Annotated in this window: 60 protein-coding genes and 1 pseudogene (1 of these 61 only partly in view); 28 read left to right on the top strand and 33 right to left on the bottom strand. The window is 62.8% G+C overall.

The window, feature by feature from the left end; genetic code table 11:
- Window positions 1–158: 158 nt before the first annotated feature.
- Window positions 159–833, bottom strand: coding sequence for a S24 family peptidase (locus MU848_RS01160; RefSeq protein ID WP_247229684.1), 675 nt, complete (start codon window positions 831–833; stop codon window positions 159–161).
- Window positions 834–948: 115 nt separating this feature from the next.
- Between MU848_RS01160 and MU848_RS01165 the strand changes: the two genes are divergently transcribed.
- Window positions 949–1,134 (top strand): hypothetical protein, encoded by a 186-nt coding sequence (locus MU848_RS01165; protein WP_247229686.1) that lies wholly within the window; start codon window positions 949–951, stop codon window positions 1,132–1,134.
- The gene (locus MU848_RS01170; RefSeq protein WP_247229688.1) at window positions 1,131–1,499 is read left to right on the top strand and encodes a hypothetical protein; all 369 of its coding nucleotides are present in this window, start codon (window positions 1,131–1,133) and stop codon (window positions 1,497–1,499) included. The genes MU848_RS01165 and MU848_RS01170 overlap by 4 nt, the downstream gene beginning before the upstream one ends.
- Window positions 1,500–1,509: 10 nt before the next feature.
- On the opposite strand, the gene MU848_RS01175 is transcribed toward MU848_RS01170, so the two are convergent.
- Complete coding sequence (locus MU848_RS01175) at window positions 1,510–2,364, bottom strand: hypothetical protein (RefSeq protein ID WP_315862402.1); 855 nt, start codon at window positions 2,362–2,364, stop codon at window positions 1,510–1,512.
- Window positions 2,361–3,590 carry a TIGR04063 family PEP-CTERM/XrtA system glycosyltransferase gene (locus MU848_RS01180; protein ID WP_247229690.1) on the bottom strand — a complete coding sequence of 410 codons (1,230 nt, stop codon included), beginning with the start codon at window positions 3,588–3,590 and terminating at the stop codon, window positions 2,361–2,363. The genes MU848_RS01175 and MU848_RS01180 overlap by 4 nt, the downstream gene beginning before the upstream one ends.
- A 200-nt stretch (window positions 3,591–3,790) precedes the next feature.
- Here MU848_RS01180 and MU848_RS01185 point away from each other — a divergent pair, with 200 nt between their 5' ends.
- From MU848_RS01185 to MU848_RS01205, 5 genes and pseudogenes are all read left to right on the top strand, one after another.
- On the top strand, window positions 3,791–5,158 hold the full coding sequence (locus tag MU848_RS01185) for a putative O-glycosylation ligase, exosortase A system-associated (protein WP_247229692.1): 1,368 nt from the start codon (window positions 3,791–3,793) through the stop codon (window positions 5,156–5,158).
- Window positions 5,158–5,868, top strand: coding sequence for a hypothetical protein (locus tag MU848_RS01190; protein ID WP_247229694.1), 711 nt, complete (start codon window positions 5,158–5,160; stop codon window positions 5,866–5,868). The genes MU848_RS01185 and MU848_RS01190 overlap by 1 nt, the downstream gene beginning before the upstream one ends.
- Before the next feature lie 73 nt (window positions 5,869–5,941).
- Window positions 5,942–6,055 (top strand): annotated as a pseudogene (locus MU848_RS01195) (DNA topoisomerase IB); the annotation flags it as partial.
- Window positions 6,056–6,081: 26 nt separating this feature from the next.
- Window positions 6,082–7,254 carry a mechanosensitive ion channel family protein gene (locus MU848_RS01200; protein ID WP_201515645.1) on the top strand — a complete coding sequence of 391 codons (1,173 nt, stop codon included), beginning with the start codon at window positions 6,082–6,084 and terminating at the stop codon, window positions 7,252–7,254.
- Window positions 7,255–7,337: 83 nt separating this feature from the next.
- A complete protein-coding gene (locus tag MU848_RS01205) occupies window positions 7,338–7,742 on the top strand; it encodes a hypothetical protein (RefSeq protein ID WP_247229696.1) in 405 nt (134 codons plus the stop codon).
- On the opposite strand, the gene dgcA is transcribed toward MU848_RS01205, so the two are convergent.
- Window positions 7,736–8,713, bottom strand: a complete 978-nt coding sequence (gene dgcA, locus MU848_RS01210) for an N-acetyl-D-Glu racemase DgcA (protein ID WP_247229698.1) — start codon at window positions 8,711–8,713, stop codon at window positions 7,736–7,738. The genes MU848_RS01205 and dgcA overlap by 7 nt on opposite strands.
- Before the next feature lie 104 nt (window positions 8,714–8,817).
- Between dgcA and MU848_RS01215 the strand changes: the two genes are divergently transcribed.
- Window positions 8,818–10,104, top strand: coding sequence for a class I SAM-dependent methyltransferase (locus MU848_RS01215; RefSeq protein ID WP_097092371.1), 1,287 nt, complete (start codon window positions 8,818–8,820; stop codon window positions 10,102–10,104).
- Between the two features lie 58 nt (window positions 10,105–10,162).
- Entirely contained in the window at window positions 10,163–11,950 is a 1,788-nt protein-coding gene (locus tag MU848_RS01220) for an ABC transporter transmembrane domain-containing protein (protein WP_247229700.1), read from the top strand.
- A 24-nt stretch (window positions 11,951–11,974) separates the two neighbouring features.
- Here MU848_RS01220 and MU848_RS01225 read toward each other — a convergent pair whose 3' ends face one another.
- From MU848_RS01225 to MU848_RS01245, 5 genes are all read right to left on the bottom strand, one after another.
- Entirely contained in the window at window positions 11,975–12,292 is a 318-nt protein-coding gene (locus MU848_RS01225) for a PilZ domain-containing protein (protein WP_247229702.1), read from the bottom strand.
- A gap of 192 nt (window positions 12,293–12,484) precedes the next feature.
- Entirely contained in the window at window positions 12,485–12,907 is a 423-nt protein-coding gene (locus MU848_RS01230) for an ExbD/TolR family protein (protein ID WP_097092373.1), read from the bottom strand.
- 19 nt (window positions 12,908–12,926) lie between these two features.
- A complete protein-coding gene (locus MU848_RS01235) occupies window positions 12,927–13,415 on the bottom strand; it encodes an ExbD/TolR family protein (protein ID WP_097092374.1) in 489 nt (162 codons plus the stop codon).
- Between the two features lie 111 nt (window positions 13,416–13,526).
- Window positions 13,527–14,285, bottom strand: coding sequence for a MotA/TolQ/ExbB proton channel family protein (locus tag MU848_RS01240; protein WP_176502232.1), 759 nt, complete (start codon window positions 14,283–14,285; stop codon window positions 13,527–13,529).
- A gap of 71 nt (window positions 14,286–14,356) precedes the next feature.
- On the bottom strand, window positions 14,357–15,016 hold the full coding sequence (locus tag MU848_RS01245) for an energy transducer TonB (RefSeq protein WP_097092376.1): 660 nt from the start codon (window positions 15,014–15,016) through the stop codon (window positions 14,357–14,359).
- A 249-nt stretch (window positions 15,017–15,265) separates the two neighbouring features.
- Here MU848_RS01245 and MU848_RS01250 point away from each other — a divergent pair, with 249 nt between their 5' ends.
- Both MU848_RS01250 and MU848_RS01255 read left to right on the top strand, forming a co-directional pair.
- Window positions 15,266–16,123, top strand: coding sequence for a hypothetical protein (locus MU848_RS01250; RefSeq protein ID WP_247229704.1), 858 nt, complete (start codon window positions 15,266–15,268; stop codon window positions 16,121–16,123).
- A 97-nt stretch (window positions 16,124–16,220) separates the two neighbouring features.
- Window positions 16,221–17,525 carry a homoserine dehydrogenase gene (locus MU848_RS01255; protein ID WP_247229706.1) on the top strand — a complete coding sequence of 435 codons (1,305 nt, stop codon included), beginning with the start codon at window positions 16,221–16,223 and terminating at the stop codon, window positions 17,523–17,525.
- Between the two features lie 12 nt (window positions 17,526–17,537).
- On the opposite strand, the gene MU848_RS01260 is transcribed toward MU848_RS01255, so the two are convergent.
- A complete protein-coding gene (locus MU848_RS01260) occupies window positions 17,538–17,852 on the bottom strand; it encodes a hypothetical protein (RefSeq protein ID WP_141397853.1) in 315 nt (104 codons plus the stop codon).
- 152 nt (window positions 17,853–18,004) lie between these two features.
- Between MU848_RS01260 and glpX the strand changes: the two genes are divergently transcribed.
- Window positions 18,005–18,988, top strand: a complete 984-nt coding sequence (glpX, locus tag MU848_RS01265) for a class II fructose-bisphosphatase (RefSeq protein WP_201515654.1) — start codon at window positions 18,005–18,007, stop codon at window positions 18,986–18,988.
- 83 nt (window positions 18,989–19,071) lie between these two features.
- On the opposite strand, the gene MU848_RS01270 is transcribed toward glpX, so the two are convergent.
- From MU848_RS01270 to MU848_RS01290, 5 genes are all read right to left on the bottom strand, one after another.
- Window positions 19,072–19,449: a MerC domain-containing protein gene (locus MU848_RS01270; protein ID WP_097092381.1), complete on the bottom strand. Its 378-nt coding sequence runs from the start codon at window positions 19,447–19,449 to the stop codon at window positions 19,072–19,074.
- A gap of 99 nt (window positions 19,450–19,548) precedes the next feature.
- On the bottom strand, window positions 19,549–21,330 hold the full coding sequence (locus MU848_RS01275; protein ID WP_247229708.1) for a sensor domain-containing diguanylate cyclase: 1,782 nt from the start codon (window positions 21,328–21,330) through the stop codon (window positions 19,549–19,551).
- 112 nt (window positions 21,331–21,442) lie between these two features.
- The gene (gene clpS, locus MU848_RS01280) at window positions 21,443–21,811 is read right to left on the bottom strand and encodes an ATP-dependent Clp protease adapter ClpS (RefSeq protein WP_176502233.1); all 369 of its coding nucleotides are present in this window, start codon (window positions 21,809–21,811) and stop codon (window positions 21,443–21,445) included.
- Between the two features lie 144 nt (window positions 21,812–21,955).
- Window positions 21,956–22,801 carry a phasin family protein gene (locus MU848_RS01285; protein ID WP_247229710.1) on the bottom strand — a complete coding sequence of 282 codons (846 nt, stop codon included), beginning with the start codon at window positions 22,799–22,801 and terminating at the stop codon, window positions 21,956–21,958.
- 129 nt (window positions 22,802–22,930) lie between these two features.
- Window positions 22,931–24,670 (bottom strand): PHA/PHB synthase family protein, encoded by a 1,740-nt coding sequence (locus MU848_RS01290; RefSeq protein WP_247229712.1) that lies wholly within the window; start codon window positions 24,668–24,670, stop codon window positions 22,931–22,933.
- 142 nt (window positions 24,671–24,812) lie between these two features.
- Between MU848_RS01290 and MU848_RS01295 the strand changes: the two genes are divergently transcribed.
- The 3 genes from MU848_RS01295 (at window position 24,813) to MU848_RS01305 (ending at window position 27,269) form a co-directional block, all read left to right on the top strand.
- Entirely contained in the window at window positions 24,813–26,021 is a 1,209-nt protein-coding gene (locus tag MU848_RS01295) for an LL-diaminopimelate aminotransferase (RefSeq protein WP_247229714.1), read from the top strand.
- A gap of 238 nt (window positions 26,022–26,259) precedes the next feature.
- Window positions 26,260–26,736, top strand: a complete 477-nt coding sequence (locus tag MU848_RS01300; RefSeq protein WP_247229716.1) for a DUF2721 domain-containing protein — start codon at window positions 26,260–26,262, stop codon at window positions 26,734–26,736.
- Entirely contained in the window at window positions 26,733–27,269 is a 537-nt protein-coding gene (locus MU848_RS01305; RefSeq protein ID WP_247229718.1) for a (2Fe-2S)-binding protein, read from the top strand. Before MU848_RS01300 ends, MU848_RS01305 begins: the two co-directional genes overlap by 4 nt.
- Before the next feature lie 4 nt (window positions 27,270–27,273).
- On the opposite strand, the gene MU848_RS01310 is transcribed toward MU848_RS01305, so the two are convergent.
- From MU848_RS01310 to MU848_RS01320, 3 genes are all read right to left on the bottom strand, one after another.
- Window positions 27,274–28,083, bottom strand: a complete 810-nt coding sequence (locus MU848_RS01310) for a DODA-type extradiol aromatic ring-opening family dioxygenase (protein WP_247229720.1) — start codon at window positions 28,081–28,083, stop codon at window positions 27,274–27,276.
- 69 nt (window positions 28,084–28,152) lie between these two features.
- Window positions 28,153–30,723 carry an HWE histidine kinase domain-containing protein gene (locus MU848_RS01315; protein ID WP_247229722.1) on the bottom strand — a complete coding sequence of 857 codons (2,571 nt, stop codon included), beginning with the start codon at window positions 30,721–30,723 and terminating at the stop codon, window positions 28,153–28,155.
- Window positions 30,716–31,198 (bottom strand): biliverdin-producing heme oxygenase, encoded by a 483-nt coding sequence (locus MU848_RS01320; protein WP_201515662.1) that lies wholly within the window; start codon window positions 31,196–31,198, stop codon window positions 30,716–30,718. The genes MU848_RS01315 and MU848_RS01320 overlap by 8 nt, the downstream gene beginning before the upstream one ends.
- A 297-nt stretch (window positions 31,199–31,495) precedes the next feature.
- Here MU848_RS01320 and MU848_RS01325 point away from each other — a divergent pair, with 297 nt between their 5' ends.
- From MU848_RS01325 to MU848_RS01335, 3 genes are all read left to right on the top strand, one after another.
- Window positions 31,496–32,362 (top strand): RcnB family protein, encoded by an 867-nt coding sequence (locus tag MU848_RS01325; RefSeq protein ID WP_247229724.1) that lies wholly within the window; start codon window positions 31,496–31,498, stop codon window positions 32,360–32,362.
- A gap of 97 nt (window positions 32,363–32,459) precedes the next feature.
- Window positions 32,460–33,137, top strand: a complete 678-nt coding sequence (locus MU848_RS01330; RefSeq protein WP_247229726.1) for a 2OG-Fe(II) oxygenase — start codon at window positions 32,460–32,462, stop codon at window positions 33,135–33,137.
- 187 nt (window positions 33,138–33,324) lie between these two features.
- Window positions 33,325–33,798 (top strand): RcnB family protein, encoded by a 474-nt coding sequence (locus tag MU848_RS01335; protein ID WP_097092393.1) that lies wholly within the window; start codon window positions 33,325–33,327, stop codon window positions 33,796–33,798.
- A 254-nt stretch (window positions 33,799–34,052) separates the two neighbouring features.
- On the opposite strand, the gene MU848_RS01340 is transcribed toward MU848_RS01335, so the two are convergent.
- Window positions 34,053–35,630: a lysine--tRNA ligase gene (locus tag MU848_RS01340; protein ID WP_247230080.1), complete on the bottom strand. Its 1,578-nt coding sequence runs from the start codon at window positions 35,628–35,630 to the stop codon at window positions 34,053–34,055.
- A gap of 152 nt (window positions 35,631–35,782) precedes the next feature.
- Between MU848_RS01340 and MU848_RS01345 the strand changes: the two genes are divergently transcribed.
- The 3 genes from MU848_RS01345 to MU848_RS01355 are packed head-to-tail and all read left to right on the top strand — an operon-like array spanning window position 35,783 to window position 39,502.
- Complete coding sequence (locus tag MU848_RS01345; protein WP_247229728.1) at window positions 35,783–36,160, top strand: PilZ domain-containing protein; 378 nt, start codon at window positions 35,783–35,785, stop codon at window positions 36,158–36,160.
- A gap of 52 nt (window positions 36,161–36,212) precedes the next feature.
- Window positions 36,213–38,963 (top strand): ATP-dependent DNA helicase, encoded by a 2,751-nt coding sequence (locus MU848_RS01350; RefSeq protein ID WP_247229730.1) that lies wholly within the window; start codon window positions 36,213–36,215, stop codon window positions 38,961–38,963.
- Window positions 38,960–39,502, top strand: a complete 543-nt coding sequence (locus MU848_RS01355; RefSeq protein WP_247229731.1) for a SixA phosphatase family protein — start codon at window positions 38,960–38,962, stop codon at window positions 39,500–39,502. The genes MU848_RS01350 and MU848_RS01355 overlap by 4 nt, the downstream gene beginning before the upstream one ends.
- A 184-nt stretch (window positions 39,503–39,686) precedes the next feature.
- Here the strand turns inward: MU848_RS01355 and MU848_RS01360 are convergent, their stop codons facing one another.
- The 5 genes from MU848_RS01360 to rpmF form a co-directional block, all read right to left on the bottom strand.
- Window positions 39,687–40,049, bottom strand: coding sequence for a MerR family transcriptional regulator (locus MU848_RS01360; protein ID WP_201515666.1), 363 nt, complete (start codon window positions 40,047–40,049; stop codon window positions 39,687–39,689).
- A 70-nt stretch (window positions 40,050–40,119) separates the two neighbouring features.
- A complete protein-coding gene (ihfA, locus tag MU848_RS01365; protein WP_097092398.1) occupies window positions 40,120–40,416 on the bottom strand; it encodes an integration host factor subunit alpha in 297 nt (98 codons plus the stop codon).
- A 126-nt stretch (window positions 40,417–40,542) separates the two neighbouring features.
- Window positions 40,543–41,511 (bottom strand): beta-ketoacyl-ACP synthase III, encoded by a 969-nt coding sequence (locus MU848_RS01370; RefSeq protein WP_247229733.1) that lies wholly within the window; start codon window positions 41,509–41,511, stop codon window positions 40,543–40,545.
- On the bottom strand, window positions 41,508–42,533 hold the full coding sequence (gene plsX / locus MU848_RS01375; protein WP_236575140.1) for a phosphate acyltransferase PlsX: 1,026 nt from the start codon (window positions 42,531–42,533) through the stop codon (window positions 41,508–41,510). Before plsX ends, MU848_RS01370 begins: the two co-directional genes overlap by 4 nt.
- Before the next feature lie 65 nt (window positions 42,534–42,598).
- Window positions 42,599–42,778 carry a 50S ribosomal protein L32 gene (gene rpmF, locus MU848_RS01380; protein ID WP_022682012.1) on the bottom strand — a complete coding sequence of 60 codons (180 nt, stop codon included), beginning with the start codon at window positions 42,776–42,778 and terminating at the stop codon, window positions 42,599–42,601.
- A 209-nt stretch (window positions 42,779–42,987) separates the two neighbouring features.
- On the opposite strand from rpmF, the gene MU848_RS01385 reads away from it, so the two are divergent.
- The gene (locus MU848_RS01385) at window positions 42,988–43,419 is read left to right on the top strand and encodes an MAPEG family protein (protein WP_247229735.1); all 432 of its coding nucleotides are present in this window, start codon (window positions 42,988–42,990) and stop codon (window positions 43,417–43,419) included.
- Window positions 43,420–43,423: 4 nt separating this feature from the next.
- Here the strand turns inward: MU848_RS01385 and MU848_RS01390 are convergent, their stop codons facing one another.
- Genes MU848_RS01390 through MU848_RS01405 form a run of 4 tightly spaced genes read right to left on the bottom strand, consistent with a single transcriptional unit; the run spans window position 43,424 to window position 45,338 of the window.
- Window positions 43,424–44,080, bottom strand: coding sequence for an MBL fold metallo-hydrolase (locus tag MU848_RS01390; protein ID WP_247229737.1), 657 nt, complete (start codon window positions 44,078–44,080; stop codon window positions 43,424–43,426).
- Window positions 44,081–44,118: 38 nt separating this feature from the next.
- Complete coding sequence (locus tag MU848_RS01395) at window positions 44,119–44,544, bottom strand: RrF2 family transcriptional regulator (RefSeq protein WP_097092403.1); 426 nt, start codon at window positions 44,542–44,544, stop codon at window positions 44,119–44,121.
- 51 nt (window positions 44,545–44,595) lie between these two features.
- The gene (locus tag MU848_RS01400; protein ID WP_247229739.1) at window positions 44,596–44,952 is read right to left on the bottom strand and encodes an ArsC family reductase; all 357 of its coding nucleotides are present in this window, start codon (window positions 44,950–44,952) and stop codon (window positions 44,596–44,598) included.
- A gap of 5 nt (window positions 44,953–44,957) precedes the next feature.
- Window positions 44,958–45,338: a RidA family protein gene (locus tag MU848_RS01405; RefSeq protein WP_201515670.1), complete on the bottom strand. Its 381-nt coding sequence runs from the start codon at window positions 45,336–45,338 to the stop codon at window positions 44,958–44,960.
- Between the two features lie 135 nt (window positions 45,339–45,473).
- On the opposite strand from MU848_RS01405, the gene MU848_RS01410 reads away from it, so the two are divergent.
- Window positions 45,474–45,827: a hypothetical protein gene (locus MU848_RS01410; protein ID WP_247229741.1), complete on the top strand. Its 354-nt coding sequence runs from the start codon at window positions 45,474–45,476 to the stop codon at window positions 45,825–45,827.
- An 86-nt stretch (window positions 45,828–45,913) separates the two neighbouring features.
- The gene (locus MU848_RS01415) at window positions 45,914–46,492 is read left to right on the top strand and encodes a thermonuclease family protein (protein ID WP_247229743.1); all 579 of its coding nucleotides are present in this window, start codon (window positions 45,914–45,916) and stop codon (window positions 46,490–46,492) included.
- 9 nt (window positions 46,493–46,501) lie between these two features.
- On the opposite strand, the gene MU848_RS01420 is transcribed toward MU848_RS01415, so the two are convergent.
- The 4 genes from MU848_RS01420 to MU848_RS01430 all read right to left on the bottom strand — a co-directional run bounded on the left by MU848_RS01420 (window position 46,502) and on the right by MU848_RS01430 (window position 49,404).
- Window positions 46,502–47,095: a glycine zipper 2TM domain-containing protein gene (locus MU848_RS01420; RefSeq protein WP_247229745.1), complete on the bottom strand. Its 594-nt coding sequence runs from the start codon at window positions 47,093–47,095 to the stop codon at window positions 46,502–46,504.
- Window positions 47,096–47,297: 202 nt separating this feature from the next.
- Window positions 47,298–48,023, bottom strand: a complete 726-nt coding sequence (locus MU848_RS01425; protein ID WP_247229747.1) for a DUF7946 domain-containing protein — start codon at window positions 48,021–48,023, stop codon at window positions 47,298–47,300.
- 56 nt (window positions 48,024–48,079) lie between these two features.
- Window positions 48,080–48,322, bottom strand: a complete 243-nt coding sequence (locus MU848_RS19105; protein ID WP_380799981.1) for a DUF2188 domain-containing protein — start codon at window positions 48,320–48,322, stop codon at window positions 48,080–48,082.
- A gap of 26 nt (window positions 48,323–48,348) precedes the next feature.
- Window positions 48,349–49,404, bottom strand: coding sequence for a ribonucleotide-diphosphate reductase subunit beta (locus tag MU848_RS01430; RefSeq protein WP_097092407.1), 1,056 nt, complete (start codon window positions 49,402–49,404; stop codon window positions 48,349–48,351).
- 89 nt (window positions 49,405–49,493) lie between these two features.
- Here MU848_RS01430 and MU848_RS01435 point away from each other — a divergent pair, with 89 nt between their 5' ends.
- The gene (locus MU848_RS01435) at window positions 49,494–49,748 is read left to right on the top strand and encodes a DUF2171 domain-containing protein (protein ID WP_097092910.1); all 255 of its coding nucleotides are present in this window, start codon (window positions 49,494–49,496) and stop codon (window positions 49,746–49,748) included.
- A gap of 67 nt (window positions 49,749–49,815) precedes the next feature.
- Here the strand turns inward: MU848_RS01435 and MU848_RS01440 are convergent, their stop codons facing one another.
- Window positions 49,816–51,750 (bottom strand): ribonucleoside-diphosphate reductase subunit alpha, encoded by a 1,935-nt coding sequence (locus MU848_RS01440; RefSeq protein WP_247229749.1) that lies wholly within the window; start codon window positions 51,748–51,750, stop codon window positions 49,816–49,818.
- Between the two features lie 534 nt (window positions 51,751–52,284).
- On the opposite strand from MU848_RS01440, the gene MU848_RS01445 reads away from it, so the two are divergent.
- From MU848_RS01445 to MU848_RS01455, 3 genes are all read left to right on the top strand, one after another.
- Window positions 52,285–52,947 (top strand): glutathione S-transferase family protein, encoded by a 663-nt coding sequence (locus tag MU848_RS01445; protein WP_247229751.1) that lies wholly within the window; start codon window positions 52,285–52,287, stop codon window positions 52,945–52,947.
- Between the two features lie 89 nt (window positions 52,948–53,036).
- Window positions 53,037–53,396 carry a DUF4440 domain-containing protein gene (locus MU848_RS01450; RefSeq protein ID WP_247229753.1) on the top strand — a complete coding sequence of 120 codons (360 nt, stop codon included), beginning with the start codon at window positions 53,037–53,039 and terminating at the stop codon, window positions 53,394–53,396.
- Between the two features lie 93 nt (window positions 53,397–53,489).
- Window positions 53,490–54,948 carry the 5' portion of a fumarate hydratase gene (locus MU848_RS01455; protein WP_201515677.1) on the top strand. 62 nt of this gene lie beyond the right edge of the window, so only the first 1,459 of its 1,521 coding nucleotides appear in the window; it begins with the start codon at window positions 53,490–53,492; its stop codon lies off the right edge, out of view.

Genomic DNA, 54,948 nt, shown 5'->3' on the forward strand with positions numbered 1-54,948 from the left:
GTGGCCACCCCGGCCCGGGCAATCCAGCATGGCCCAAACGGACCGCAATGTCATAAGACAAGCATCGTGCGCACAAGTGGGGACCGGTTTTGCGCTTCAAACGATGCGATTACAAAAACCAGAGCGCGCGACCTGCGTCCGATTAAACGCGGCGCGCTTCAAACCAGCCGCCGTCCGGTCCAGACGACCCTGCCGACGATGGCCACCAGCGCCGGATCGATATCCACCCAATCGGGATAATGGACATTGTCGCTGAGCACGCTGAACAATCCCCGGCGCGGCCCCATCGCGATCCGCTTCACCATCAGCACGCCATCCAGCCGCAGCACATAGACGCCGTCGCGCAACCGCATCGCGTCATCATCATGATCGACCATGATCTCATCGCCATCATTGAGCGTGGGCGCCATCGATTCGCCGTCCACCCGGATGATCGAAACGCGCTGTGGCCGCACGCCCAGATGGCGCAACCATTTCGCGTCGAAAGCCATCACGCCGGCCGCGCGCTCGTCCTCGTCAAGCGACCCGGGCCCGGCCGAAGCGCCCAGGGAGAGGCGCGGCACCGGCACCACGGCAGGCAGCGGCCGCGATTTCCGTTCCACCATGAACTCCTGCCGCGCTGGTCCGCCCAGCACGTCCTCGGAAACGCCAAAATAGCGGGCGAGAATCCGGCGGTCGTCCTCATCCAGCTTGCGCGGCGTCCCGCGCTTGATGAATTGCTGGATATAGGAGGGGTTACGCTTCAGCCGCCGGGAGAGGTCAGAATAATTCTCCCCCCGTTCGGCGATTAGCCGCTCCAGCACTATGCGCGGATCTTCCAAATCAACGGCCATGACAGAATCCTATCGATAGGATTTTTCCTAGACAAGTAGGAAATACAGGAACAGATAGGAAACATCCTAGAGATTCGCGGCGGGCGAATCGTGTTGCAGAGGGAGATTGAAAGGCATGTTGATTCGCGCCGTAGAGAAGTTCCTGCGGGACAACGGCATTCCAGCGACCCGCTTTGGCCGGGAGAGCGTCCGCGATCCTCGTTTGGTATTCGACCTGCGCCAAGGGCGGGAGCCGGGGGAACGGATCAAGAGACGTATAGAACATTTCATGAACACATATCGCAGGAGCGTGGGCCAATGACAAGTATGGATCATCTCCGCCAGAGCCGGAATCCGGTCGCAAACGAAGGAATGCGCCGCAGCGCTGACCCATTGCCACGGCTGCTGGCGCAACTCATCGAACGCGCAGGCGAGCCCGCCAGTATTGAGCGGGCGACCAGCCGTCCATGGGCCAGCGCCCTGTTTCAGGGACGTCGGCACGTCATCGCCCTGCGGATGACGGGGCCGGACGCGAAGGAAAGGCGGGCACGCTTTGCCTTGGGGCTGGAAGATGCCGAGTGGACCCTGACCCGGCATTTCGTTGCAGACATCAAGATCGACGGCGGCCGTTCGGCCGCCGATCAGGAATGGATCGAGCTTTCCGCGCTCACCATCGAAGACTGGTGAGCGGCGGGGGTCAGCGCGTGCGGTCTGCCATGGCCCTTAATGTGCCGAGCGCGGCCCGCAGCGCCTGGTCGACGTCATCCTCGACATGATCCCGCACCGGGACGCGCTGCTCGACGGGCATGTCCGCAATGACCCCGCCCTCAACAGCCGTCCTGCTTCCCCGCACGCGTTCGGCGAGCCCCCTTTCGAACCGGGCCGTCAACTCGGTAAGGGACGGCATCGCCGATACGGGAGCCTCCGTCCGAGTGGTTTCTACCGGAGCAGGAGGAGCAATATCCTCGAACTCGGCATAGGTGGGCTTATCCTGGCCAGCTTCTTCAAAAGAGGATAGGCCCGGCTGGATGATCGCCTGCTCTTCGACCTCAGGCACTTCCGGTTGCTCCCCGCGCGCGGGCGCGATCCGGGGGAAGATCTCCAGCCCGCCAAAGTCGCGGCTGGCGAAGATCGGCGTGCGTGCAGGCGCGTCGGGATGCGCGTCAGCACGGCGCGCCAGCGGGCGCGATATTCTGGACGCTCCGGTCGCCCGGCCGCGAGACAGCCAGTTCAGCTTCGGCAATGCAAAACCCATATCACTCACTCCCGTGACGCTGTGACGGCGTCGATCCTTTTTCATCGGCACTGGTGCAGCGCCCAAACATGCAACGCCTGTCGCCATCAGCGCGCCGAACCCGGCGAGCAGCAAGCGTGCCTTCAACCCCAATGGCGGCGCGGCAGCGGGCATGGCCTCGCTGAGGCCGCTGGACGCCACGACCGTTTCGACCAGCCCGGCCGGCATTGTCAGCAGGATCATGCCCACCGCGATCCCCGCCAATATGGCCGGGGTCATCGCCCGATGAGATCGTCCTACGATCAAGCTCCCACTCATGCGGCGGCACGGACATGGGCGGGCCGCTGCGCCAGCAATCGCTCATAAACCGGCTGATAGCGCAGAATATTTGACGACCAGTTACGTTCCCGCTCGACAAAGGCGCGCGCCGTTGCACGGCGATCATCCCAGAAGCCCCGATCGGCAAACATTTCCGCCAATGCAGACGCGATCGCGGCCGGATCACCAGGCGTGAACAACGTGCCGGTCACCCCATGCTCGATCAGTTCGCGATGGCCGCCCACATTGGAAGCCGCCACCAGGCGCCCCTGCGCCATCGCCTCCAGCGGCTTGAGGGGAGTCACAAGATCGGTGAGCCGCATCGCCTTGCGCGGATAAGCGAGCACATCGACCTGCGCATAATAATCCTCGACTTCGTCATGCGGCACGCGTCCGACGAAGACGATATGGTCGGCAAAGGGCGAAGCTGTCGCCTGATCCCTCAGCGCCTGTTCACAGGGGCCTCCACCGACGAGCAGCAGCTTCACCCTGGGCCGGGCGCGGACAAGCCGGGGCATGGCGGCGATCAGGTCGTCCAGCCCTTCATAATCATAGAAGCTGCCGATGAAGCCGACGACGTCCGCGCCATCCAGCCCCAGCCGGGTCGTCATCGCCGGGTCCCGAGGCACGGGCGTCCCGAACTGCTCCATATCCACGCCGTTGGGCGAGACGATGATCTTGGCGGGATCGATTCCCCTTGCCACCAGATCGCCGCGCAGCCCCTCGCAAATGACGGCTACGGCATCGGCTGCGCGCACCGCGTGGGTTTCGAGTTGCCGGGTCAGCCAATAGCGCGGGCTTCCCTCGGTGCCGGTGCCGTTGCCGACCGCTGCATCCTCCCAGAAGGCCCGAATCTCGTAGATCATCGGAATGTCGTGCCGCTTGGCCGCGCGCTGGGCAGCCATGGCGTTCAGGACCGGGGAATGGGCGTGGATGACGTCCGGCCGCCAATGGCCGATCAGCGAATCGATCGCGTCCGCATGCGCGGCGATGTCTCGCCATTCGCGCAGCAGGGGGTTGCCCGTTGCCGGATGGCCCGGCGTGCGATGGAAATGGAGGCCATCGACGACCTCCTCCACTGGTCCCTTGGCGCCGTGGCGCAATCCGGTGATGCCCCGCACGTCCCAGCCCTGCGCCATTTGCGCCCGCAGGATCGCACGCGTCCGGAAGGTGTAGCCGCTGTGCATCGGCAGGCTGTGATCGAGCACATGGAGTATCCGAGTCATGACGCTTCTTGTGCCGGAAAAGGTTTAACGGCCCGTCAACTCTGCCGCGCTAGGGAAAGGTCGTGGCCATGGAAGAACCCTTAGCGCGATGATTGACGCCCTTTCCCTGCTGGTCAGCCATGGCGTGATCATGCTGGCGGCCTGGCGGCTGCTTTCGCGCCCGGACCTGGATGACGAATCGCAGGCGGAGCAATCGCCCGATGCGTGACCTGTTCTTCCTCGCTTTTCTTGGCGCCTTCTTCCTGCTGGGGTTGCGGCGTCCATTCCTGCTGGTCGCCGTCTATGCCTATATCGACATCGTCTCGCCGCAGCGGCTGTCCTATTTCCTGCTTAACCGAATCCCGATTTCCGCCATCGCCTTTGCGCTGGCGGTCGGTGCCTGGCTGCTGGTGGACAAGAAAACGGACTGCCGCTTCTCCATGCGCCAGCTCCTGTTGCTGATCTTGCTGGCCTGGTGCGGCTACACGACCGCGACGGCCGACTTCCCGCTCAACGCCCACACGAAATGGGAATGGGTGTGGAAGGCGATGATCTTCGCCATCTTCCTGCCGCTCACGCTCCGCACCCGACTGCGGCTTGAGGCACTGGCGCTCTTCATGGTGCTGTGCGCAAGCACGATCATCATCAATGGCGGCATGAAGACGGCCCTGTCGGGCGGCGGCTATGGCGTGCTCAACCTGATGGTCGACAACAACAGCGGCCTTTATGAAGGCAGCATCATCAGCTGCGTTGCCATCTCGCTCATTCCGCTCATCCTGTGGCTGGCGAAGCATGGCACTATCTTTCCCCCCGATTGGCGGGTGCGCGGCTTTGCCTATGCGCTATGCTTTGCCTGTCTGCTGATGCCGATCGGGACGGAAGCCCGCACGGGCCTCGTCTGCATCGTCATCCTCGCTGGCATGATGCTGATGCGGTCGAAGCGGCGCTTTATCTACGGCCCGCTCATGGCCGTGGCAGCGCTGGCCGCCATCCCCTTCCTGCCCGCCAGCTTCACCCAACGCATGTCCACCATCGAAAATCATCAGAGCGATGAGAGCGCGTCCACGCGCCTTGCCGTGTGGAAGTGGACGCTGGACTATGTGAAGGAGCATCCCGGCGGCGGCGGCTTCGACAATTACCTGCAGAACAGCTTTACCTATTTCACGCAGGAACGGGTGATCGACAGTGGGGGATCGCGAGTCGAGCGGCGGCTCGTCACCGACAAGGGCCGCGCCTATCACAGCGCTTATTTCGAAATGCTCGGCGAGCAAGGCTATTTCGGCTTCGCGCTCTGGCTACTCATACATCTGATCTGCTTCATCCGGACCGAAGCGATCCGGCGGCGCTATCGCGGCCGCGACGGCCCCAGCGAGGCGTGGGTCGCGCCTTTCGCGCTGGCGCTTCAGCAGGGGCATGTCATCTACATGATCGGATCGCTGTTCGTCGGCATCGCTTACCAACCCTTCATCTTCATGATGCTATCGCTGCAAATCGGCCTCGACACCTATCTCGCGCGCAAGCAGCGGGAGACGGTGCGGAGCCCGGCCATGGCGTTGCGGCCGCTGAAGCCGGTCACAGGGGGAGTATGATGAGCGGAGAACTCCGCATTCTGGGCATGGCGCACGGCTTGCTGCTGGGCCTTGTCTTAGCGTCGCCCATGATAGGCGAGGCATTCCTGCCCTGGGGCGTTGAGGCATTGTTCATCATCGCGGCGTTCCAGCTGCGCCTGGCGGACCGGCGATGGGATACGCGCGCTGGACTGCGGGGCTGGGTCAGCCACATACGCATGGCGCCCGGGCGCCTCGTCCCATGGGCGGCGACGGCGGTCGTGGCGGTTATCGCGGGTCCCGAGCAGGCGACCCTGGCCGGATCGATCCTGGCGGCGGTGCTGATGGCAGAGCTGATGCTCTATCCTGCCGGTGCCTATCTGCTTGGCCGACTGCCGCGCCCGGGAATCGCGCTGCTCATAATTCTGCTGATCATCGGCTGCGGGCTTGCCGGACAGGGCCAGCCCGCCCGGCTCGCCATGGCGTTCGCGCTAGGCGTGAGCGGCTGCGTATTCTGGATGCGCGGACCGGATGGCGAAGCGCAAGCTACCCTGCTCACGGCAGCGGCAGCTGCCGGATGCTTCGGCGCAGCCCTCCTTATTCCCGGCGCCACGATGATCGCCATGCCCGCCGCCCTGTTGGCGACGACCCTTACGCTCGCCCATCTGTCCGTCATTCGCCGTCATCCGGACCATTGGCGGCTGCGCAGCAGCGGCACGTTTCGGTGGCCGTTCCTGACCCACATGGGATAAAGCCGGGAACGCAAAAGCGGGAAGGCGGGTTAGAGGCTCTTGAGAAGGAGCCCATGCTGCAAAGCCTCGTCCACGGGCGGGGCTTCGCTTGCCGCGCAGTACGCGCTATCTGACCCGTTACGAACGCGGTTTGATCGCCTCTCTGGAAGAGCGCGGGGCCAGCCCCTCTCTTCCTTTGGCGGCCTGACCGCTCTTCAATTTTCAGGGATCCCCATGGCCGCGAAGAAAGAGCCTGCATTCACCGAAATCACCGTTCGCCCTCCCAACCTTTCGGAAATGTGGCATGCCACGGCGAACTGGTTCGCGGTTCACTCGTTGCAGATAGTGATTGCCGTCGGGATCGGCATAGCCATCTATCTCGGCCTCGCCGCATTGCGCGGATTCGGCAAGCGCTTCCGTGGCAAGCCGGGCAGCACCCTGGCCGTCTCCAACGTCGTTGGCCGCGCTATCGCCCGGACCACCCATTTCTTCATGGCCCTCGTCGCTGCCCGCTTGGTGGTGAGCTATGCCAATCCTCCGCTGATGGTGATGAAGACGGTAGGCTTCCTCTTCACCATCGCTGCGGTTTTCCAGGCGGCGATCTGGGCGCGCGAGATCATCCTGGGCCTCGTCGAACGCAAGACGGTCGGTGAAGACGCCCATGGCGAAACCCTTGCCAACGCGATGGGGCTCATCCGCGTCCTGGTAACTTTTGGCCTGTTCGCCATCGCCGCGGTGGTCGTGCTCGACAATCTAGGGGTGAACGTCACCGGGTTGGTGGCTGGCCTCGGTATCGGCGGCATCGCGATCGGCCTTGCGGCGCAGGGCATATTTTCCGACCTGTTCGCCGCGCTGTCGATCATCTTCGACAAGCCCTTCCGCCGGGGCGAAGTGATCACCTATGACCAGACGACCGCGCGGGTCGAACGCATCGGCCTCAAAAGCACCCGCCTTCGCGCGATGACGGGCGAGAAGAAGGTCATTTCCAACGCCAACCTCCTGCAGAAGGAGATCACCAGCCTTCAAACGCTGGAGCAGCGCCGGGTGACCTTTTCCCTCGGCATCATCTATCAGACGCCCGATGAGAAGGCCGATGCCATCCCGGCCCTGCTTGAGGAAATCGTGACGGCCGAAGGGATGAACTTCGTCAACGCGGGCCTGGTGCGTTTCGGCGCGAGTTCGCTCGATTATGAGCTGAATTTCGACGTGCCCTACCCTGACCAGCATGATTATTTCCAGTCGCGCCATCGCATCGGCCTGGCGATCTGGAAGCGGTTCAAGGCGGAAGGCATCGAATTTGCCTATCCCACCCAGACAAGCTTCACCGCCGCGCCGGACGGACGCACGATCATGCCCTATCCCGATCCTCTGCATATCGACCATGAAGGGACCGCGCGGCTCACCTGAACCGGTTTTCGATTCGCTTCACCTTCCCCTCGCTTGCCTCCTCCCTGCCAGCGGGTCAGGCAGCGGCAAATCCGATCGGGGACATGAAGATGATTTCACGCGCTACACTCGCCGCCGCCGCTTTGGCGGCATCCTTCGCCACCGCTCCCGCCGTCCATGCCGAAGGGCTTGGAGCCGAAGCCAATTACGGCCGGGCAAACGGACATTGGGGCACTGAAATCGGCGCAGGCTATGCACTGGACGTGGCCGGGTTCAGCCTGACACCCGGCGCGGGCGTCTATCTGCGCGACGGCGCGGCGAAGCTTTATGGCCGGGTCGAAGCGACATACGCCCTGCCCGCCTTTGCAACGGTGGGCGCTGGCGTCCGCTTCAGCAGCGACAAGGCCAGGCCCTATGCTACCATCGCAATGCCGATCCTTCCCAAGCTGCGCGTGAAAGGCAATGTCGGTCCCAAATATTATACCGCTGGCCTGACGCTCGGCTACTGACCCATGCCCCAAAGGCTTCCGGGTTGCAGCAGGCCGTTCTGCAAGGACAAGCCGCCCTCCCGGTCCTTGGCCAGCAGCAGCGCTCCGTCCAGGTCTATCCAGTCCGCGCCCTGCGCCACCAGCGCTGCGGGAGCGATGCCGAGCGATGTGCCGAGCATGCAGCCGACCATGATGCGGAACCCCCGCTCCCTTGCGGCGCGGGCGAGCGCCAGCGCTTCCGTCAGGCCCCCCGCCTTGTCCAGCTTGATATTGACCGCATCGAAGTCCCCCAGGCGATCCAGGTCGGCGCGCGTATGGCAGCTTTCATCGGCGCAAAGGGGCAATGGGGACTTGACGCCCGCCAGCCTGTCCTCACGCCCGTGAAAAACCGGCTGCTCCACCATTTCGACGCCAAGCGCCGCAAGCGCTTCCGCTTCAGCCGCGATATCGAGGTCGTGCCAGCTTTCATTCGCGTCGACGATCAGGCGTGCGCCCGGTGCACCGGCACGAACCGCTGCGATCCGTTCCCGGTCGCCCTCTCCGGTCAGCTTGCACTTCAGCAGGGCAAAGCCCCTGCCCGCGGCAGCACGTGCATCCTGTTCCATTTGGACCGGGTCGTTCAGGCTGATGGTGAAAGCCGTTGGCAGCGGCGTCGGCGGCTGCACGCCCGCCAACTGCCACACTGGCACGCCTGCCTGCTTCGCTTCCAGATCCCAAAGCGCGCAATCCAACGCGTTGCGGGCAGCACCTCGGGGCATCGTCCCCAGCAGTGCCTCACGGTCGAGAGGCCCCTGATAGGCGTTGATGGCAGCGGCGCAGGCCTCGGCTGTCTCGCCTTCATAATAGATGGGCGTGCCCTCGCCCCGGCCCACATGCGCTCCGTTGCCGACGGTACAGACGACGACATCGACCGAAGTCTTCGCGCCCCGGCTGATGATGAAGGCGCCAGCGACTGGCCAGCGTTCGACGGTAGCGGAAATTATGCGGTTCATCGGCGTTTCCTGAGCGGCGGAACAAGGGCGGACACAAGGCTCTATGCGAAAATCGCGCAGCGCCGCATAGTCCCGCCGAATTCTAATATGAGGATGGGTGCATCGTGACCTCCCGTGAGTTGACTGGTTTTCTTTCTTTGGCCGAGCAGGAAGCCGGGGCAGCGCAAAGCCGCATGTCGGACCTTGCCTGGCGCATCGGCTTCGGCGCCATCAGCTGGCCCTGGCTGCTCGCCAGCCTTTCGGGCGGCCGGAAGGCTGACAAACGCGCTCTGCTGGATGAGCTCAAGCTGCCGCACGACGCGCTCCCGCATCTCGGCAGCTGGAAAGCGGATGTCGGTTTCCTGCGGCATATCGTCCGGGAAATAGCGCGTCTGCGGCCCGCCCAGGTGGTGGAGCTGGGCGCAGGGGCGTCCACCTTGATCGCGGCAAAGGCTTTGGCGATGCATGGCGGCGGCCGCCTGACCAGCTTTGACCAGCATGGCGGCTTTGTTGACGCAACCCGGACCTGGCTTTCCGACCATGGCCTCCACGCCGATCTGCGCCACGCGCCGCTGGCATCGGAAAGCAGCGATTGGCCGGGGCGCTGGTATGCGCTGGACGATCTGCCCGAGCGCATCGACCTTCTGATCATCGACGGGCCGCCATGGTCCGTTCACCCGCTGGTGCGGGGCGCAGCGGACAGCCTGTTTGCACGGCTGTCGCCCAACGCCGTTGTCCTGCTGGATGATGCGGCCCGGCCCGGCGAACGGATCGTGGCGCAACGCTGGCGCCAGCGCTGGCCACACATCGATTTCCGCCTGATGCATGACGGCACCAAAGGGACGCTGGTGGGCCGCAGGCGAGACATGTCGATTCCTGTCGCCAACGACAATGAAAGCGGACGCGGCTGGCAACATCTACGCCGGACCGCCGCGATCGCCGCCCTGCTGGCGACTGGCTGGATCGCGAGGGGCGCGCTGGGCGAATTTCCGCAGGCGGCTCAGGCGAGTCCCTTCCTTGACGAAGCCGCCGCGTCCCACCGTGCCGGCCTGTTGCGCCAGAACATGGCGTCCCAGGTGGAGAGCGCGACCCTCAACAGCGAGGAGATACGCCGTTCGACCGGCATCATCCTACCCTCTTTCCCGCGCAGCTGGCGCGTCACTGACGTTCAGCTTTTCCCGACACCGGACAGTCCGGCCATTGCCATATCTCTCGTGACACCGGCGGGCGAACAGCTCTCTTTCTTCGCGGACAAGGCGGAAACCCCTGCCGAAGCGCGGCCGCTGATCGCCCGGCGCGCGACCGACATCATCGCTTATTGGGAAGCGGGCGACATGGCCTACGCCCTTACCGGCCGCACCGCTGCCCGCCGCATCATGACGCTGGCGGCGGAGATCACGCCCGCCAGCTGAGCCCCCGCTCTACTGATCCTCGTTGAGGCTTGCGCCCCGGGCTGCTAAGCGCGCGCGCATGCAAGATGCGGAACAATCCATGTCGCGCGGCGGCGCGCGTTCGTCCCTTGGCAGCCTCGCCATGCTATGGCGCTTTGCCTCGCATTATCCCGGACGGATCGCAGCCGCGCTCGCCGCGCTCATCGTTTCTTCCGCCGCCACGCTCGCCATTCCCAGCGGCTTCCGCCTGGTCATCGACCGCGGCTTCATGGGTGGTGGCGACATCAGCCGGTGGTTTCAATATCTGCTGTTGATCGTGCTGATCCTGGCCCTTGCCACGGCGGCGCGCTTCTACTTCGTGTCCTGGCTTGGCGAGCGTGTGGTCGCCGACATCCGGTCGGCAACCCAGGCCAATCTCCTGCGCCTGGAACCGCGCTTTTTCGAAGAGAACCGCCCGTCGGAGATCGCGTCGCGCATGACGGCCGACACCGCCATCATCGACCAGATCGTCGGCTCCACCGTGTCCGTCGCCTTGCGCAATCTGGTAACGGGGATCGGCGGCCTCATCTACCTGTTCGCGCTGGCGCCCAAGCTGGCGGGGCTCCTGGTGCTCGGCATACCCATCATCCTCGTCGTGATGATCAGCCTCGGCCGCCGCGTCCGCCTGCTCTCCCGCGCAAGCCAGGACAGGCTGGCCGCCGTTGGCAGCGTCACCGCCGAAGTGCTAGGAGCCATGAAGATCGTTCAGGCATTCGGGCAGGAATCGCGCGAATCCGCGCGCTTCGACGCAACCGTAGAAGCCGGGTTTGCGACGGCCCGTCGCCGCATCCTCCTCCGCGCCGCCATGACCGCCGTGGTCATCGCGCTGGTCTTTGGGTCGATCACTGCGGTGATGTGGCAGGGCGCGCTGGACGTCGCTGCGGGCCGACTGTCAGGAGGCAGCATTGCAGCCTTTGTTTTGACAGGCGGCCTCGTCGCGGGCGCATTCGGGGCGCTTTCCGAAACATGGGGCGACCTGCTGCGAGGCGCGGGCGCTGCAAGCCGCCTGCATGAGTTGATGACGGCGAAGCCCGACATTGTCGCGCCCACGTCACCCCGGCGAATCCCGCAGCTTCCAACGGGCGCCAACCTCCAATTCGATGATGTGCATTTCAGCTACCCGACCCGGCCTGACGAGGCGGCCCTGCACGGCATATCGATCGACATCGCGGCGGGTGAGACGGTTGCGATCGTCGGACCGTCAGGGGCTGGCAAATCGACGCTGATCCAACTGGCCCTTCGCTTCTATGATCCTGATGCGGGCGAAATCCGGTTGAACGGCATTCGCCTGCCCGAAGCAGATCCGGCAGCCGTTCGCGACATGATGGCGATGGTGCCACAGGACAGCGTGATCTTCGCTGCCTCCGCCAGGGACAATATCCGCTTTGGCCGGTGGGATGCGTCGGACGACGAGATCTGGAACGCGGCGCGCGCCGCGAATGCCGAGACTTTTCTGCGCGGGCTGCCGCAAGGGCTTGATACATTTTTGGGCGAAGGGGGCGCTCGTCTGTCCGGAGGTCAAAGGCAGCGGCTTTCGATCGCTCGCGCTCTGCTGAGGGATGCGCCTATCCTGTTGCTGGACGAGGCGACATCAGCTCTGGACGCGGAGTCGGAGCAGCTGGTGCAGGACGCCTTGTCGCGTTTGATGCTGGGCCGGACGACGATCGTCATCGCCCATCGTTTGGCGACGGTGCGTGCTGCGGATCGTATCATCGTGCTTGATGGAGGCCGGGTCGTCGAGCAGGGCAATCATGCCGCACTCATGGCGGAAAAGGGCTTGTACGCGCGGCTGGCGAGCCTTCAGTTTCAAGATGTAGCGCCGGCCTGAAGGCTTCCACCACTCGCCGCTCGACTAGTCGCTGATCCGCACGATGTGATCGAGGATGGCGGGGTGGAGCGGCCGTTCGAACTGGCAACCCGCTTCGTGGCCCCGCGTCCAGAGGACATGGGCACGGCGCCCTTCGAAACCCGGCAACATGACCCAGAGGCAATCGCCCGCAGCAAGCTTCATGAAGCTCTGTAACCGGAAACCGCTGACGGAGAGATCAGCGACGCGGCTCTTGAACCAGGTTTCACCCGGCCGCCTCACCTTTACCGGCACGTGGACATAGCGCCGCTCCGATAGGCGGCTGCGGTTTGCGCTCGGCTCAATTTGAATTTCTGCGCCCATGGTCAGATGCGTCCCTCGCGGCGCATTGTCGCTGATTGCAGTTAAGAAGTCTTGAAGATGAGCGGGCAAAAAAAGAAGGGCCGCCGAAGCGACCCTTGATCAATTGCCAAAAGCTGATTGCGTCACCCCAGCCCGCGCCCGGAAACGGGAAGTCGAACATTCCCGGCCAGACGGCGGCGGCGTAGCCAGCCTTTAGAAATTTCCATATTGTTCGTTGCCGACGAAGCCCAGCTTCGTGACGCCAGCGCGCTTGATCTCCGCAAGCACCTCATCAACGACCACATAACGGGTGGCCGCGTTGGGCTGGAACTGCAATTCGGGTTCGACCGGCAAGCGCAGCGACTGCTGCAAATACTGACGCAGGGTCAGCAGGTCGATGGCCGAACCATTCCAGGTGATGATACCACCGGCATCGATCGCGACCTTGTTCTTGACAGGGTCGATAACGCTGTCGGTCGGCGGCGCGTTTTGCGGCAGGTCGATCTTGACCGCGTGGGTCTGGATCGGGATCGTGATGATGAACATGATGAGGAGAACGAGCATGACGTCGATCAACGGCGTCGTGTTCATCTCCATCATCGGCTCGCCATCATCTTTTCCGGCACTCATTGCCATGGGGCGATACTCCTAAAACTTAGAGCCGCTGCGTCTGCGAACCCGGTTCGGGTTCGGAGATGAAGCCGACCTTCGGGAAACCGGCGCGCTGCATCGTGTAGATGGTGCCGCCGATGCACCGGTAGGGCGTATTGATGTCGCCGCGGATATGCACTTCAGGCAGATCCTCCGGCGTCAGGTTTTCAACGCCGCCCGCCTTCTTGATGTCCGCTTCGAGCTTCGCGACCGCGCGGTCGAGCAACTCGTCCGAAGACACCTTGGTCAGGTTCCAGTAAACCGCGCAGCTGCCGTCTCCGGCTTGCGTGATCGACAGCGAAACATTCTCCGGCTTCGTCGTCGTCGGCTCGAACGCGACCTTGGGGAGCTGCAGCTGAACCGTCTGGACGACGACCGGGACCGCGATGAGGAAGATGATGAGCAACACCAGCATGACGTCGACGAGCGGCGTCGTGTTGATGTCGGACATCGGCTTTTCATCACCGCCGTCGGAGCCAACACTCATTGCCATTGATTAATTTCCTAACATGCGTGTCGATGGTGCCCCATCATTCGGGGCCCATGGCCGGTGGGGAGCAGCAGTCGCAGCCGTCCACTATCCCGCACCGGCTCCTTGACCCAATCAGGCCTTGGTCGGAGCAGCAGCCGGCTTGGCAGCAGGTGCAGCCGGGGCAGTCGCGAACGAAGGCTTGACGGCGCCGTTCGACACCAGGTGAGCCAGCAGATCGACGGTGAAGCCATTCAGCTGTTCGGCGATCGACTTGTTGCGGCGCTGCAGGAAGTTGTAGGCAAGCACCGCAGGAACGGCCACGGCCAGACCCAGCGCGGTCATGATCAGAGCTTCGCCGACCGGGCCGGCGACGGCGTCGATCGATGCCTGACCGGCAGCACCGATCTTGATGAGCGCGCGGTAGATGCCGATAACCGTACCGAACAGACCGATGAACGGCGAGGTCGCACCGACGGTCGCGAGGAACGCCAGGCCGCCGCCGAGCTTCGAGTTGATCGACGCTTCCGAACGGGCGAGCGAACCGTGCAGCCAGTCATGAGCTTCGACCGGGTCGGTCAGCTTGGTGTGTTCTTCCTGAGCCTTGATGCCGTCGTCGACGATCTGCTTGTAGGCCGAGTTCTTTTCGAGCTTGGCCGAACCTTCCTTCAGGGTCGCGGCGCGCCAGAAGGTTGCGCGAACCTTCTTGCCCTGATTGAGAACCTTCTGCTGTTCGATCAGCTTGGTGAACAGGATGTAGAAGGTGCCGACAGACATGGCGACCAGGATGATGAACACGGTCCATGCGATGGTGCCGCCCTGCTCCAGGGCTTCCATGAGGCCGTAGGGATTTTCCGGCTTGGGCGCCGCAGCTGCTGCGAGATACATCAACATTTTCAAGACTTCCCTCTCAAAAGGATCAATAAAAGGGGAAGGCGGCAGCAGCGCCAGCCTTCCCGTTACAATTATTCAGGCAGTCGCCAGGTGATGCGACCATTGTAGGTGTCGGACATGGGTCCGCCTCCGGCTGCCGTAGCGGGCTTGAACTTCGCACGGCGCGGCAGGAGACGGCACGTCGCCTCGTCAAGGTCGGGATGACCCGTAGAAGAGGTGATGGTGCAGCTCGTGACACGACCGTCAGGTCCAATCTCAAGCCGGAAACCAGCCGTACCCGAACGTTCTTCGCGCTGTGCGCGGCTCGGATAGTCGGCGTCGCTGAGCCAGCTGCCCGGCGAGCTGCGCGGCGTAGCGCGCGAAGCCGGAACGGCTGGGGGCGGCGGCGGAGCAGGCGGCGGCGGAGCGGCAACCGGCACCGGGTTGAATACCGGCGGGGGCGTACGCACCGTCTGGATGGGCGGCGCAGGAGCCGGCGTCTGAACAATCGGCGGGGGCGCGACGACCGGCGGCGGTTCGACCGGCTGGTCTGGCGGCGGCGGCGGCGGCTCCTCGTCTGGTGGCGGCGGTTCCTCCTTCACGTCGATCACGTTCAGCTGTTCCGCCGCCTTTTTGACATATTTCATGCCAAGGCCGGTAACAAAGGCATAACCCAGAACAGCGTGAATCAGGGCGACGATGATAATCGAGATCGTGCGACTCGATCCTTGCGAGTGGTCAGCATAGGCCATTCGGCAACGACACTCCTTAACTCAACTTACCATTGTTATAAGCAAACAAGCCAAAAGCGGCCCCAGTTGACCAGGTCGTCCCTGGCCACCTTTGGCCCCCATCCGCGCATTTGCTACCGTCGAAACTCCTATCGCGGCGCATCGTGGCACGCAAACGCTTTATCGATAGGTTGATTTCCGATGAGCATTTTAAAACAGAATGACTTGCCTGTGACAACATTGTCACGGATGACTTTAGGCAGGACGAACATGAAAAGAAAATCCTCCATGACCTTCAAGACCGCTGCTGCAGCATGCCTCATTTTGGCCGCATCTCCGTTGGTTTCGGCGGCTCAAACGAGCCAGCCGACCGAATCCGCCACTCTGTCCTACGCTGATCTTGCGGACTTGGCCGACGCTGCGCCGCTGGTGGCGGTGGCACGCATCCGAAGCATAATTGCACTACCCGAAAAAGCCGCTCAAAATGTCCCTACCGGTCAAAAACGAGTCTATGTCGAAGCCGAAATTCAGTCACTGATTCGCGGTGAAGGGGGAATCAGCCCGCGCGTTCGTTACCTTTATGACGCCACCCTCACCGCGCGCGGAAAGCTCCCCAAGCTCAAGAAAGCGCAGGTCATCCTCTTTGCCCGACCCGCGGCCCGGCCGGGCGAAATTCAGCTTGTGGCCCGCGACGCCCTGATATTTGCAACGCCTTCGGACATTCAGCAGGTGAAGGCTATCCTGTCTGAACTTGTCGCCACGAAGGCTCCGCCCAGGATCCTCGGCATCGGCGACGCATTCCATGTTGCCGGGACCGTCGCCGGTGAAGGCGAGACACAGATTTTCCTGCGGACGGCCACTGGAGACCCTGTGTCGCTCTCGATTCTCCGGCGCCCGGGGCAGGATCCCAGATGGGCAGTCGCGCTTGGCGAAATCGTCGATGAAGCAGCGCGTCCTCCTGCTTCCGGTAGCCTGCTCTGGTATCGACTTGCGTGCAGCTTGCCAGCGACATTGCCAATGTCATCGGTCAAGGCCCTCGCGCCGATCGACGCAGAGCAGGCGCGCGCGGACTATGCTTTCGTCATCCAGTCGCTAGGCAATTGCGGGCGCACCAGAACAGCCGGTTGATGGCCGTCCCACGCGCGCTACATGTCCTTTTGCTTGGACAGCAGCGCGTTGGCGGCTATCAGCGCGGCTTCATATCAGCCTGAGGACAGCCATCATCATGACCAATCTGCACCGCCATGCCCCGCTGCGCGTCGCGCTTGTCGGCCTCGGCACGGTGGGCGGTGGCGTGATCCGGCTGTTGCAGACGAACGCGGACCTGATTGCCCGCCGCGCAGGTTGCCCAATCCAGATCGTCGCCATTTCCGCCCGTGACCGCAACAAGGATCGGGGGGTGGACCTCTCGCCCTATGAGTGGGTGGACGACATGACCACCCTGCCCGGCCGGGAAGATGTCGACGTCGTAGTCGAACTGATCGGCGGCGCCGACGGCCCCGCGCTTACCCTCGCTCGCCAGTGCCTGGCTGCCGGCAAGCCCTTCGTCACCGCCAACAAGGCCATGCTGGCCCATCATGGGCTGGATCTGGCGGCTCTGGCGGAAAAGGCCGGGATCGCGCTCAAATATGAAGCGGCCGTCGCCGGCGGCATTCCGGTCATCAAGGGCTTGCGCGAAGGGGCAGCAGCCAACGAGATCAGCCGCGTCTATGGCATTCTCAACGGCACCTGCAACTACATCCTGACCACGATGGAAAAGGAAGGCCGCAGCTTCGACGACGTACTGAAGGAAGCGCAGGAACTGGGTTATGCCGAAGCGGACCCGAGCTTCGATATCGATGGCGTCGACGCCGCGCACAAGCTGACCATCCTTGCCAGCCTCGCCTTTGGTACTGAATTGGACTTTGGCAATGTAGCGGTGACGGGCATCCGCCACGTCATTGCCGCCGACATCGCCGAAGCAGCGGCGTTGGGCTATCGTATCCGATTGGTCGGCATGGCTGAAAATGGTCCCGGGGGTTTGTTCCAGCGGGTTCATCCCATGCTGGTGCCACTCGACCATCCGCTCGCCCATGTCGACGGATCACTCAACGCCGTTGTCGCGGAAGGCAATTTCGTCGGCCGCCTCTTCTTCCAGGGCCGGGGCGCAGGGGACGGCCCGACGGCTTCGGCAGTGGTGGCGGACCTCATCGACGTGGCACGCGATGAGTATGGCGATGCGCTTGCCATGCCGGTCGCTGCACTGGCGCAGCAGCCCGCGGCAGACGCAGGCGCCCGCATCGGCCGCAGCTATCTGCGGTTCAAGGTACAGGACCGGCCGGGCGTGCTCGCCGAAATCGCGGCGGCAACGCGTGATGCAGGCGTATCTATAGAGAGCATGATCCAGCGCGGCGCCAGCCACGACGACAGCGTGCTCATGGCGATCGTCACGCATGCGGGCGAAGAACGGTGCGTCCGCAGCACGCTGGAACGGCTCCAAGGGTCGGATAGCGTGCTTCAAACGCCGATGGTCATGCACATACTCGACTAAAGAGCCTGCGCGTCAACGCGGCCCGAAGCTGCGCATGAGCGTATCGCGCAAAGGTTCACCCAAGCGGAACAGCCGCAACCGCGCTTGTTTGGGGCAGCCCATGTTGCCGATTATCCGGCAGGGGCGCGCGTCAAAGCGGTAGGCGCTCATCTTGTTATCGGGCCCTGGAGCCATGGCATCGCCCTTGAGCCGCGCCGATGGGGATGATCCCGAAGCGCAGAGTTGCGGAGACGCCAGGCATGGTGCTGAACCATGTACCCTATGCTGCGCCGTGATGATTGCAGGTTGAACAAAGCTGGCGGCAAGCAGCGCGGCGATCATCATCACGACCCTTTATCCTGATTAGCCCGCCCAACGCCGCAGACGACCTTCCGTTGCATTGGCGCCGCGAAAAGCGGGATCATGTCCGCTGGATGGGTCGACAAGCCAAGGAGGACCTCCTATCGCGCTGATCACAAAGAGACAGCAGAGGGATTATCATGGTGCAGGCTAGCTCAGTTCTCGATCGTGTCCTGGTGCTTGAGATGGTGCGTGTCACCGAAGCGGCCGCCATCGCCGCCTCGAAGCTGATTGGACGCGGCGATGAAAAGGCGGCTGATGCTGCCGCTGTCGAAGCGATGCGCATGGCATTCAACGACCTCTACATGGATGGCACCGTGGTCATCGGCGAGGGCGAGCGCGACGAAGCGCCGATGCTCTACATCGGCGAGAAGGTCGGCAACGCGATCGGCTCCGGCCCGAAGATCGACATCGCCCTCGACCCGCTGGAAGGAACCACAATCACGGCGAAGGCCGGGCCCAATGCCCTTGCGGTGCTTGCCATCTCGGAAGAAGGGGGCCTGCTGAACGCGCCCGACGTTTACATGGAAAAGCTGGCGGTAGGCCCCGGCTATCCCGACGGCATCATCGACCTCAACAAGTCGGTGAAGGAAAATGTCGAGGCCGTGGCGAAGGCCAAGGGCGTCGATCCCCACGAGATCATCGTCTGCGTTCTTGACCGGCCCCGCCACGAGAAGCTGATCGGGGAACTGCGCGCGATCGGGTGCGGCATCATGTTGATCCCGGACGGCGACGTGGCCGGTGTGATCGCGACCACCAACCCTGAAACCAACATCGACATCTACATGGGATCGGGCGGTGCGCCCGAGGGCGTGCTGGCCTGCGCCGCGCTTCGCTGCGTTGGTGGGCAGTTCAAGGGCAAGCTCCTGTTCCGGAACGATGACGAGCGCGCGCGGGCGTTCAAATGGGGCATCACCGATCTCGACAAGGTCTATGACCTGAAGGAACTGGCGAAAGGCGACTGTATTTTCGCAGCGACCGGTGTGACCGATGGATCACTGCTGGCAGGTGTGAAGCGGTTGCCGGGCGGCAAGCTGACCACGGACAGCGTCGTCATGCGCGCGAGCACGGGCACCGTCCGCTGGGTGAAGGGTGAGCATCATGTGGATCGCAAGCATTTCTGAGCGGAATGCATGAGTGAATGGAAAAAAGGGGGCGGATCGTCCCCTTTTTTTTGCCGGTCGATCAGGCCTGTTGTTTGAAGTCTTTAACGTCCGGCGCGGTGATTAAGATCGTGGCCGAGGGCGAGCGTCACAACGCCCAGCAATGTATAGGCGCTTTCCTGCCAGCCATGGTCGAGCGTCATCGCGCCGGCCATGATGCCAAGGCCCAGCGATCCGATCGCGGCGGGCATCATGAAACCATGCTTCATAGCGCCATGACCGAGCGCGATCGCGCCCAGCATGATCGCGAGCACGAGGCCGACCTCGTGGAACAGCGGATTTTCGAAAATGCCCCCCGCAGAAGCGAGAAGACCGAGCAACACGGCGGTGCCGATGCAATGCGCAACGCACAGGCCCGATAGCGCGATCGCGACGCGGTCTAGGCGGCCATTCAAAAGGCTGGAGCGGATGCTGATCGGCATGGTGGCCACTACATAGGCCAGACCAGATGAAGTTACAACATATCATCTGTATAAATATGAGCTTGTTTCAAGGCATGGCGGACGCGGGAATGGGGAAAGTCAGGCGGCAAGCCGCAGGCAATTGCGTCCGCTGTTCTTGGCGCGGTAGAGCGCCTTGTCCGCAGCGTCGAGCAGCTCCGCCCGGTCCGCCCTGCCCTTCAGTTCCACAAGCCCGGCGCTGAAGGTGACGATGACGGATTCGCAGCCGACCGTACTGATCCGCCGCTCCGAAACCATGTCCCGTAGCCGTTCGCACACCATGCTTGCCCGCTGGATGTCGGCGCCGGTCAGAAGGATGGCGAACTCTTCGCCCCCCAGCCTGCCGATACTGTCGCCGCCGCGCAGGCCCGGCCGCAGCCGTTCCACGAAGCTGGAAAGCACCTGATCCCCAACACCATGGCCATATCGATCGTTGATCGACTTGAAATGATCGATGTCGATCAGCAGCAGGCAAGCCTGGGCGCCGCGGGCGACCCGCTGGATTTCCTGGTCCAGCTTTTCCAGGAAGGCCCAGCGGCTGTCCGCCCCGGTCAGCGTATCCACCGCCGCAACCCTTTGCAGCGCCCGCTGACGCGCCTTGTGCCGCGACATGTCCCGAATCGTGCTGACGACGCCCGTGGGCAGCCCCTGTTCGTCTAGCATGGCGCGCGTCACCATTTCGCACCAGTCGGCCCCGTCGGTGAAAGCAGCAGGGCGGAATTCGACCGTCTGCACATCCCCCGGCCGCGCCAGCGCGCGCTGATGCGCCCCGTTCACTTCAGCCCGGTCCTGAGGATCCACGACGATTTCCGCCGCGCGGCCGACCAGCAAGGCGGGCGCACAGCCGATCTGCTCGGCAGCCGAGGGTGACGCATATTGGATGATGCCATCGACGCTGATGTTCAACACCACGTCGCCGCTATGTTCAGCGATGGCGCGGTAGCGCGCCTCGCTCGCCTGCAATGTCTGGAACAAGCGGCGGCGGCCGTTCAGTTCGGCGGCGAGCGGCATGGCAAGCAGGAAGCTCAGGGCTAGGAACAGCTGGAACAGTTGCGTGCGGTCACCAATGTCGCTGCTGATCAGGGCGATCGGTCCATGGCCCGTCATGGTCGCCCCTCCGCCAATCAGCGCGAGCAGCACGATGGAGGCCGCGGCACCCAAAGAACCGATGCGAAAGGCGATCGTGACCAGCGGCAGCACCAGCAGAAACAGAAGCGGGTAACGGGCGAAGAAGAAGACATGAACGGCGACGAGCGAGAAGAGCAGCAGAAGGCATAGCACCTCCAACTTCTTCCGGCCGGACGTTTCGCCAAGCCATTCGCTCACCTGCCCCTGCAGGAGCATCGTCAGGATCGGCGTGCAGACAAGTCCACCCAGAATATGCCCGCTATACCATTGCAGCCAGGACGCGCCGAACGAGACCGGGGTAAACACCGACGCAACCAGAGCCGCCCCTGTACCGGCGACGATGTTGGCGGGAATGCAAAGCGCGAAGATGAAGACCAGAAGGGAGCGCCTGGACCCATCACTCAGATGAACGGGAATGAAGCGGCGGCACAGGATGGCGACGATCAGCGATTCGGCTATGTTGATGATCGCCATCGGAGCGGCCGCCCACGGCCCCATGCCGAACAAGGCCGTCGACAGGATGCTGGCGATGCCGCATGCCGTGATCGCGCGCGGCCAGTAACGTGTCTCCGACGTCTGCAGTTCGGCCATCAGCAAGGCGTTTGCAGCCCAAATAAAGGCGATGCCGCCTTCGAAGCGGGAGCAAAGCAGGGCCACCGACGCAATCGTGAAATAAGCAACACCGGCAATCAGCGGCGCCAGTCTGGGAGATGGGGAACGAAGAGCGGCAGACATGACGATGCCTGCCTAGCGATCCATCCTTAAAATATGATAACCATGCCAGACGCTGCGGGCCTCCGTAGCGTCACAGGATATAAGGCCGATCAGCCCCTGCCGGAGCGGAAGCTCAGGCCTTTTCCAGCGTGCATTGCAGCGGATGCTGGTTCTGCCGGGCGAAATCCATCACCTGGTTCACCTTCGTTTCCGCCACTTCATAGCTGAAGATGCCGCACACGCCGACGCCGCGCTGGTGCACGTGAAGCATGACGCGGGTCGCTTCCTCCATATCCATGCGGAAGAATTGCTGGAGGACGTGAACGACGAATTCCATCGGCGTGTAATCGTCGTTCAGCATCAACACCTTGTAGAGAGACGGCTTTTTGGTGCGCGCGCGGGTGCGCGTGGCGATGCCGACATTGGGACCGCCGGGGCCTTCGCCCTGGTCGTCCTGGTCCCGGCCGGCCATCTTCTCCCGATATGTGCTGATGCTGCTCATAACGGGTGAGAATATGGCGATTCCGGACGTCAAGGCAAGGGGCGCAGATGGCGAGTCATCGCGCTACCGGACGCGGTAACCACGAAAAAAGGCTCCCGCCACAGCGGCGGGAGCCTGTTCTTCCTTTTGAAGTTCGATCGCAGATCAGACTGCGAGCGACTTCACCTTGTCGGTGACGACCGTGACGCGGGCGGTAAGCGGCTGGGCCACTTCGCCTGCCAGCTTGATCAGCGCTTCGCTGTTCTTGGCGGCTTCCTTGGTCAGCTCGTCGAAGCTGCTCGACAGAAGCTGGCTTTGCAGCTGGAAGAATTCGGTCGGCGTCTTGACGGTGGAGAAGCTCTTGAGCGAGGCAGTCGCCTTTTCGAAGCTCTTGCGGCTGTAGTCGACCGCTTCCTGACCCATGGTCTCGATGCCCTTGGCCGCGATCTTGCCCGATTCGACGAGCGCTTCGACATTGCCCTTGGCGATATCGCTCAGTTCCTCGATCGCCTTGGTCGACTTTTCGACGCCAGCCTTGGCCTTCACGTTGAAGTCGGCATAGGCCGTTTCGAACTTGGCCTTGGTCTCTTCAGCGAACTTCTTACCGGTTTCAATCACGTCGTTCATCATCTTGGTTCCTTCTGTGGCAGGCAGCGTCTTGGGCTCTACCGGCCCGGCCTCGGACGAAAGGCTCTTGATTGGTTCAACTTGGGCAGCGGTTTCTTCGACCAGCGGCGCAGGTGCATCAGGCACGGGATCGATCTGCGGCGGCGCAGCCGGTTCGGGCGCTGCATCGGCCGCCGTGGTGGCAGCGATGATCGCGACCGGATCAGCCGAGGCGCTGCTCTTGACCGCAGCTTTCCTGGGCGCCGTCGGCTTGTTTGCCGGAGCGGCCTTAGGCCCCGAGCCCACCGCGCTTTCCGCGGCCTTCAATGCTTCGGCCGCCGAAAGCGTCGAAGCGGATTTCTTAACCACGGCCTTTTGCCGAGAGGGCTTTGGAGTCACTGCCATTCGAACATTCTCCGTTGCTGCAGTGCACAATACACATAACGCAACTTTGACGCAAGAATATTTTGTGCAGTGCAGCAAAGCCCGTGGAGTTGGGGAGGTCCTGTCACGACTCCCAGCAAATGCAGGGGCTTAACGCTCTCTGACGTAGCGTCCGGGCGCATCCTCTATGGCTTTGAGCGCGCCTTCGCCAGGGATGCGGGCACCCGTGGCGGGCACCGTCGAATCGCCAAGCGACCGAATCCATTCGATCCAGTCAGGCCACCAGCTACCCTTCGTTTCCTTCGCACTCGCCACAAAGTCAGCGAGGCTTCCCGGCAACTCGTCGCAGGTCCAATATTGATATTTCTGCGCAGCCGGAGGGTTCACCACCCCTGCGATATGGCCTGATCCCGCGAGCAGGAAGCGTATCGGCCCGGAAAAGTGCGATGTGATCTTCCACACGCTTTCAGGCGGCGCGATATGGTCTTCCCGCCCCGCCTGCACATAAACTGGCGTCTGCACCTTGCTGAGATCGACGGGCGTCCCATCGACGGTCAGCGCGCCGGGCTTGATCAACTGATTGTCGCGGTAAAGCTGGGTCAGGTAATTTTTGTGCCAGCGCGCCGGAAGATTGGTGGTGTCGCCATTCCAGTAAAGCAGGTCGAACGGCGGATAATCCTGCCCCAGCAGGTAATTGTTGACCACATAATTCCAGATGAGGTCACGGCCCCGCAACAGATTGAAGGTGGCGGCCATGTAGCGCCCGTCCAGAAAGCCCCCGGCCGAAAGCTGGTCGATCAGCTGCATCTGCTCATCATCGACGAACAGACCGAGGTCGCCCGCTTCGGTAAAGTCGACCTGCGCGGTGAAGAAGGTCGCGCTCGCCACCTTCTCCGCTTCACCGCGCGCGGCGAGCAGGGCAAGCGTTGCGGCGAGCGTGGTGCCCGCCACGCAATAGCCGATCGCATGGACGCTCGGCACGCCCAGCAGTTCCCGCACCGTGTCGATCGCGTCGATCTGTCCATGGACGATATAATCATCCCAAAGCACATCCTTCATCGACGCATCCGCCGACTTCCAGGACAGCAGGAAAACGCTGATCCCCTGATCCGTCGCCCATTTGACGAAGCTTTTTTCCGGCGAAAGATCGAGGATGTAAAAGCGGTTGATCCAGGCCGGAAAGATGACGAGCGGCGTTTCAAGCACCTGTTCGGTGGCCGGCGCATAATGGATCAGCTGATAAAGCGGCGTTTCCTTGATGACCTTGCCAGGGGTCGCCGCGATGTTCCGGCCAAGCTCGAAAACCGTGCCGTCGGTCTGCGTCAACTGCCCCTTTTCCAGATCGGCCAGCATATGCTGCAGGCCCTTGACCAGATTTTCGCCGCCGCTCTGCAGGGTCTTTTCCATCACGGTCGGATTGGTCAGCAGGAAATTGCTGGGCGCGACCGCATCCAGCATGCCGCTGGCAGCAAAGCGCAGCTTTGCCTTCTGCTTGGGATCGACCCCGTCCACCGCATCGGTGAGCTTCAGAAGATAATCCGACAGCAGCAGATAGCTCTGCCGGATCAGATCGTAGAAAGGATGCTTGGTCCAGGCCGGATCGGCGAAGCGGCGATCCTTGCGCGCGGCGGGGCTGTCGGGTGGAGGCGCGTCGGGCTCATCGCGCAGCACGCCGCCTGAATCGAGGAACCGCTGCCAGAGTGCCAGCCCTTCATTGGCAAAGCCGGTCTGGATGCGGGCGACGGCGTCAGGGTCGAAGGGCAAGGCCCGACCCGTTGCCCCGGCGGCCTGCTCCAGCAAGAGCTGCTGTGCCCGGCCCACCACTTGCGTCCATTGCTGCATCTGCTCCAGCGTCGGAAGATGCGGCTCGTTGAGGTCCTGCGCTTTCATGGCCACTCTCCTCCTCCTGGCATCCTTGACATCCGCCGCTTTCGCTGGCGCGAGGCCGCCTTGCGGGCTATAGCCAAGGCGCGCCGCACCGAAAGTGCAGGCCGCACTATCCCTCATGGAGACCTTTCAGGAAAGCCCTATAATGTCCGAAGAATTCTACCGCATGAAGCGCCTGCCGCCCTATGTCATCGCTGAAGTCAATGCGATGCGGGCCGCCGCGCGAGCCGCGGGAGAGGACATTATCGACCTTGGCATGGGCAATCCCGACCTGCCGCCGCCCGACCATGTCATCGCCAAGCTGGTCGAAGTCGCGCAGAAGCCGAGCGCGCACGGCTATTCCCAGTCGATGGGCATTCCGGGGCTCCGCAGGGCGCAGGCCAATTATTACGGCCGCCGCTTCGGCGTCGAACTCGATCCCGAGACCGAAGTCGTGGTCACGATGGGATCGAAGGAAGGGCTCGCCAGCCTCGCGACCGCGATCACCGCGCCCGGCGATGTCGTGCTGGCGCCCAATCCCAGCTACCCGATCCACATGTTCGGCTTCATCATCGCGGGCGCGACCATCCGGTCGGTGCCTACGACGCCGGACGAACATTATTGGAAGTCGCTGGAACGGGCGATGGCCTTCACTGTGCCGCGTCCCTCGATCCTGGTCGTCGGCTATCCGAGCAATCCGACGGCCGAGACGGTCGACCTCGCCTTTTACGAGCGGCTGGTCGCCTGGGCGAAGGAGAACAAGGTCTGGGTTCTCAGCGACCTTGCCTATTCCGAACTTTATTATGACGGCAATCCGACGCCCTCCATCCTGCAGGTGCCGGGCGCAAAGGATGTCGCGGTGGAGTTCACCTCGCTCAGCAAGACCTATTCCATGGCTGGCTGGCGGATCGGCTTCGCGGTCGGAAACCGGCAGTTGATCACTGCGCTCAAACGGGTGAAATCCTATCTCGACTATGGCGCGTTCACGCCGATCCAGGCGGCGGCCTGCGCCGCGCTCAATGGCCCGCAGGACATCGTCCAGAAGAACCGCGAACTCTACCACAAGCGCCGCGACGTGATGGTGGAAGCCTTTGGCCGCGCAGGATGGGAAATCCCCGCGCCCAAGGCGTCGATGTTCGCCTGGGCCCCGCTGCCGCCTGCGCTGAAAGAGATGGGCAGCCTGGAATTTTCCAAGCAGCTCCTGACCCATGCGAAGGTCGCTGTCGCTCCGGGTGTCGGCTATGGCGAGGATGGCGAAGGCTTCGTCCGCATCGCCATGGTGGAAAATGAGCAGCGGCTGCGGCAGGCAGCCCGCAACATCAAACAATATCTGAAGTCTATGGGCATCAACACGCCCGCCAAGGGCGCCGCCTGAATCAGGACGGAGGCTATCGGCCGCGCATTCTTGGCGGAGTGTGCGGCTGCCTGGCGGGGATCGCATTTCTTGGCTTCTCCGCCATCGTATTCGTCGGTTCGGTGATCGGTGACTGCGGCGATGCGCAATCTTGTGGGCGCAAGGATGATGCGGCTCACATTTTGTGGATCGCGCCTCTTTCAGCCCTTGTCATTTTCCTGCTGGTGCGCTGGTTTGTCGACAGGATGACAGACAGACGATGAACTCCCTTCCGCAGGTTTCCCAGGTCGCGCAGACGATCCAACTGGCGCTCGCGCCGGTGTTCCTGCTGGCAGGCATCGGCGCCTTCCTCAACGTTTGCGTGGGTCGGCTCGCGCGCATCATCGACCGCGCGCGTTTGCTGGAAGGCAAAATCCTGATCAGCCGGGGCCGGGAACATGACCGGATGGTGGCGGAAATCCGGGTGCTCGACCGCAGGATGAGCGTCGTCAACAGCGCCATTTTCCTGACGGTAATGTCCGCTGGCGCCGTCTGCCTGGTGGTCATCCTGCTGTTCGCGGGCAATCTGTTCGGCGCGCATCTCGGCACGCTGATCGCGATCCTTTTCAGTCTGTCGATGCTGCTGCAGGCTGCTGCCTTTGGCACTTTCATCCAGGAAATCCGCCTGGCATCGCGGATCATACACATCCGCAACGAAGTGCTGTACCATGAAGCGGAGGCGGAAGAGGCGTCATGACCAAGTTCACGGTGAACGACCGCCCGGTTCAATATCGCATGGACCCCGACACGCCCCTGCTATGGGCGCTGCGCGACGCGTCCAACCTGACCGGCACCAAATATGGATGCGGAACGGGCGATTGCGGGGCCTGCACCGTCGATATAGACGGCCAGGCCGTGCGGTCATGCCAGGTCACCATCAGGGAGACCGAAGGCCGTTTCGTCACCACGATAGAGGCGCTTTCCCCCGACCGGGGGCACCCGCTGCAACAGGTCTTCGCCGCCGACAATGTTTCACAGTGCGGCTATTGCATACCGGGCGTGCTCATGACGGCGGCCGTGCTGCTGAAGCGCAACAGCGACCCGAGCGACGAGGAGATCGACGCTGCCATCACCAACATCTGCCGGTGCGGCATCTACCCCCGCCTGCGCGGCGCCATAAAGCGCGCCGGAAAGGTCATGCGAGGCGAGGAGCAGGTTGAGGCCGCCCCGCCACCCGGCGTGTCGCCCGAGGAGGCCGCCCGCGCGGTCCCCGCGCTCCGCCGTCCCTGAACGCTTATCCGAAGCGATAGGCCGACACCGGCCATCCGCGCACCGCATCGTCATAGTCCAGCCAGGCAGGGTCGCTGCCGCCCGCCCCGACCGCCACCATCAGGGGCAGCAGATGCTCCTCGCGCGGATGCGCGAAGCGCGCCTCGGGCAGCTGGTCCCACGCTGCCACCCGAGCCGATCGCCGCTGCGGATCATCATCCATGACGGCATCGTTGAGCGCTGCGTGCCACAGGAGCGAGGGCGTTCTCGCCTGCGAATCCTGAACCCGCATATTGTGGAAGCTCATGCCCGAACCGATGATCACGACCCCTTCATCCCGCAATGGCTCAAGGGCGCGGCCCGCCGCGATATGGGCCGTCGGGTCCAGATCGTGCCGCAGCGAGAGTTGAACGACGGGAATGTCCGCCTGTGGCCGCGCGACCTTCATCGGAATGAAGACGCCATGATCCCACCCCCGTTCGCGCTCATCTGCGACTGGAAAACCGCCCTCGCTCAGCAGATGAGCAACGCGATCGGCAAGCTCTGGCGCGCCGGGCGCGTTCCAGCTCAGCGAGTAGGTGTGCGGCGGAAAGTTATAATAGTCGAACAGCAAGTCTGGACGGTCGCCCTTATGCACGGTGAAGTCCGGCTCCTCCCAATGGGCGGAGACGATCAGCATCGCGCGCGGCCGCTCCGGCAGGCGTTCGATCATCTGTGCGAGATAGTCCTGCATCGACTGCCACATCGGATCGCTCGCAGGCCGGTTCGGATCGGCTGGGTCCATGAAGAAGCAGGGACCGCCACCATGCGGTATGTAAAGGCTTGGCTGTTTCATGGCATGAAGATCGCGTGGCGCGCCCCGCCATGCAAGCATGCGCAGCGAAACAGTGCGTTTCGCACCGCTTCAGGCTTTTTCCGCACCAATCATGGGAGCGATCGCCTGCGCCAGCGTGGCGCCGGAATAAGGCTTCTTGAGCAAGGTGAGCTGGCCAAAGCGATCGGGCAGGTCCAGCCCGTCGCCATAACCGGTGGCGAACAGAAAACTGATGCCATTTTCCGCAAGCAGATCGGCGACCGGCAAGCTCGTTTCGTTTCCGAGGTTGAAATCGAGCACCGCGAAATCGATCCGATGCGAGGCTAAGGCCTCGCGGGCGCGCCCGACGCTGGCGGCGGTGATCACCTCGGCACCCAAATCCCGCAGCGCATCTTCGCCGTCCATGGCGATGATCATATTATCTTCGACCAGCAGGACATTGCGGCCCTTCAGCAACCCGGGCGTCGGAGCATGCAGCGGCTTCGTCTTTTCGCTGCCGGTAACGTCAGGCAATATCGACACGACATGGGTCGAAGGAATGCAGAAATGCGCCTCCAGCCCAGCCAAGCGGTAGGCGATCTCGGCCTTCCCATCCAGGTCGTAGGGGATGGACCGTTCGATGACGGTCGAACCGAAGCCACGGCGGGTCGGCGCAACGACCGCCGGGCCGCCGCTTTCATTCCAGTCGATCAGCAAGCTGCCATCGGCATCGACGTGCCAGTCGATGCTGACCGTGCCACCATCCGACAATGCGCCATATTTCGCGGCGTTGGTCAGCATTTCGTGGATGACCAGCGCCAGGACGGTAAAGGCCGAAGGCGTCAGCAGGACATTGGGGCCCGTCTGCCTGACCCGGTCACGCTTCTCACCGAGATAAGCCCCGGCCTCGACATCGATCAGGTCCTGCAACCGCGCCGGTGCCCAGCGGTCGGCCGTGATCTGGTCATGCGCACGAGCCAGCGCGTGGACCCGGCTTTCCAACTTGTCGATGAACTCGTCCACCGACCGCGCATTGTCACGCGTCTGCGACAGCAGCCCTCGGATGAGCGACAGGATATTGCGCACCCGGTGGTTCAGTTCGGCGATCAACAGTTCCTGCTTCTCATGCGCCTTTTGCCGTTCTTCATTGGCGGAGTCGGACAGGCGCAGCACCACTTCCAGCAATGCCGTCCGCAGCGCCTCGGCAACGCGCAGTTCGGCCGGGGTGAAAGGCACGGAGGTGCCCTTCACCAGTTGCGACCATTCCTCGAAACTCTTGCGCGGTGTCAGGCGCGGCCCGTTGGGGCCATATTCGATATGCTTTTCCTGATTGCCCGCCCAGCGCACGGAACGCATCTGTTCGGCACGGAACAACACGACATAGTCGCGCGGCCGCCGTGACAGCGGGATCGCCAGCAGGCCAGCGGCGCGATCGGCATAGGCCGCCGCTTCGGGCATGATCCCGCTGAGGCAATCGGTGGCGAAGACCTGGCTTGCCGCTGCGCGATTGAGCATCGACACGATGGCCGTGAAAGCGGACCGGTCGGGCGTCAGCCCGGCAAGCGTCATCTCCCCATCTATATACACGCCCACGCCGTCTGCGGGCACGGTGTCGAAGATGACGTCGCCGAGCCAACGGGCGTTGGACAGCAGATCATGATCCTGCGCCACGGCGGACATCAGGCGATCGGCCACTTGCCGCGCCTTGCCCTCATATTCCGCGGTTTCGGCCCGCTCCCGGCTTTCCAGCATCATGGAGAAGATCTGCCCGAACAACTCCGCCGCGCTGCGTTGGGCAAAGGTGGGGAGGCGCGGCCCATAATGGTGGCAGGCGAACAAGCCCCACAGGCGTCCCTCGACGATGATCGAGATGGAGAGCGAGGCGCCAACGCCCATATTGCCGAGATATTCGATATGGATCGGCGACACCGCGCGCAGCAGGCTGAGCGACATGTCGAGCGCGGCACCGGACGGATCAAGCGTCGGGATGATAGGAACGGGCGCCGCGTTCACGTCCGCGATGACCCGGAAGATATTGCGCAGATAAAGCGCCCGAGCCTGGGTCGGGATGTCCGAGGCGGGATAGTGCAGCCCGAAAAAGCTGTCGATGCCTGATCGCAGCGCTTCGGCCACGACCTCGCCAGCTCCACCGTCGGCGAAGCGATAGACCATGACCCGGTCAAAGCCCGTCAGCGCCCTCACCTGTCGCGCGCCATCACGCAGGAAGGCCGCCATGCTGTCCGTCTGGGCCAGCCGCGAAACCATGGAGCGAACCATGCTGGTGGCCTCCATCTCATCCGCGAAGGCGGGCTCCGCCTCTATGACGACCAGCGAGCCGGAAAAATGCACCGCAATGTCGAACGGCTTGATGCCATCGATCAGGACCAGCGAAAATATCCGCTCGACCGCGTCGGGACCACGCAGCAACGTGATGCGGTTGCGTAACGAATGTATGGCGTCGGCGCTGAAAATATCGTTGATCGGCTTGCCGAGCATCTGCTCAGGTGCGAGGCCGATGAACTTTTCACAATTTGCCGAAACGCGTGAGACAAGCCAGTCGGCCGTTACCGCGATCAGAAAGCCGAAAGGCTGTATGGTGCCGGGCACATGAATGGGTTCGCGATCGCAATTGTTGATGTCGACCGCGAAGCTCGCGTCATCCGCGTCCGTGCGCTCAGCCATTATTCAGGCGCTCCGCCGCGGCGCCTGCGGCAAAGAGCGCGAAGGCAGCCTCTGCGCCCTGCACCGCACTGTCGATCCATTCCTGCCCGCCGCCATCGGCGGCCGCGTCCAGCGCCTGCTGAAATGCGATCCAACTGCCGTTGTGGTGCCCGGCCTTCAGATAAGCGCGCGGCAGTCCCGGAGCCACCCGCCGCTCCAGCATGGCACCACCCAGGCGCGAACCTTCGAGGGCATAGAGAGCGCCCCAGCGAAAGGCTTCACTTACACCTGCTTCAGCAGCGAGCGGTTCGGGCAGCGCTTCGCCCAGGACCGCAAGATCCTCGACAAGCTGGGGCAAACGTGGCGAATCCGGTTGAGCCAGCTTTTCGAGCGGCATGAGGGCACGAGCATGCGCCTTCAGGAAAGCGGCATATTCAGCCGGTGAACCAAGCGAGAAGTCTGAATAAATTTCGTCCACGCGCTGGTGATTCGCCATGGTGGCATCACGGAGGGCCTGTCGGACACGGCCGGCACTGGACGTTCTCTTCACTCGTCGTTCCTAAAAGCTGTTAACAAGCCGCGCACTGATCTAGATCAGCTTTTAAGGCCAACGACAGCAGTTGATCTATTTTCTAGCTGCATAACGGGTTTTTGCCCGCCTGGCTCCATTATCCATCTTCATGATAGAAGATTCTTTCTGATCGCTGACGAACAAGTTCAGCCTCGCGACATGGCGGGGGACATAAAAAGGCAACATGCGGGGCATGGCGCCCCTTTTGGAAAGTCAAAGATCATGTTGAGGAAGATGATGCTGGCGGGCCTGATGACCGCCACGGTGCTGGGCGGCGTTGCTCCGGCATATGCCCAACGCTGGCAGGATGGCGGCCGCGATCGCGGCAGCGAACAATCGGGCCGCGCCGATGGCCGGGCATCCCGGGATGGCGGGCAATATGGCCAGCGCGGGGACGGCGGCATGCGCGGTGACCGGGCGGCAACGCAGCGCTGGCAGGACCGTGGCGGCGATCGGGCCAATGATCGTGTTCGCGCTCAAGCCGTTCCGCAGCAGACCGATCGCCAATGGCGGGGCAGCGGCGACGTCCGCACCGATGCGGCCCGCGATGCATGGCGCAACGATGCCCGCATCAGGGAAAGATCTGTCGGCGAGCGTCCGCAATGGCGGGATGATCGGCGCGGGGACCGGCCCGACTGGCGCGACAATCGCGCCGAGCGGCGCCCCGACTGGAACGGCTACCGGCCGAGCGGGAGGCTCGACAGCGGCAACAACTGGCGCGGCACCCTGGCCGGGCCGCGCCGCTTCGACGATCGCACCCGCTGGAGCAGCCAGCGGCGCTGGGACAATGGCTGGCGGCAGGACCGCCGCTATGACTGGCGCGGCTACCGGGCGCGTTATGGGGACCGCTACCGCATCGGCCGCTATTATGCCCCGCGCGGTTGGGATTATGGCTACAGCCGCGTGTCGGTTGGCATATTCCTGAACAGCCTGCTGTTCGCGAACAATTATTGGATCGATGATCCATGGTCGTATCGCCTGCCCCCAGCTTATGGGACGCTGCGCTGGATCCGCTATTATGACGATGCCCTGCTCGTCGATATCCGGGACGGCTATGTCGTGGACGTGATTCCGGAATTCTTCTGGTAAGCTGGAGATCGTCCGGCGGACATCATCTGGGCCCGGCGCCAGGCGCGCCGGGCCCTTTTCATTTGCACCCTCTCATCAGCGGCGGCAGGAAGCAGGCATGACGGACATGATCGATGATGGCGGCACCGCCTCCACCATAAGGGCGAAGATCGGCGACACCGTGCGGGCGAAGCTGGACCGCAATCCCATGGTCAGCCGGATCGATGCGCCCGATCTGGAGATTTACGGGCGGCACGGCTTTCTGAGCGCCGAGGAGTGCGAGGCCCTGCGCACGCTGATCGATGCGGATGCGCAGCCTTCGACCCTCTTCTCCGGCAGCGCGAACGCGGATTACCGCACCAGCCACAGCTGCAATCTCAGCCCGTATGATCCGCTCGTCAAAAGCATCAGCGACCGGATCTGCGCACTGACCGGACTGCCGCCCGAAAATGGCGAAACCCTGCAGGGTCAGCGCTATGCGACGGGCCAGGAATATAAGGCGCATTGCGACTATTTCCCGGTCACCGCCAGCTACTGGCCCGCAATGATGAAGACAGGGGGACAGCGCAGTTGGACGGCGATGATCTATCTTTCTCCCGTTGCTGTGGGCGGGGAGACGCATTTTCCCCATTGCGAATTCATGGTGCCGCCGGTGGAAGGCATGATCCTCATCTGGAACAACATGAAGGCTGACGGCGCTCCCAACCCCATGAGCCTGCACGCCGCACGGCCCGTCGAAAGCGGCATCAAATATGTCGTTACCAAATGGTTTCGCGAGCGCCGCTGGACGGCCTGAAGCCGAGGCCGCGGTTCATAGCGGTGATACAAGTTGCGACATAAATGTCTGATTCCTGACTACCTCATTCCCTGAAGGTTCAGCGGACGGGGCGCATAAGCAGCCTGTTGGTGGCGGAACCGGTCATCGGGGAAAGAAGTTTGATCCCTCACCGGTTCAGGGCCGCCAAGCTGATGGGAGAAGATATATGCGTAAGTTGATCATCCTCGGCCTTATCGCAGCGACCGCAATGCCAGGCGCCGTCATGGCCCAGTCGCGCGGCGAGGTACGCGACAGTGCGCGGGAACTGCGTCAGGAACAGCGCGAGCTGCGTGATGCACGCCGCTACGGCTCACGCCACGACGTGCGCGAGCAGCGCCGCGATGTCCGCGACGCGCGACAGGAATTGCGCGAAGATTGGCGCGACTATCGCCGTTCGCACCGCGACGTCTATCGCGGCGGCAACTGGCGCGCGCCGTTCCGCTACAATCGCTGGGAAGTCGGATCGCAGCTGCGCCCGAGCTACTATAATTCCCGCTACTATATCAGCGACCCCTATCGTTATCGCCTGTCCCGGCCAGGTAACCCCAATCTTCGCTGGGTAAGGCACTATAATGACGTGCTGCTGGTCAATGTCCGCAGCGGCCGCGTGATGGAGGTCCATCGGGGCTTCTTCTGGTAATCGGCAGTATCACGCATGACGAGCGGCTCCGGGCGAAAGTCCGGAGCCGTTTTCATGTGAGCGACCAGCGTCCAGAGACGAAGATACGCAACGGCGCGCAGCACCTACACAGGTCAGCCAAATTGTGGAAAAGCCCCTTGGCCGCGCCGCCCGTCTCCGAGCGGGCGCGGCCGATGACGCGCAGGGCACGCCATCAGTCCGAAAGGGGGTGGACCAGAATAGGAACGCTCACCTGCTGTTAATGTTCCCGTAGGTCAGCTCAGCGCTTCGGCGATCAGGCGACGGCTGTTGCCGATGCCGTAGAGCGCAATGAAACTTCCCATCCGTGGCCCCTGATCAGCACCCAGCAATGTCTGGTACAGCGCCTTGAACCAGTCCCGCAGTTCGGCAAAGCCGAAGGCTTCGTCCTTGCCGATGGCGTAGACGATATTCTGGATGTCTTCCGCCGTCGCGCCATCATCCAAAGCCGCCAGTTCGTCGTCCAGCCTGCGCAGGGCGGCTGCTTCATTGGCTTCGGGAGCGCGGCGCTTCAGCGTCGGCGCGACGAAATCGCGATGATAGGCCAGCGCATGCCCGATCAGCGCATCCAGTTCAGGGTAGGTCTCCGCACTGGCGTCCGGGACATAATTTTGCAGATATCCCCACACCTGCTCGCGGCTGGCATCCCCCATCACGCCGACCAGATTGAGCAGCAGCCCGAAGGTCACGGGCAGCTTTCCTTGTGGCAGCTTGCCGTCATGGATGTGGTGCACCGGATTGCCGAGTTGCTGCTCTACCGGCTGGTTGCGATAATTGCCGCGGAATTGCCAATATTCGTCCACTGCGCGCGGGATCACGCCCATGTGCAGCTGCTTGGCCTTCTTCGGCTCGCGATAGGCATAAAAGGCCAGGCTTTCCTGCGGCCCGTAGGTCAGCCATTGTTCGAGGCTGAGGCCATTGCCCTTGGACTTGGAGATTTTCTCTCCCTTTTCATCCAGGAACATCTCGTAATTGAAGCCTTCGGGCGGGCGGGCACCGAGCGCGCGGCAGATGCGTGAAGACTGGGTGACGGAATCGATCAGATCCTTGCCCGCCATTTCATAGTCGACGCCAAGCGCGACCCAGCGCATCGCCCAATCGACCTTCCATTGCAGCTTCGCGCCGCCAGAGAGGATCGACTGTTCGACGATCTCGCCCTCATCCTCGAAGCGCACCAGCCCTGCGTCGGCGTCCAGCACCTCGACGGGCACCTGAAGGACGATGCCGCTCTTCGCAGAAATCGGCAGCACAGGCGAATAGGTCGCCTGCCGTTCCTTGCGCAGGGTCGGCAACATGATGTCCATGATGTCCTGATAATGACGCAGGACATTCCTGAGCGCATCGTCGAACGCACCGGACGTGTAGCGATCCGTCGCCGAAACGAACTCATAGTCGAAGCCGAAGCGGTCGAGAAAGTCGCGCAACATCGCATTATTATGGTGCGCGAAGCTTTCGAATTTCTCGAACGGGTCGGGCACCTGCGTCAGCGGCTTGCCGAGATGTTCGGCCAGCATCGCCTGGTTCGGCACATTGTCCGGCACCTTGCGCAGCCCGTCCATGTCGTCGCTGAACGCGATCAGCCGCGTCGGAATGTCCGACAGCGCATGATAGGCGTTGCGGACCATCGTCGTGCGCAACACTTCGTTAAAGGTCCCGATATGCGGCAAGCCCGACGGGCCATAGCCGGTTTCGAACAGGATATGGCCTTTTTCAGGCGCGCCATTCTGGTAGCGCTTCAGCAGCTTGCGCGCTTCTTCATAGGGCCAGGCCTTGGACGCCTGAGCGGCGGTGCGGACGATATCGGACACAGTCATGATGCAGATGCCCCTAGCCTTGGCAGCCGCGAAATGGAACGGCTTTCCGCGATCCCTGTTTGCCGCCCGCGCTTCGACGACGGCAGTCATGTTTAACCTTGATTAACTATGACGCGGCATATTCCCCCGATCGAAGGGGGATTACAGGCACCATGCATATCGCGCGCAGTCGCCAACGTATAATGGTCGACATAGACATCGTCGTGACAACCGTGCTCGACAGCCTGGAGGGCAGCATCGTCGATCTCAGCGAAGGCGGCGCCTTGATCCGTGGATGCAGCTTGCCGGCTCGCAGCCAGTGCCAGATCGGCTTTGAAGGGCAGATCGTCTTCGCCACGGTGCAATGGTCCGAACCCGATCGCATGGGCGTTCGCTTCCCCTATGAGCTGGTGGACGGCCCGCTGTTCGACATGCTGGAGATGGCGCGGACCCGCCTGCGATCGCCGCTCGCACATCAACGTGGCGAAAGCGCATTCACGGCCCGTCCCTTCCTCTCGCAACCAAATGGATTTGGCCGCCGCGCAAGCTGAATCGCGCCTTTTTCCGGTTTCCCTTTTGTTCCCGCTCGCCTAAGCGACGGGAGTGATCGACGCGACTGCCCTGCCCGCCCTTCATGCCAGCCATGGTGGGATCTGGCTGCGCGAGGGCGGAAACACGCAGGCGGTCGCCAAGGGAGCGGCCATCGCCTGCGCTGCCGAAACCCCGACCTTGCTGCTCAATGCACCGCTCGCCGGGCAAAGGCTCGGCTATCCCGAACTCAATGGCCTCGACCTGCTAGAACTGTGGGCTTTCGTTCATCCGGCCCGCTTCCTTGTGCCAACGCCCAAGGGTTTGGCCGAATCGCTTGGTCTGGAGCGGCCGGGCAGCGAGGCGGACATTCCGCAACTGCTGCAAGCCGCGACCGCAGCGCTGCTCGACATTCTCGGCTCGCCGACATGGGCCGAGCGCGAGGGCGGCTGGACCTCCGCCCAGACGCTTCTTCGCCTCCGCTGGCCGTGGGCGCCGCTCGTCACGCCCCGGATAAACCGGCCGGCCGAAGCGGAACGCTGGCTGTTCTCCCGCTTGCCCGAATGGGAGGAAACGCCCCCGCGTCCAGCGCCGCGCACCATCTCGCTGGATGAAGACGCGGTACTGGCGCGGCTCGCCCATCTGACCGGCAGTGCGGCGGAAGCCCGGCCCGGGCAGCGCGCCTATGCCGCAGCCGCCGTGGAAAGCTTCCGCCCGCGCCAGCATCGGGATCAGCCCAATATGCTGCTGGCGGAGGCGGGCACCGGGATCGGCAAGACATTGGGCTATCTCGCCCCGGCGTCGCTCTGGGCATCGGAGGCGCAGGGCACGGTATGGATATCGACCTATACCAAGGCGCTCCAACGGCAGCTTGACCGGGAAAGCCTGCGCCTCTTCCCCGATCCGGCGACGGCGGCGCGCCGCGTGGTGGTGCGCAAGGGGCGGGAAAATTATCTCTGCCTGCTGAACCTGGAAGATGCGCTCCAAGGCGGTTTTTCCGGCCGGGCGGCGATCCTAGCCCAGCTCGTCGCGCGCTGGGCGGCTTTCAGCAAGGATGGCGACATGGTCGGCGGAGACCTGCCGGGCTGGCTGCCGACGCTGTTCCGCCGCAACGGATCGACGGCGCTGACCGACCGCCGGGGCGAATGCATCTACGCAGGCTGCCCGCATTACCGCAAATGCTTCATCGAACGGTCGGCCCGCGCTTCGGCGGACGCGGACATCGTCATCGCCAATCATGCGCTCGTCATGATCAACGCGGCGCGTGGGCGGGAAACCGGTCAGCGGCCCCAGCGCATCATCTTCGACGAAGGCCATCATCTTTTCGACGCGGCCGATTCCACCTTTTCCGTCGCCCTGTCAGGGCAGGAAGCAATCGAACTGCGCCGATGGGTCATGGGTCCGGAAGGCAATTCGCGGGGTCGCAGGCGCGGCCTTGCCGCCCGCCTGTCGGACCTCGCCAGCTATGATGCGGAAGGCGGCGAGGCGATCCGCGCGGCGGCGGATGCAGCGCGCGCCCTGCCCGCCGACGAGTGGCTGAAGCGGATCGTCGCTGGCGAGCCTTTCGGGCCGCTGGAACAGTTGCTCGCGGCCGTGCGGGGCACCGTCTATGCCCGCGCGGCCGACGTGGGTGAGGCGGATGCAGGCTATGGCCTGGAAACCGAAGTTGCCGAGCCCGATGGCCCGCTGGTGGAAGCGGCTCAGGAAGCCGCGCTTGCGCTCGACGCTTTGCTGCGGCCGCTGAACCGGCTGGGCAAGCGGATGGAAGCTGTCATCGAGGATGCGCCCGATTGGCTGGACGGCGCGGCCCGAGCACGGATCGAAGGCGCGATCGCCTCGCTTGGCTGGCGGCGCGACCTGATCGCTGCATGGCTGGCGCTGCTCGCCCGGATCGGCGGCCCGGCTGACGCGGATTTCGTCGACTGGATGACGGTCGACCGGATCGAAGGGCGGGAATATGACATCGGCATCCATCGCCACTGGCTGGACCCGACCCGCCCCCTTGCCGAAGCCGTGCTGAAACCGGCGCAAGGCGTGCTGGTCACATCGGCAACGCTGAAGGGCGGCGGCGATTGGGACAATGCGGAAAGCCGCAGCGGGGCCAGCCATCTTCCACGCGGCGCGGAGCGGTTCGAGGCGGCAAGCCCGTTCGACTATCCCGGCCGGGCCGAAGTGCTGATCGTCACTGATATCAAGCGCGGGGACATTGCGGCGCTGTCGGGCGCCTATGGGCGGCTGATTGAGGCGGCAGGCGGCGGCACGCTGGGCCTGTTCACCGCGATACGGCGTCTGCGCGCGGTCCATGCGCGAATCGCCGACCGCCTCGCGCGGGCGGGCCTACCGCTCTACGCCCAGCATGTCGATCCGATGGACACCGGCACGCTGATCGACATCTTCCGCGATGATCCCCGCGCGTCGCTGCTCGGCACCGACGCCTTGCGCGACGGGGTCGATGTGCCCGGCCATTCGCTGCGGCTCGTCGTGATGGAGGGGGTTCCCTGGTCGAAGCCGACGGTGCTCCACGCCGCCCGCCGTCTCGCCGGAGGTGGCGCCGCCTATGATGACCGGCTGATCCGCGCGCGTCTGGCCCAGGCCTTTGGCCGCCTCATCCGCCGCGCCGAGGATCGCGGCAGCTTCGTCATATTGTCCGCCGCCATGCCCAGCCGGTTGCTGAGCGCCTTTCCGCCAGGCACCCCCATTCGCCGCGTTACCCTGGACGAAGCGATCATTGCGGTGAGCGCCCATTCCCGCGCTGGCCATGGCCACGGCATGCCGCTAGGGCAGCAGGAAGACGAATCCGGCACCCACGACCTGGAGCAAAGATGAAGCGGTTGACCCTGTTGCGCCACGCCAAATCCGACTGGGACGATCCGGTAGAGCGGGATTTCGACCGGCCGCTCAATCGGCGCGGGGAAAAGGCGGCGCTGCTGATCGGTCAATATGCGCGCAGCCGGAAGATGCAGTTCGACCATCTTGCCGCATCCCCCGCCGTCCGCGTGGTGCAGACGCTTGACACCTTTCTGGAAGGCTATGGCCAGCCGCTCGATCCCCATTGGGATCGGCGCATCTACTTGGCGTCCGTCGCGACATTGCTCGACGTGTTGCGCGATCTGCCCGATACAGCCAGCAGCGTCATCCTTGCGGGCCACAATCCGGGCTTGGAGGAACTGATCCTCGAACTGGTTCCGGACGATGGCGCCAGCCCGCTCCGCGGCGATGTCGAAGTCAAGTTCCCCACGGCCAGCCTTGCGGTGCTGGACCTGGAGATCGATGCCTGGGCAGATGTCGCACCGAACGCGGGCACGCTGGTAAGCTTCACCCGGCCCCGTGATCTGGACCCCGCGCTCGGCCCGGAATCGCGTTAAGATTTACTGCTAAGAGGCGACCCAAGGCCTCCGCTAGGGCGGAATGTGTTCCCTCTGAACACTCAACCCGTTCGGGCTGAGCTTGTCGAAGCCCTGTTCTTCTTCAGTAAGGAGCGAAGGCCCTTCGACAGGCTCAGGGCGAACGGTTCGGGAGATAGCGCCTTTTTAAAGCACAAAGCTCCTCTTAGTCACCAATGGCCTTTGCCAAGGCTGCGCGGATTGCCTGGAGCCGATCCAACAGGTCCGCTTCCCGCTCGGGCTTGACCGGGACAGCAGCAACCGGGGCAGCGACGGGACTTGGCGAAGCCAGCCCATCGGCCAGCGCCTTCTGCGCGCCCCGCACGGTAAAGCCTTCCACATTCAACAGCTGGTTGATGCGCCGGACAAGCGCGACATCGGCGGGCCGGTAATAGCGGCGATTACCCGAGCGCTGGAGCGGACGCAGTTGGGGGAAGCGCGTTTCCCAATAGCGCAAGATATGCTGCGGCAGCCCCAGTTCCCCGGACAGCTCACTGATTGTCAGGAATGCACCTTCTGCCTTTTCCATAGGCCGATGTTGCACCTATCGCGGCGCAAAGGTCAACCGTGGGAAAAGCGTGTCGGCCCCGCCGCCTGCGTCAGGATGCAGCGACGCGGTCGCGCATGGTCTGGCTGGCGCGAAAAGTCAGCACGCGGCGTGGCTCGATCGGCACCTCGACCCCGGTTTTCGGGTTGCGCCCCATCCGCTCGGTCTTGTCGCGCAGGACGAAGGTGCCAAAGCTCGATATCTTCACATTTTCGCCGCGTTCGAGCGCGGACGTCATATGCTCCAATATGGACTCGATAAGCGCCGCCGCTTCGGATCGGGAGAGGCCGATGTGCCGGTTGACGCTTTCCGCCAGATCCGCGCGTGTCAGGGTGCCATTGCCAGTCATCGAAAGTCCCCACCTTCATCCGCCGGTCAAATGCCGACGCCAATGGTAAATCCTGCGATAACATAAGCGATTCGGCAAGATGGTCAGCCGAAGAAATCTAAAGAATTCCGGGGTATATACCTTGGGTTAGACCCGCAGGACGCACGCGCCCCAGGTGAAGCCGCCACCCATCGCCTCCAGCACCAGCAGGTCACCCGGCTTGATCCGTCCGTCCCGCATCGCCAAGTCAAGCGCCAATGGCACCGAAGCGGCAGAAGTATTGGCGTGACGATCGACCGTCATCACCACACGGTCCGGCGACAATTTCAGCTTGCGCGCAGTGGCGTCCAGGATGCGGGCGTTCGCCTGATGCGGGATCAGCCAGTCGATCTGGTCCGTGCCGAGGCCAGCGACTTCCATCACTTCGGTCAACACGGACGCCAGGTTGACGACGGCATGACGGAACACTTCCTGTCCCTTCATGCGCAGCTTGCCGACCGTCTTCGTCGTCGAAGGGCCGCCATCCACGTAGAGCAGCTGGTTGTGCCGCCCATCGGCATGCAGCTTGGCCGCCAATATGCCGCGCGCACCATCCGCGCTTTCTTCAGCGCCGAGCACGATCGCGCCCGCGCCGTCGCCGAACAGGACACAGGTCGTCCGGTCTTCCCAATCGAGGATGCGGCTGAACGTCTCGGAACCGATGACCAGCGCGCGTTGCGCTGCGCCAGAGCGGATCATACTGTCCGCAACCGTGACGGCATAGAGAAAGCCCGAGCACACAGCCGCGACGTCGAACGCCACGCAATCATCGATGCCGAGCGCTGCCTGAACGATGGTCGCGCTGGCGGGAAAAGTCTGGTCCGGGGTGGCCGTCGCAAGGATGATGAGGTCGATGTCCTGGGCGGCAAGGCCTGCTGCCTCCAGCGCCGCCTGGGCGGCATCGGTCGCGAGGGTTGAGGTCGTCTCGCCATCGCCCGCTATATGGCGGTTCCGAATGCCTGTGCGTTCGACGATCCATTCGTCGCTCGTATCCACGGTTTCCGCAAGTTCAGCATTGCTGACGGCGCGAACCGGGAGAGCTGACCCCGTACCCAGAAGAACGGACCTGCGAATCACTTTGCGGCGAGCTCCTGCTTGGACGCCACGCCCGAAAGCGCGCTGACACCCGCCATGTCGGCGGCGATGCGTCGCGTGATATCTTCTTCCAACAGCCGGGCGGCGACATGGACAGCATTGGCGACGCCCTTGTCATTGGCGCTGCCGTGACTCTTCACCACCACGCCATTCAGCCCCAGGAAGACCGCGCCATTATGATTGTTGGGGTCCAGATGGTGCTTCAGCAGATGCATGGCGGGCTTGGAAATCAGGAAGCCGATCTTGGACCGGATCGAACTGGTAAAGGCCGTGCGCAGCAGGTCCGTGACGAAGCGTGCCGTGCCCTCCGCCGTCTTGAGCGCCACATTGCCGGAAAAACCATCGCTGACGATCACGTCAGCCTCGCCACGGCCGATCTTGTCGCCTTCGGTAAAGCCGTCGAATGACAGGGGAAGGCTGGTGGCGGCGCGCAAGATGGCGGCGGCGTCACGGATTTCCTCCGTGCCCTTCATGTCTTCCGTGCCGATGTTCATGATGCGGACGCGGGGGCGTTCCAGATCGAACGCGATGCGCGCATAGGCCGCGCCCATCACGGCGAATTGCACGAGGTTGCGGGCGTCGCACTCGGTATTGGCGCCTAGGTCCAGCATGACCACGTCATTGTCGCCCAGCGTCGGCAGCAACGCCGCCAGGGCAGGCCGGTCGATGCCAGGCATGGTGCGCAGAGCGAGCTTGGCCATCGCCATCAATGCGCCCGTGTTGCCGGACGACACGGCAGCGCCCGCCTCGCCTGCCTTTACGGCGGCGATGGCCATGCTCATGGAGCTGGCCTTCTTGCGGATCGCGACGCTGGGCTTGTCCCCGGCCGACACGACATCGCTGGCGTGCACGACTTCGGACGCGGCCCGTAGATTGGGATGATTGTCGAGGGCGGCCTTGATCCGCGCCTCGTCTCCGAAAAGGGTGAAGCGCAGCCCTTCGTGGCGGTGACGGGCGAGCGCAACACCCGCCATCATCACGCGCACGCCTTCATCCCCGCCCATCGCGTCGATTGCGATTCGCGGTTGGCTGGACACTTCAGGACACCTTTGCAGGAGAGAGGGTGTCGTCAGGCCCCGACGGCAACGACTTCGCGGCCGTTATAGTGGCCACAGCCCTCGCACAGATTGTGCGGGCGCTTCAGTTCACCGCAGTTCGAGCATTCCTGATAGGCTTCGACGCGCAGCGCATCGTGGCTGCGGCGCATGCCACGGCGGGACGGGGAAGTTTTCCTCTTTGGGACAGCCATGTCGGCACCTTATTCCATAATTAAATCTGGTTGAGCGACTGGCCGATATCCGAGGAATGCCGACGCCACAGGCGCCGCAGACCATGCGGCCCGGGTGATCGCGAAGCCCTGCGCCTATAGCGCTTTTTGATCCCGGCGCAAGTCCTTCCTTGCCCTTGGCGGCATCCCGGTTACCCTGATCATCAGAGAGAGAAGGGGAGAAGACCATCATGCTGTTGCCGATCACGCTGACACTGGCCGCCGCCTGCGCTTTTGTGAACCTGTGGCTGGCGACGCGATGCGTACGGATTCGCATGTCAGCCAAGACGCTGCACGGCGATGGCGGAAACCCTCTGCTCGCCCGCCGGATGCGTGCCCACGCCAATTTCACCGAATATGCGCCGCTAGTCCTCATCCTGTTCGCGCTTGTCGAACTGGCGCTTGGCTCGCCGCTATGGCTTTGGATCGCGGCATGCGCCTTCATCATCGCACGCGTCGCTCATCCGATCGGCATGGACGGTGACAGCCCGTCCCCTGCCCGCGCAGTCGGCGCGCTTTTGACCTGGGTCGTCATGGCGGGACTGGCAATCGCAGCGCTCTATGCCGCATACAGCGCCACCCGTGCGGTTCCGGCCCCGCCAACTCTTGCCGCCCAGATCTGAGCGGTCAGGCCAGCACGGCGTCCCCGACAAAGGGGTTGGTGCGGCGTTCATGGGCGAAATTGCTCATCGGGCCATGGCCCGGCACAAAGGCCGTGTCGCCACCCAGCGGCCACAGCTTGCCCGTGATCGCGTCGATCAGATCCTGATGATTGCCCATCGGGAAGTCGGTGCGGCCGATCGATCCCTGGAACAGCACGTCGCCCACAATGGCGAGCTTGCTGGGAGCGTGATGGAAGACCACATGGCCGGGCGTGTGGCCGGGGCAGTGATAGACATCCAGCACCAGCTCACCCACCGTCACCTGGTCGCCGTCGGCCAGCCAGCGGTCGGGCTCGAAAATCTTGCCGTTCACACCATAGTTGCGGCCATCTTCCTCCAGGCGGCTGATCCAGAAGCGGTCCGCCTCATGCGGTCCTTCGATCGGCACGCCGAGTTCCCTGGCCAGGGTCCCCGCCTCGCCGCAATGGTCGATATGGCCGTGCGTCACCAATATCTTTTCGATCGTCACGCCCTGCTGCTCGGCGGCGGCTTTCAGCCGTGGCAGGTCGCCGCCCGGATCGACGAACGCGCCGCGATTGGTGGCCGTGCACCAAAAGAGCGTGCAATTCTGCTGCAAGGGCGTGACAGGGATAAGCGCGGCTTTGAGCGGAGGCGTAGTCATGCCGGAGATGTGGCGAAGCCGCGCGCCAGGCGCAAGGGCTACTCGGCCTCTTCCATCGCCAGCGGCTCGGCCAGGCTGATGCTGTCGAGCACCCGCGCCGTCTCGTCGCGCACGCGCAGCATCACGCGGTGCAGCCTGCATTCCGATTCGGGCAGGCAGTTGGTGCAGGTTTCATGCGCGAATCGGCTCGCACAGGGGGTCAGCGCCAGCGATCCCCGCGTCAGCCGCACGATGTCGCCATAGCTGATGTCGACGGGCGCCAGCGCGAGCCAATAGCCGCCGTCGCGTCCCCGCTGCGTCGCCACCAGCCCCTCGCGCGACAGCTCCGACAGGATCACCGTCAGGAACTTGGCCGGGATATTCTGCCGCGTCGCGATTTCGTTCAGCGGCACAGGCCCCTGACGGTAGCGGTCGGCAAGATGCTGGAGAGCGCGGATGGCGTAACGGGTCTTCTGCGAAAGCATGATCCCGTTATTCGCCCCCGCGCCTCATTTGACAAGCCGCCGCGCAGCCGGTCAGGCCTTTACGCCGCTCAGCGCCTCTTCATAGGTCGTCGCCTTGAAGCCGACGATGGTCCGGCCGCCCACGTCCAGGATCGGCCGCTTGATCATGGAGGGGTTGGCGCTCATCAGCAGGATAGCCTTTTCCGCATCGATATGCGCCTTGTCGCCCGCGTCCAGCGCCTTGAAGGTGGTGCCGGAACGATTGAGGATGGTTTCCCACCCATGTTCCATCACCCATTCCTCCAGCTTTCCCTTGTCCACGCCCGACACCTTGTAGTCGTGGAAGCTGTAGGAAACGCGCTCATTGTCCAGGAAATTGCGCGCCTTCTTGATCGTGTCGCAATTCTTGATGCCATACATGGTAATCATGGCCATCACCCCTTGAACGCGGTGACTTCGACTTCGACCTTCATCTCCGGCTTGATAAGGCCGGTGACGATGCAGCTGGCCGCCGGGCGGATCTCGCCGAACACCGGCGCCGTCGCCTTGCCCAGCTCGTCCCAATAGGCCGGGTCGGTGATGTAATAGGTCACGCGCACGACGTCGGCGAAGGAGAAGCCCGCCTCCTCCAGCGCCTTGCCGATCACCTTCAGCGCGTTGCTAGTCTGGTCGACGACGCTTTCCGGCATCGTCTTGGTTTCGGGATCAGTGCCGGTGGTGCCGGCGACGAAGCACCAGTCGCCCTGGACGACAGCGCGGGAATAGCCGACCTGCGCCTCGAAAGGCGAGCCCGAGGAAATGAGCGTGCGGGACATGGGGGAGTTCCTTCGAAGGGAAGCGGATGGGGATTGGGGCGGCTCTTGCCCCATGCCGCCGCTCGCGTCCAGCGGCTTTTGGGCGGCGAGGAACGGCGGCGGGGCTGATCCGTTGAGGGAGCAAGGAGACATGCCATGGACGCAAATGAGAAAGACCGCTTCCCCGACATCATCGAGGAAAATGACGAGCAGCGCGACGAAGGATCGCAGGCGCAGACCGTCACCGACGACGCCCGCGTCCGCAGCACCGACCTGTCCGAAGACAGCGAGCGCGGCGGCAGCACCAACCCGGCCCAGATCATCCCCGACGACACCCCCGACCTTGTCGAGCGGATGGAGGAAATGAACCGGTCCGGACATATGGATTTCGACGCCTTCTCCGGCGAACCGCAGATGGATGACGAGGAAAGCGCCCTCGGCCAGGTCGATACCGAGAATATGGACGATGAAGACGACATGATGGGCGACGGCACGGAGGAGGAAGGCTAAGGCCCTCCCCCATTCGCGCCGGAACGGAGGGAAAGCGGATCAGCTTCACGGCGCGGCAATGATGTGCGGCGGGCTAGGTGGACAGCATGTCCTACCAGCCCCGCAGGCCCGGCCGCCACGGACACCTCCGCCTCGTCCATGCAAGCGCTCGGCCTTGGCGCAGCGCGCAAGCATCGCGCACCCGCTTCAAGGGCTTTCTGGCCCCGTTCCTGATCATCGCATCAGGACTTTGGGCAGGAGGCGATCTTCTCCCATCGCTGCCTGGCACCAGATTCAGCCCGTCACCGAATTTCATCCAGCAAGAAGGGTTGCAAGCCGCATCCTTCGCCATGTGCGATGACGGCTATCGCAGCGACTGCGTGATCGACGGCGATACCTTTCGCCTGGGGGGCGAAACCATTCGGATCGCTGACATCGATACGCCGGAAACCCATCCGGCTCGCTGCCCCGAGGAAGCCTCGCTCGGCGCTCAGGCAACCGAGCGGCTGCGGGAGCTGCTCAACGCCGGTTCCTTCATGCTCCAACCCATCGATCGCGACCAGGATCGCTACGGGCGATCATTGCGGATAGTCATGCGGGGGGATCAATCGATCGGAGCGATGCTGGTCGCAGAAGGGCTGGCGCGGCCCTGGATGGGGTCACGCCAGCCCTGGTGCCGTAGTTAACGGCAAGCGTTAGCGGCAGCTCACGCCACCGCGATCGATTTCCCGCCCGAGCAGAGCGCCCGCGCCGCCGCCGATCAGCGTCGTCAGCAGGCTGGAACCGCCCCGATCGAGCTGGTTGCCGAGCAGCCCACCCAGCGCCGCGCCGACGATCAGGCCAGTGGTGCCGTCCGAGCGGCGGCAATAATAGCGGTCGTCATAGCCACGATAGATACGCGTGTTGCGCGTCACGCGGATCGGCTCATAGCCGCTCCGATAATAGCGATCGGGACGATAACGGGTGCCATAGCGGCGATCCGGGCGATTCCAGTCATAGTTGTAGACGGTCTTGCCGGGGCGCTTCCAACCGTTGTGGCGGCCGTTATCGTGACGGCGGTCGTTCCGCCAGTCGCGCCGGGCGTCGCGCCGATCCTCGCGATAGTCGCGGCGGGCGTCGCGGACATCCCTGCGCCGGTCATTGCGCGCGTCCCGCTGTTCCCGCGCAAAATCCTTCGCGTCGATCCGCACATCGCGGCCTTGTGCCAAAGCAGGGGTCGCAGCAACGCCAGTCAACGTCATCGCACCCAGCGAAAAAGCGGCAATGGCGCGCTTGATCGAGAAATTCATGTGATGCTCCTTGCCATATTTATCAGGCTATGGAGCTAAACTCATGGTTTACCCTGATGTTGCATGAACCGGCCAAAACTGCGCGTTCAGCGGATAGAAACTTTGATGGGCTGTTCACGAAGGTTGAAATTAACGCATAACTGCTCACTCTACGCCCTCAATGCCAAAGCAGTCAAAAATGATGATCCTCTTCAGGCGTCCATCAATGTGGAATATTTTTTTTAAATTTAATGTTTACAGTTGCTCCGCTCTTCTCTGCATACTTTGTCAGATAGCGTGATAGGTTAGGGATCGTACGCCCAACAGCATTCCGATCTACTTTAAACGGAATAGTCCTTCCCAAATCGAAGAAGAAAACTCGACCATGCCTCGAGTTAACATTTAGGGCGGCAACAGAAACGTCTTGGAAGCTTTCACCCTCTTCCGGGACCTCCTTCTTCAAATAATCTTTTGTTTCCTCAGAAAAATCGACCAATATATTTCGGCCCGTTTTTATCGAAATCTTTTGATGGGGATGACCAATCCAAGAATGCCCGCGTAAAAGAGATGGAGAAACCGCTTCGGTTAGCGCATCAATATCACCTGAGCGATAGAGATGACCCGCGACTTCTACATCGCCCTCGTCGCCTGAGCCCGTGGCCCTTTTCCAAACTACTTTTAAAACATCATAAACCGCATTGCCTGCGGCTCCCATAGCTAGTGCGCCACCAACGGCCAAAATAGCCGTCAAGCTACCGGGACGAGTATCTTGGAAAAAGAACCGCAATCGGTCGTCGTAAGGCGTTCTCTGCCGCACTTGTTCTGTTACTACGAAGTGAGCGATCAATGTAGCGGCATGAGCAAGGCCGGCGAGTGATTCTAAACCTTCATTCGCTTCTATGTGATGATGTTCTGCTTCAAGACCGGTGAAAGTGATTTCTAATGACATATTACCCCCTTTGAAGGGTTTATCATCAGACCAACGCCGCTCAAGATTTATTTATGTTAATGCTCTGTGTCCCGTGGAGGGTATGGATCAGAACGTCCAATCGTGTCTTTGCTCCGAATTTGTCCGTTCAAGCCCTTTATCTTTAATTCCCCGCCGCCAGAGTTTTCTAAATTTGCCTTGCCCGCTGCGGCAGCAGAGGCTTGGGTTTTATGCAAACTGGCGGGGCGGCTGGCACCGTCCCTTTTATTGGCCCATTGTCCATCTTCCCTCTTGAAGACTGTCCGGTCATTTTTCGCCAAAACTGTTCTCCTAAAAAAGGGGGGCGTTACTCCGCAGCGATCCCCGCAGCCTTGAACATATCCGGATCGCTTGGCTCATCCACATTGGCGGCACTGCCAGCCTTGAGCGTCTTGCGCCGATCGAAGGCGTCCCACACCTCGTTCCACTGGCCGCGCGTCGCGCCCTTCGAATATTCCGTCGCGCGGGTTTCGAAGAAGTTGGCGTGCTCTACCCCGTTCAGCAGCGGTGTCAGCCACGGCAGGGGGTGTTCGTCGATCATATAGATGGGCTTGAGGCCCAGCTGCCCCAGGCGCCAGTCTGCGATGTAGCGGACATATTTCTTGATGTCCTTGGGCGTCATGCCGGGCACGGGGCCCATTTCGAAGACGAGGTCGATGAACGCGTCCTCGATCCGCACCGTCTTCTGGCACATGTCCATGATGTCGTCCTTGACGGACGGGGTCAGGCAGTCGCGCTCCTTCACGAAGGCGTGGAACAGCTTGATGATGCCTTCGCAGTGCAGCGTTTCGTCGCGCACCGACCAGGTGACGATCTGGCCCATGCCCTTCATCTTGTTGAAGCGCGGGAAGTTCATCAGCATCGCGAAGGACGCGAAGAGCTGGAGCCCTTCGGTAAAGCCGCCGAACATCGCCAGCGTCTTGGCGATATCCTCGTCCGTGTCGACGCCGAACTGGCTCAGATAGTCATGCTTATCCTTCATCTCCTTATATTGCATGAAGGCCGAATATTCGGTTTCGGGCATGCCGATCGTGTCGAGCAGATGGCTGTAGGCGGCGATGTGGACCGTTTCCATGTTGCTGAACGCGGTCAGCATCATCTTCACTTCGGTCGGCTTGAACACACGGCCATATTTTTCGTGGTAGCAATCCTGCACTTCCACGTCCGCCTGGGTGAAGAAGCGGAAGATTTGCGTGAGCAGATTGCGCTCATGGTCCGACAGCTTCTGCGCCCAGTCGCGGCAATCCTCGCCCAGGGGCACTTCTTCGGGAAGCCAGTGCAGCTGCTGCTGGCGCTTCCAGAACTCATAGGCCCAGGGATATTCGAAAGGCTTGTAGACCTTGCTGGCTTGAAGAAGGGGCATCGGGTCGGCTCCGCGAATTAATGGATGTGCGCAACCTGTGCGGGCGCGGGACGTTTGGTCCCCGTCATCCCCGGCACAGGAGCAATATGATGGTTGATCTTACCAGCATCAAGGAACATGCTGAGGTTATCGGCGCTGATGGCGTCCATGTCGGCACTGTCGATCACGTCGAGGGCGATCGTATCAAGCTGATCAAGGCGGATAGCGGCCAGGGAAGTCACTCCGGGCATCATCATTATATCAGTCAGGGACTGATCGCCGGGGTTGATGAGGATGGCACTGTGCGGCTCTCTGCGACCGGTGCCAACGCCGTTCTCTTTGAAGAAGAACAAGACGAGGGGTGACGGCTCCGGGGGCGATTGTGTGGGCGCGGCCGGTGTCGCCACCGCCGCGCCCATCCCCCCCATTAGCTCATTGGCACGCCAGGCATTCGTCATAGTCTGTGCTTTCCCCAGCCAGCTCGAATTTCGGTGCGTCGATCGTGTTGTCGGCTTCCACCCCGCCCGCGAAGCCCGCGCGCTGCACCGACTTTGACCGCAGATAGTAAAGCGACTTGATGCCCAGTTCCCAGGCGCGGAAGTGGAGCATCATCAGGTCCCACTTTTCCACGTCCGCCGGGATAAACAGGTTCAGCGACTGCGCCTGATCGATGAAGGGCGTACGATCCGCCGCGAGTTCGAGCAACCAGCGCTGGTCGATTTCGAAGCTGGTCTTGAACGTGTCCTTTTCTTCCTGGCTGAGGAAATCGAGATGCTGGACCGAGCCGCCGCGTTCGAGGATCGAGTTCCAGACATTGGTCGAATCCTTCGCCTTGTCGCGCAGGATCTTTTCCAGATAGGGGTTTTTCACCACGAAGCTGCCGGACAGCGTCTTGTGCGTGTAGATGTTCGCCGGGATCGGCTCGATACAGGCCGAAGTGCCGCCGCAGATGATGCTGATGGACGCGGTGGGCGCGATCGCCATCTTGCAGGAAAAGCGCTCCATGACGCCCATGTCGGCAGCATCCGGGCACGGGCCACGTTCGACCGCCAGCTGCATCGAGGCGTCGTTCACCTTCTCGCTGATATGCTTGAAGATGCGCAGGTTCCAGCTCTTGGCCATGGCCCCTTCGAAAGGAAGGCCCCGGGCCTGGAGGAAGGAGTGATACCCCATCACCCCCAGGCCCACTGACCGTTCACGCGCCGCCGAATATTTCGCCCGCGCCATTTCGTCCGGCGCACGGTCGATATAATCCTGCAGCACATTGTCGAGGAAGCGCATGACATCCTCGACAAAGACGGGGTCCTTGTTCCATTCGTCCCAGGTTTCCAGGTTCAGGGACGAAAGGCAGCAGACCGCCGTCCGGTCATTGCCGAGATGGTCGCGACCCGTCGGCAGTGTGATTTCTGAACAGAGATTCGACGTCGAAACTTTAAGGCCGAGATCGCGATGATGCTTGGGCATCATGTTGTTCACGGTGTCGGAGAAGACGATATAGGGCTCGCCCGTCGCAAGCCTGGTTTCCACCAGCTTCTGGAACAGGCTGCGCGCATCGACCGAACCACGGACGGAGCCGTCCTTGGGCGATTTCAGCTGGAACTCAGCTCCGTTGCGCACCGCCTCCATGAACTCGTCGGTCAACAGCACGCCATGGTGCAGGTTGAGCGCCTTGCGGTTGAAGTCGCCGCTCGGCTTGCGGATTTCCAGGAACTCCTCGATCTCCGGATGGGAGATGTCGAGATAGCAGGCGGCCGAACCGCGGCGCAGGCTGCCCTGGCTGATCGCGAGGGTGAGGCTGTCCATCACCCGGACGAACGGGATGATGCCGCTGGTCTTGCCGTTGAGACCCACCGGCTCGCCGATGCCGCGCACGCTGCCCCAATAGGTGCCGATGCCGCCGCCGCGCGAGGCGAGCCACACATTCTCGTTCCAGGTGTTGACGATGCCTTCCAGGCTGTCATCGACGCTGTTGAGATAGCAGCTGATCGGCAGGCCGCGTCCAGTGCCGCCATTGGACAGCACAGGCGTCGCAGGCATGAACCACAGGCGCGAGATATAGTCATAGACGCGCTGGGCATGCGCCTGGTCGTCGGCATAGGCCGCCGCGACGCGAGCGAACAGATCCTGATAGGATTCGCCGGGCAGCAGATAGCGGTCCTTCAGCGTGTCCTTCCCGAACTCCGTCAGCAACGCGTCGCGGCTGTCGTCGGTCACGACATCGAACCGGCGCGCCTGGATGGACGAAGAGGAAGGCGCAGCCACCTTGGCCGGCGCAGCCTTCTTCTTTTCCGCCACCGTTTCCATAACTTCGTCGATTACCGTCGCCACGTCGCTTGCACCTGTTTGTTCGCTGTCACGAAAATCCATTCGAGCCCCCGAATGTTCCTGTTTCGTTCGATTCGGTCAAGCTTCTTGTCGAGAGCTTGCCCTGCCAGCAGGGGGCCAACCAACGAGGGACCGCATGAGGCAAAACGCCTCTCGCCTGGAAAATGGTCCAGCCGGAGCAATCACAATCTGTTGGGTAACCCCCGTTAACCCGATACAAGGGATAGTGCCACAGCTTCCTATGCTTGCAAGAGGGTAAATGACGATTGGAGGGCTGCGCGCGGCGGTTCACATGGCAAACATATGACAATGGACCGATCCTGCATCGCAGCGACGCGCGGACTTCCGGCCATCTCGCAAAAGGCAAGGGAAACAATTTGAGAACGAAAATAATTTTGGCCGATCATCGAATTTGCCGGGATCAGGTCAGCACCCTTGTCCCGTTTCGCTAAGGATGGTGGTTCATCCACAACTTATCCACAAGCTGATGTGGATTAACCGTGAATGGGCCAACGCCGAAAAAGCGTGATAAAAGCCGCAATTCCCCACGGACGATGCAGCGCAGAGGCAAAGCCGATGATTCTCTACTATCACCCCCTTTCCTCCTATTGCTGGAAGGTACTGATCGCCCTTTACGAGCAGGGCATCCCGTTCGATCGCCGGATGATGGAGGAGCCGGGCGTCGTCGAAGCATGGCTCGCCCTCTGGCCGCTCGGCAAGTTCCCGGTATTGCGCGACGAGGCCCGCGACCAGACGGTGGCGGAAGCGAGCATCATCATCGAATATCTGGGGCAGCACTGCTCCGGCTCCTTCCGTCCGATCCCAGCCGATGCCGAGGAAGCATTAGAGGTGCGGATGATGGACCGGCTGTTCGACAATTATGTGATGACCCCGATGCAAAGGATCGTTGCCGACCGGCTGCGGCCGGAAGAAGCGCGCGACCCGCATGGCGTTGGCGAGGCGCGCATTCTGCTGGGCAAGGCCTATGCGCTGCTGGAAGAGCGGATCGGCGCGCGATATTGGGCCGCGGGTGACGCCTTCACGCTGGCCGACTGCGCTGCTGCCCCTGCCCTTTTCTACGCCGACAAGGTGGAGCCGATGCGCGGCGGTTTCCCGGTGCTGGCTGCTTATCTCGATCGGCTGGAGGCGCGGCCGAGCTTTACCCGGGTGCTCGAGGAGAAAGAGCCCTGGTGGCACATGTTCCCCTACGCGCAAGAGGCCGCTGACCGGGAGCGATAGGCGGGCCGCCCCATCTCTGCGACCAAGCCGGGGAGCCTTCGCGCTCGCCGGGCGCTTCTTTGATCCGACCCGGCAGAAAGGCGCGACAAATGGACGACCAGCGTGTGTGGCAGTTTGAGGAACGGCTCTGGACTGGCGACGCCAGCGATTATGAGCAGTGCATCGATGATGAAAGCCTGATGGTCGTGCCCGCGCCGCCGTTCATCTACAAGGGCTGCGACGCCGCGCAGGCGATGGCGCAGACGCCGCGCTGGGACAGCGTGGAGCTCACCGAACGGCAGGTGATGCGCCCGCAGGAGGGACTAATCGTGATCGCCTACATGGCCAAGGCGCATCGGGGCGAGGGTGAGGATTATGAAGCCCATTGCACATCGACCTATCGGCGGCTGGCGCATGAGGAGTGGCGCGTCATCCAGCACCAGCAGACCCCACCGCTGATCGCCAGCTAGGCGCCCAATTCGGCCTACCCTTCCTCTGGACAGCGTCCGCCAAAACCCTATAGCCGGGCGCAAATCGCTATAATGGCCAGAGGACCAGGGTAGATGACCGTCATCAAGACCGCCGATCTGATCGAGAGCGTCGCCGACGCGCTCCAGTTCATTAGTTACTATCACCCGATGGATTACATCCGCGCGCTCGGCAAAGCCTATGAGGCCGAAGCCAACCCTGCGGCGAAGGACGCCATTGCCCAGATCCTGACCAACAGCCGCATGTGCGCCGAAGGGCATCGCCCCATCTGCCAGGATACCGGCATCGTCAACGTCTTCATCAAATGGGGCATGGACTGCCGCCTGGACGACAATAGCCGCTCGATGCAGGATGTCGTCGACGAAGGCGTGCGCCGCGCTTACCTCAACCCCGAAAATCGCCTGCGCGCCTCGATCCTGCGCGACCCGGCCTTCTCGCGCCAGAATACGAAGGACAACACGCCCTGCGTGCTGAACGTCGAAATGGTGCCGGGCAACAAGGTGACGGTGGATGTCGCGGCCAAGGGTGGTGGCTCGGAAAACAAGACCAAATTCAAGATGATGAACCCAAGCGACTCGATCGTCGATTGGGTGCTGGAGATGATCCCGCAGATGGGCGCTGGCTGGTGCCCGCCGGGCATGCTCGGCATCGGCATCGGCGGCACGGCGGAAAAGGCTGTGGCGCTTGCCAAGGAATCGCTGATGGAGCCCATCGACATGGGCGAGCTCAAGGCGCGCGGGCCGCAAAACGACATCGAACGCCTGCGCATCGAGATTTTCGACAAGGTCAATGCGCTCGGCATCGGTGCCCAGGGCCTGGGCGGTCTTTCGACCATCCTCGACGTCAAGATCTACGACTATCCCTGCCATGCGGCGGGCAAGCCGGTCGCGATGATCCCCAACTGCGCAGCGACCCGCCACGCACACTTCACGCTCGACGGCTCCGGCCCCGCCTATCTGGAAGCACCCAAGCTTTCCGAATGGCCGCAGGTCGATTGGAAGCCAAGCAAGGAAGCGATCCGCGTCGATCTCGACACGCTGACGCCGGAAGTCGTGCAGAGCTGGAAGCATGGCGACCGCCTGCTGCTGAACGGCAAGATGCTCACCGGCCGCGACGCCGCGCATAAGCGTATCCAGGACATGCTGGCCAAGGGCGAGCAGCTGCCGGTCGATTTCAAGGGCCGCGTCATCTATTATGTCGGCCCGGTCGATCCGGTGCGTGACGAGGTGGTCGGCCCGGCTGGCCCTACCACCGCGACCCGCATGGACAAGTTCATGGACATGATGCTGGAACAGGGCCTCGCCGCCTGCGTCGGCAAGGCCGAGCGCGGCCCGGCCGCAACGGACAGCATCGCCAGGCACAAGAGCGCCTATCTGATGGCGGTTGGCGGCGCGGCTTATCTCGTCGCCCGCGCGATCAAGGGCGCGAAGGTCGTCGGCTTCGAAGATCTCGGCATGGAAGCGATCTACGAATTCGAGGTGCAGGACATGCCTGTGACGGTGGCCGTCGATAGCGAAGGCCAGAATGTCCATC

Origin of the sequence: Sphingobium agri, from assembly GCF_023051225.1 — a bacterium.
GTDB classification, from domain to species: domain Bacteria; phylum Pseudomonadota; class Alphaproteobacteria; order Sphingomonadales; family Sphingomonadaceae; genus Sphingobium; species Sphingobium agri.

Coding starts and splice junctions, on each gene's coding strand:
- MU848_RS01160 (WP_247229684.1), bottom strand. CDS start 833: ATGGCCGTTGATTTGGAAGATCCGCGCATAGTGCTGGAGCGGCTAATC.
- MU848_RS01165 (WP_247229686.1), top strand. CDS start 949: ATGTTGATTCGCGCCGTAGAGAAGTTCCTGCGGGACAACGGCATTCCA.
- MU848_RS01170 (WP_247229688.1), top strand. CDS start 1,131: ATGACAAGTATGGATCATCTCCGCCAGAGCCGGAATCCGGTCGCAAAC.
- MU848_RS01175 (WP_315862402.1), bottom strand. CDS start 2,364: ATGAGTGGGAGCTTGATCGTAGGACGATCTCATCGGGCGATGACCCCG.
- MU848_RS01180 (WP_247229690.1), bottom strand. CDS start 3,590: ATGACTCGGATACTCCATGTGCTCGATCACAGCCTGCCGATGCACAGC.
- MU848_RS01185 (WP_247229692.1), top strand. CDS start 3,791: ATGCGTGACCTGTTCTTCCTCGCTTTTCTTGGCGCCTTCTTCCTGCTG.
- MU848_RS01190 (WP_247229694.1), top strand. CDS start 5,158: ATGAGCGGAGAACTCCGCATTCTGGGCATGGCGCACGGCTTGCTGCTG.
- MU848_RS01200 (WP_201515645.1), top strand. CDS start 6,082: ATGGCCGCGAAGAAAGAGCCTGCATTCACCGAAATCACCGTTCGCCCT.
- MU848_RS01205 (WP_247229696.1), top strand. CDS start 7,338: ATGAAGATGATTTCACGCGCTACACTCGCCGCCGCCGCTTTGGCGGCA.
- dgcA (WP_247229698.1), bottom strand. CDS start 8,713: ATGAACCGCATAATTTCCGCTACCGTCGAACGCTGGCCAGTCGCTGGC.
- MU848_RS01220 (WP_247229700.1), top strand. CDS start 10,163: ATGCAAGATGCGGAACAATCCATGTCGCGCGGCGGCGCGCGTTCGTCC.
- MU848_RS01225 (WP_247229702.1), bottom strand. CDS start 12,292: ATGGGCGCAGAAATTCAAATTGAGCCGAGCGCAAACCGCAGCCGCCTA.
- MU848_RS01230 (WP_097092373.1), bottom strand. CDS start 12,907: ATGGCAATGAGTGCCGGAAAAGATGATGGCGAGCCGATGATGGAGATG.
- MU848_RS01235 (WP_097092374.1), bottom strand. CDS start 13,415: ATGGCAATGAGTGTTGGCTCCGACGGCGGTGATGAAAAGCCGATGTCC.
- MU848_RS01240 (WP_176502232.1), bottom strand. CDS start 14,285: ATGTTGATGTATCTCGCAGCAGCTGCGGCGCCCAAGCCGGAAAATCCC.
- MU848_RS01245 (WP_097092376.1), bottom strand. CDS start 15,016: ATGGCCTATGCTGACCACTCGCAAGGATCGAGTCGCACGATCTCGATT.
- MU848_RS01250 (WP_247229704.1), top strand. CDS start 15,266: ATGAAAAGAAAATCCTCCATGACCTTCAAGACCGCTGCTGCAGCATGC.
- MU848_RS01255 (WP_247229706.1), top strand. CDS start 16,221: ATGACCAATCTGCACCGCCATGCCCCGCTGCGCGTCGCGCTTGTCGGC.
- glpX (WP_201515654.1), top strand. CDS start 18,005: ATGGTGCAGGCTAGCTCAGTTCTCGATCGTGTCCTGGTGCTTGAGATG.
- MU848_RS01270 (WP_097092381.1), bottom strand. CDS start 19,449: ATGCCGATCAGCATCCGCTCCAGCCTTTTGAATGGCCGCCTAGACCGC.
- MU848_RS01275 (WP_247229708.1), bottom strand. CDS start 21,330: ATGTCTGCCGCTCTTCGTTCCCCATCTCCCAGACTGGCGCCGCTGATT.
- clpS (WP_176502233.1), bottom strand. CDS start 21,811: ATGAGCAGCATCAGCACATATCGGGAGAAGATGGCCGGCCGGGACCAG.
- MU848_RS01285 (WP_247229710.1), bottom strand. CDS start 22,801: ATGGCAGTGACTCCAAAGCCCTCTCGGCAAAAGGCCGTGGTTAAGAAA.
- MU848_RS01290 (WP_247229712.1), bottom strand. CDS start 24,670: ATGAAAGCGCAGGACCTCAACGAGCCGCATCTTCCGACGCTGGAGCAG.
- MU848_RS01295 (WP_247229714.1), top strand. CDS start 24,813: ATGTCCGAAGAATTCTACCGCATGAAGCGCCTGCCGCCCTATGTCATC.
- MU848_RS01300 (WP_247229716.1), top strand. CDS start 26,260: ATGAACTCCCTTCCGCAGGTTTCCCAGGTCGCGCAGACGATCCAACTG.
- MU848_RS01305 (WP_247229718.1), top strand. CDS start 26,733: ATGACCAAGTTCACGGTGAACGACCGCCCGGTTCAATATCGCATGGAC.
- MU848_RS01310 (WP_247229720.1), bottom strand. CDS start 28,083: ATGAAACAGCCAAGCCTTTACATACCGCATGGTGGCGGTCCCTGCTTC.
- MU848_RS01315 (WP_247229722.1), bottom strand. CDS start 30,723: ATGGCTGAGCGCACGGACGCGGATGACGCGAGCTTCGCGGTCGACATC.
- MU848_RS01320 (WP_201515662.1), bottom strand. CDS start 31,198: ATGGCGAATCACCAGCGCGTGGACGAAATTTATTCAGACTTCTCGCTT.
- MU848_RS01325 (WP_247229724.1), top strand. CDS start 31,496: ATGTTGAGGAAGATGATGCTGGCGGGCCTGATGACCGCCACGGTGCTG.
- MU848_RS01330 (WP_247229726.1), top strand. CDS start 32,460: ATGACGGACATGATCGATGATGGCGGCACCGCCTCCACCATAAGGGCG.
- MU848_RS01335 (WP_097092393.1), top strand. CDS start 33,325: ATGCGTAAGTTGATCATCCTCGGCCTTATCGCAGCGACCGCAATGCCA.
- MU848_RS01340 (WP_247230080.1), bottom strand. CDS start 35,630: ATGACTGTGTCCGATATCGTCCGCACCGCCGCTCAGGCGTCCAAGGCC.
- MU848_RS01345 (WP_247229728.1), top strand. CDS start 35,783: ATGCATATCGCGCGCAGTCGCCAACGTATAATGGTCGACATAGACATC.
- MU848_RS01355 (WP_247229731.1), top strand. CDS start 38,960: ATGAAGCGGTTGACCCTGTTGCGCCACGCCAAATCCGACTGGGACGAT.
- MU848_RS01360 (WP_201515666.1), bottom strand. CDS start 40,049: ATGGAAAAGGCAGAAGGTGCATTCCTGACAATCAGTGAGCTGTCCGGG.
- ihfA (WP_097092398.1), bottom strand. CDS start 40,416: ATGACTGGCAATGGCACCCTGACACGCGCGGATCTGGCGGAAAGCGTC.
- plsX (WP_236575140.1), bottom strand. CDS start 42,533: ATGGGCGGGGATGAAGGCGTGCGCGTGATGATGGCGGGTGTTGCGCTC.
- rpmF (WP_022682012.1), bottom strand. CDS start 42,778: ATGGCTGTCCCAAAGAGGAAAACTTCCCCGTCCCGCCGTGGCATGCGC.
- MU848_RS01385 (WP_247229735.1), top strand. CDS start 42,988: ATGCTGTTGCCGATCACGCTGACACTGGCCGCCGCCTGCGCTTTTGTG.
- MU848_RS01390 (WP_247229737.1), bottom strand. CDS start 44,080: ATGACTACGCCTCCGCTCAAAGCCGCGCTTATCCCTGTCACGCCCTTG.
- MU848_RS01395 (WP_097092403.1), bottom strand. CDS start 44,544: ATGCTTTCGCAGAAGACCCGTTACGCCATCCGCGCTCTCCAGCATCTT.
- MU848_RS01400 (WP_247229739.1), bottom strand. CDS start 44,952: ATGATTACCATGTATGGCATCAAGAATTGCGACACGATCAAGAAGGCG.
- MU848_RS01405 (WP_201515670.1), bottom strand. CDS start 45,338: ATGTCCCGCACGCTCATTTCCTCGGGCTCGCCTTTCGAGGCGCAGGTC.
- MU848_RS01410 (WP_247229741.1), top strand. CDS start 45,474: ATGGACGCAAATGAGAAAGACCGCTTCCCCGACATCATCGAGGAAAAT.
- MU848_RS01415 (WP_247229743.1), top strand. CDS start 45,914: ATGTCCTACCAGCCCCGCAGGCCCGGCCGCCACGGACACCTCCGCCTC.
- MU848_RS01420 (WP_247229745.1), bottom strand. CDS start 47,095: ATGAATTTCTCGATCAAGCGCGCCATTGCCGCTTTTTCGCTGGGTGCG.
- MU848_RS01425 (WP_247229747.1), bottom strand. CDS start 48,023: ATGTCATTAGAAATCACTTTCACCGGTCTTGAAGCAGAACATCATCAC.
- MU848_RS01430 (WP_097092407.1), bottom strand. CDS start 49,404: ATGCCCCTTCTTCAAGCCAGCAAGGTCTACAAGCCTTTCGAATATCCC.
- MU848_RS01435 (WP_097092910.1), top strand. CDS start 49,494: ATGGTTGATCTTACCAGCATCAAGGAACATGCTGAGGTTATCGGCGCT.
- MU848_RS01440 (WP_247229749.1), bottom strand. CDS start 51,750: ATGGATTTTCGTGACAGCGAACAAACAGGTGCAAGCGACGTGGCGACG.
- MU848_RS01445 (WP_247229751.1), top strand. CDS start 52,285: ATGATTCTCTACTATCACCCCCTTTCCTCCTATTGCTGGAAGGTACTG.
- MU848_RS01450 (WP_247229753.1), top strand. CDS start 53,037: ATGGACGACCAGCGTGTGTGGCAGTTTGAGGAACGGCTCTGGACTGGC.